This window comes from Streptomyces liliiviolaceus (genome assembly GCF_018070025.1).
GTDB classification, from domain to species: Bacteria; Actinomycetota; Actinomycetes; order Streptomycetales; family Streptomycetaceae; genus Streptomyces; species Streptomyces liliiviolaceus.
Map to the genome: position 1 here is coordinate 3,836,888 of NZ_JAGPYQ010000001.1, position 57,671 is coordinate 3,894,558.

General features: G+C 70.5%; 46 protein-coding genes and 1 pseudogene (2 of these 47 running past the window's edge). 28 read left to right on the plus strand and 19 right to left on the minus strand.

Annotated features, from left to right (window positions below; genetic code table 11):
• The 6 genes and pseudogenes from uvrB to J8N05_RS16785 all read left to right on the plus strand — a co-directional run.
• On the plus strand, positions 1–659 hold the final stretch of the coding sequence (uvrB, locus tag J8N05_RS16760; protein ID WP_210883661.1) for an excinuclease ABC subunit UvrB. It extends 1,474 nt beyond the left edge of the window; only the last 659 of its 2,133 coding nucleotides appear in the window; its start codon lies off the left edge, out of view; it ends in the stop codon at positions 657–659.
• A gap of 141 nt (positions 660–800) precedes the next feature.
• A complete protein-coding gene (locus J8N05_RS16765; protein ID WP_210883662.1) occupies positions 801–1,379 on the plus strand; it encodes a TerD family protein in 579 nt (192 codons plus the stop codon).
• A gap of 58 nt (positions 1,380–1,437) precedes the next feature.
• A pseudogene (locus J8N05_RS16770) lies at positions 1,438–3,475 on the plus strand (TerD family protein).
• Between the two features lie 319 nt (positions 3,476–3,794).
• The gene (locus J8N05_RS16775; RefSeq protein ID WP_210883663.1) at positions 3,795–4,808 is read left to right on the plus strand and encodes a TerC family protein; all 1,014 of its coding nucleotides are present in this window, start codon (positions 3,795–3,797) and stop codon (positions 4,806–4,808) included.
• 128 nt (positions 4,809–4,936) lie between these two features.
• Positions 4,937–5,239, plus strand: a complete 303-nt coding sequence (locus J8N05_RS16780) for a hypothetical protein (RefSeq protein ID WP_210883664.1) — start codon at positions 4,937–4,939, stop codon at positions 5,237–5,239.
• Positions 5,240–5,362: 123 nt separating this feature from the next.
• Positions 5,363–6,463, plus strand: a complete 1,101-nt coding sequence (locus J8N05_RS16785; RefSeq protein ID WP_210883666.1) for a calcium:proton antiporter — start codon at positions 5,363–5,365, stop codon at positions 6,461–6,463.
• 141 nt (positions 6,464–6,604) lie between these two features.
• On the opposite strand, the gene J8N05_RS16790 is transcribed toward J8N05_RS16785, so the two are convergent.
• Positions 6,605–7,909, minus strand: coding sequence for an MFS transporter (locus tag J8N05_RS16790; protein ID WP_210883668.1), 1,305 nt, complete (start codon positions 7,907–7,909; stop codon positions 6,605–6,607).
• Between the two features lie 185 nt (positions 7,910–8,094).
• Between J8N05_RS16790 and aroQ the strand changes: the two genes are divergently transcribed.
• The gene (gene aroQ / locus J8N05_RS16795) at positions 8,095–8,568 is read left to right on the plus strand and encodes a type II 3-dehydroquinate dehydratase (RefSeq protein WP_210883669.1); all 474 of its coding nucleotides are present in this window, start codon (positions 8,095–8,097) and stop codon (positions 8,566–8,568) included.
• Positions 8,569–8,628: 60 nt separating this feature from the next.
• On the opposite strand, the gene J8N05_RS16800 is transcribed toward aroQ, so the two are convergent.
• The 5 genes from J8N05_RS16800 to J8N05_RS16820 all read right to left on the minus strand — a co-directional run bounded on the left by J8N05_RS16800 (position 8,629) and on the right by J8N05_RS16820 (position 13,022).
• Positions 8,629–9,357 (minus strand): amino acid ABC transporter ATP-binding protein, encoded by a 729-nt coding sequence (locus J8N05_RS16800; protein ID WP_282108188.1) that lies wholly within the window; start codon positions 9,355–9,357, stop codon positions 8,629–8,631.
• Between the two features lie 74 nt (positions 9,358–9,431).
• Positions 9,432–10,346, minus strand: a complete 915-nt coding sequence (locus J8N05_RS16805; RefSeq protein WP_210883671.1) for an amino acid ABC transporter permease — start codon at positions 10,344–10,346, stop codon at positions 9,432–9,434.
• Positions 10,343–11,218: an ABC transporter substrate-binding protein gene (locus tag J8N05_RS16810; RefSeq protein ID WP_210883673.1), complete on the minus strand. Its 876-nt coding sequence runs from the start codon at positions 11,216–11,218 to the stop codon at positions 10,343–10,345. The genes J8N05_RS16805 and J8N05_RS16810 overlap by 4 nt, the downstream gene beginning before the upstream one ends.
• Before the next feature lie 438 nt (positions 11,219–11,656).
• Positions 11,657–12,313: an MBL fold metallo-hydrolase gene (locus tag J8N05_RS16815; protein WP_210883676.1), complete on the minus strand. Its 657-nt coding sequence runs from the start codon at positions 12,311–12,313 to the stop codon at positions 11,657–11,659.
• 10 nt (positions 12,314–12,323) lie between these two features.
• Positions 12,324–13,022 carry a maleylpyruvate isomerase family mycothiol-dependent enzyme gene (locus J8N05_RS16820; RefSeq protein WP_210883678.1) on the minus strand — a complete coding sequence of 233 codons (699 nt, stop codon included), beginning with the start codon at positions 13,020–13,022 and terminating at the stop codon, positions 12,324–12,326.
• 226 nt (positions 13,023–13,248) lie between these two features.
• Here J8N05_RS16820 and uvrA point away from each other — a divergent pair, with 226 nt between their 5' ends.
• Positions 13,249–16,287 carry an excinuclease ABC subunit UvrA gene (gene uvrA / locus J8N05_RS16825; protein ID WP_210883679.1) on the plus strand — a complete coding sequence of 1,013 codons (3,039 nt, stop codon included), beginning with the start codon at positions 13,249–13,251 and terminating at the stop codon, positions 16,285–16,287.
• Positions 16,288–16,469: 182 nt separating this feature from the next.
• On the opposite strand, the gene J8N05_RS16830 is transcribed toward uvrA, so the two are convergent.
• From J8N05_RS16830 to J8N05_RS16845, 4 genes are all read right to left on the minus strand, one after another.
• On the minus strand, positions 16,470–17,381 hold the full coding sequence (locus J8N05_RS16830; protein WP_210883681.1) for a carbohydrate kinase family protein: 912 nt from the start codon (positions 17,379–17,381) through the stop codon (positions 16,470–16,472).
• Positions 17,378–18,421: a LacI family DNA-binding transcriptional regulator gene (locus J8N05_RS16835; protein ID WP_210883682.1), complete on the minus strand. Its 1,044-nt coding sequence runs from the start codon at positions 18,419–18,421 to the stop codon at positions 17,378–17,380. Before J8N05_RS16835 ends, J8N05_RS16830 begins: the two co-directional genes overlap by 4 nt.
• 122 nt (positions 18,422–18,543) lie before the next feature.
• On the minus strand, positions 18,544–19,497 hold the full coding sequence (locus J8N05_RS16840; RefSeq protein WP_210883683.1) for a hypothetical protein: 954 nt from the start codon (positions 19,495–19,497) through the stop codon (positions 18,544–18,546).
• 462 nt (positions 19,498–19,959) lie between these two features.
• A complete protein-coding gene (locus tag J8N05_RS16845; protein ID WP_210883684.1) occupies positions 19,960–20,130 on the minus strand; it encodes a hypothetical protein in 171 nt (56 codons plus the stop codon).
• A 410-nt stretch (positions 20,131–20,540) separates the two neighbouring features.
• Here J8N05_RS16845 and uvrC point away from each other — a divergent pair, with 410 nt between their 5' ends.
• The 11 genes from uvrC to pgi all read left to right on the plus strand — a co-directional run bounded on the left by uvrC (position 20,541) and on the right by pgi (position 35,607).
• Positions 20,541–22,595 carry an excinuclease ABC subunit UvrC gene (uvrC, locus tag J8N05_RS16850; protein ID WP_210883685.1) on the plus strand — a complete coding sequence of 685 codons (2,055 nt, stop codon included), beginning with the start codon at positions 20,541–20,543 and terminating at the stop codon, positions 22,593–22,595.
• Entirely contained in the window at positions 22,592–23,680 is a 1,089-nt protein-coding gene (gene rapZ, locus J8N05_RS16855) for an RNase adapter RapZ (RefSeq protein WP_210883687.1), read from the plus strand. The genes uvrC and rapZ overlap by 4 nt, the downstream gene beginning before the upstream one ends.
• Positions 23,677–24,783: a gluconeogenesis factor YvcK family protein gene (locus J8N05_RS16860; protein WP_210883688.1), complete on the plus strand. Its 1,107-nt coding sequence runs from the start codon at positions 23,677–23,679 to the stop codon at positions 24,781–24,783. The genes rapZ and J8N05_RS16860 overlap by 4 nt, the downstream gene beginning before the upstream one ends.
• Positions 24,774–25,763, plus strand: a complete 990-nt coding sequence (whiA, locus tag J8N05_RS16865) for a DNA-binding protein WhiA (RefSeq protein ID WP_107017634.1) — start codon at positions 24,774–24,776, stop codon at positions 25,761–25,763. The genes J8N05_RS16860 and whiA overlap by 10 nt, the downstream gene beginning before the upstream one ends.
• 646 nt (positions 25,764–26,409) lie before the next feature.
• Entirely contained in the window at positions 26,410–29,361 is a 2,952-nt protein-coding gene (locus J8N05_RS16870; protein WP_210883690.1) for a M14 family metallopeptidase, read from the plus strand.
• A 191-nt stretch (positions 29,362–29,552) separates the two neighbouring features.
• On the plus strand, positions 29,553–30,563 hold the full coding sequence (gene gap, locus J8N05_RS16875) for a type I glyceraldehyde-3-phosphate dehydrogenase (protein WP_210883691.1): 1,011 nt from the start codon (positions 29,553–29,555) through the stop codon (positions 30,561–30,563).
• A 130-nt stretch (positions 30,564–30,693) separates the two neighbouring features.
• Positions 30,694–31,905, plus strand: a complete 1,212-nt coding sequence (locus tag J8N05_RS16880; protein WP_210883692.1) for a phosphoglycerate kinase — start codon at positions 30,694–30,696, stop codon at positions 31,903–31,905.
• Positions 31,906–31,911: 6 nt separating this feature from the next.
• The gene (gene tpiA, locus J8N05_RS16885; protein ID WP_210883693.1) at positions 31,912–32,688 is read left to right on the plus strand and encodes a triose-phosphate isomerase; all 777 of its coding nucleotides are present in this window, start codon (positions 31,912–31,914) and stop codon (positions 32,686–32,688) included.
• A gap of 161 nt (positions 32,689–32,849) precedes the next feature.
• Positions 32,850–33,080 (plus strand): preprotein translocase subunit SecG, encoded by a 231-nt coding sequence (gene secG, locus J8N05_RS16890; protein ID WP_030358806.1) that lies wholly within the window; start codon positions 32,850–32,852, stop codon positions 33,078–33,080.
• 236 nt (positions 33,081–33,316) lie between these two features.
• Positions 33,317–33,652 carry an RNA polymerase-binding protein RbpA gene (locus J8N05_RS16895; protein ID WP_003957010.1) on the plus strand — a complete coding sequence of 112 codons (336 nt, stop codon included), beginning with the start codon at positions 33,317–33,319 and terminating at the stop codon, positions 33,650–33,652.
• Between the two features lie 302 nt (positions 33,653–33,954).
• Positions 33,955–35,607: a glucose-6-phosphate isomerase gene (pgi, locus tag J8N05_RS16900; protein WP_210883694.1), complete on the plus strand. Its 1,653-nt coding sequence runs from the start codon at positions 33,955–33,957 to the stop codon at positions 35,605–35,607.
• A gap of 187 nt (positions 35,608–35,794) precedes the next feature.
• Here pgi and J8N05_RS16905 read toward each other — a convergent pair whose 3' ends face one another.
• Genes J8N05_RS16905 through J8N05_RS16915 form a run of 3 tightly spaced genes read right to left on the minus strand, consistent with a single transcriptional unit; the run spans position 35,795 to position 39,392 of the window.
• A complete protein-coding gene (locus J8N05_RS16905) occupies positions 35,795–38,086 on the minus strand; it encodes an ABC transporter permease (protein WP_210883695.1) in 2,292 nt (763 codons plus the stop codon).
• Positions 38,087–38,091: 5 nt separating this feature from the next.
• A complete protein-coding gene (locus J8N05_RS16910) occupies positions 38,092–38,889 on the minus strand; it encodes an ABC transporter ATP-binding protein (protein ID WP_210883696.1) in 798 nt (265 codons plus the stop codon).
• Positions 38,886–39,392, minus strand: a complete 507-nt coding sequence (locus tag J8N05_RS16915) for a PadR family transcriptional regulator (protein WP_210883698.1) — start codon at positions 39,390–39,392, stop codon at positions 38,886–38,888. Before J8N05_RS16915 ends, J8N05_RS16910 begins: the two co-directional genes overlap by 4 nt.
• A 167-nt stretch (positions 39,393–39,559) precedes the next feature.
• On the opposite strand from J8N05_RS16915, the gene J8N05_RS16920 reads away from it, so the two are divergent.
• From J8N05_RS16920 to J8N05_RS16940, 5 genes are all read left to right on the plus strand, one after another.
• Positions 39,560–40,834: an ABC transporter substrate-binding protein gene (locus J8N05_RS16920; RefSeq protein ID WP_210883700.1), complete on the plus strand. Its 1,275-nt coding sequence runs from the start codon at positions 39,560–39,562 to the stop codon at positions 40,832–40,834.
• 208 nt (positions 40,835–41,042) lie between these two features.
• Positions 41,043–42,668 carry a glycoside hydrolase family 13 protein gene (locus tag J8N05_RS16925; protein ID WP_210890223.1) on the plus strand — a complete coding sequence of 542 codons (1,626 nt, stop codon included), beginning with the start codon at positions 41,043–41,045 and terminating at the stop codon, positions 42,666–42,668.
• A 57-nt stretch (positions 42,669–42,725) separates the two neighbouring features.
• Positions 42,726–44,054: an ABC transporter substrate-binding protein gene (locus J8N05_RS16930; protein ID WP_210883702.1), complete on the plus strand. Its 1,329-nt coding sequence runs from the start codon at positions 42,726–42,728 to the stop codon at positions 44,052–44,054.
• Positions 44,055–44,059: 5 nt separating this feature from the next.
• Complete coding sequence (locus tag J8N05_RS16935; protein ID WP_210883704.1) at positions 44,060–45,457, plus strand: ABC transporter permease; 1,398 nt, start codon at positions 44,060–44,062, stop codon at positions 45,455–45,457.
• Positions 45,454–46,293 (plus strand): carbohydrate ABC transporter permease, encoded by an 840-nt coding sequence (locus J8N05_RS16940; protein ID WP_210883705.1) that lies wholly within the window; start codon positions 45,454–45,456, stop codon positions 46,291–46,293. The genes J8N05_RS16935 and J8N05_RS16940 overlap by 4 nt, the downstream gene beginning before the upstream one ends.
• 221 nt (positions 46,294–46,514) lie before the next feature.
• On the opposite strand, the gene pgl is transcribed toward J8N05_RS16940, so the two are convergent.
• The 5 genes from pgl to tkt are packed head-to-tail and all read right to left on the minus strand — an operon-like array spanning position 46,515 to position 53,220.
• Positions 46,515–47,297, minus strand: coding sequence for a 6-phosphogluconolactonase (gene pgl / locus J8N05_RS16945; RefSeq protein ID WP_210883706.1), 783 nt, complete (start codon positions 47,295–47,297; stop codon positions 46,515–46,517).
• On the minus strand, positions 47,294–48,442 hold the full coding sequence (gene opcA, locus J8N05_RS16950; protein WP_210883707.1) for a glucose-6-phosphate dehydrogenase assembly protein OpcA: 1,149 nt from the start codon (positions 48,440–48,442) through the stop codon (positions 47,294–47,296). Before opcA ends, pgl begins: the two co-directional genes overlap by 4 nt.
• On the minus strand, positions 48,439–49,965 hold the full coding sequence (gene zwf, locus J8N05_RS16955; RefSeq protein ID WP_308286979.1) for a glucose-6-phosphate dehydrogenase: 1,527 nt from the start codon (positions 49,963–49,965) through the stop codon (positions 48,439–48,441). The genes opcA and zwf overlap by 4 nt, the downstream gene beginning before the upstream one ends.
• Before the next feature lies 1 nt (position 49,966).
• Positions 49,967–51,085 carry a transaldolase gene (tal, locus tag J8N05_RS16960; RefSeq protein ID WP_210883709.1) on the minus strand — a complete coding sequence of 373 codons (1,119 nt, stop codon included), beginning with the start codon at positions 51,083–51,085 and terminating at the stop codon, positions 49,967–49,969.
• 47 nt (positions 51,086–51,132) lie between these two features.
• Positions 51,133–53,220 carry a transketolase gene (gene tkt / locus J8N05_RS16965; RefSeq protein ID WP_210883711.1) on the minus strand — a complete coding sequence of 696 codons (2,088 nt, stop codon included), beginning with the start codon at positions 53,218–53,220 and terminating at the stop codon, positions 51,133–51,135.
• A gap of 355 nt (positions 53,221–53,575) precedes the next feature.
• On the opposite strand from tkt, the gene J8N05_RS16970 reads away from it, so the two are divergent.
• The 4 genes from J8N05_RS16970 (at position 53,576) to J8N05_RS16985 (ending at position 57,087) form a co-directional block, all read left to right on the plus strand.
• The gene (locus J8N05_RS16970) at positions 53,576–54,532 is read left to right on the plus strand and encodes a heme o synthase (protein WP_210890224.1); all 957 of its coding nucleotides are present in this window, start codon (positions 53,576–53,578) and stop codon (positions 54,530–54,532) included.
• 171 nt (positions 54,533–54,703) lie between these two features.
• A complete protein-coding gene (locus J8N05_RS16975; protein WP_210883713.1) occupies positions 54,704–55,033 on the plus strand; it encodes a hypothetical protein in 330 nt (109 codons plus the stop codon).
• A 152-nt stretch (positions 55,034–55,185) separates the two neighbouring features.
• On the plus strand, positions 55,186–56,292 hold the full coding sequence (locus J8N05_RS16980) for an amidohydrolase family protein (RefSeq protein WP_210883714.1): 1,107 nt from the start codon (positions 55,186–55,188) through the stop codon (positions 56,290–56,292).
• An 18-nt stretch (positions 56,293–56,310) separates the two neighbouring features.
• Positions 56,311–57,087 carry a nucleotidyltransferase gene (locus tag J8N05_RS16985; protein ID WP_210883715.1) on the plus strand — a complete coding sequence of 259 codons (777 nt, stop codon included), beginning with the start codon at positions 56,311–56,313 and terminating at the stop codon, positions 57,085–57,087.
• A gap of 34 nt (positions 57,088–57,121) precedes the next feature.
• Here the strand turns inward: J8N05_RS16985 and J8N05_RS16990 are convergent, their stop codons facing one another.
• On the minus strand, positions 57,122–57,671 hold the 3' portion of the coding sequence (locus tag J8N05_RS16990) for a COX15/CtaA family protein (RefSeq protein WP_210890225.1). 440 nt of this gene lie beyond the right edge of the window; 550 of the gene's 990 nt are visible here — the last part of the coding sequence; its start codon lies beyond the right edge, outside the window — the gene reads right to left on this strand; it ends in the stop codon at positions 57,122–57,124.

Consider the following 57,671-nt stretch of genomic DNA (forward strand, 5'->3'; position numbering starts at 1 on the left):
GGGTCGAACTGCTGCGTGAGCTGCGCGCCGGTGAGTACGACGTCCTCGTCGGCATCAACCTCCTCAGGGAGGGCCTCGACCTGCCCGAGGTCTCCCTCGTGTCGATCCTCGACGCCGACAAGGAGGGCTTCCTGCGCTCCGGCACCTCGCTGATCCAGACCATCGGCCGCGCGGCGCGCAACGTGTCAGGCCAGGTCCACATGTACGCCGACAAGATCACCCCGGCGATGGAGAAGGCCATCGAGGAGACCAACCGCCGCCGGGAGAAGCAGGTCGCGTACAACACGGAGCGGGGCATCGACCCTCAGCCCCTCCGCAAGAGGATCAACGACATCGTGGCGCAGATCGCCCGCGAGGACGTCGACACGGAGCAGCTGCTCGGCTCGGGCTACCGCAAGGCGAAGGACGGCAAGAGCGCCAAGGCCCCCGTGCCCGCGCTGGGGTCCAAGGCGGCCAAGGGAGCCACGTCCGGCAAGGACAAGGCGACCGTGCCGACCGATCGCCCCGCGGCGGAACTCAGCGGGCAGATCGAGGAGATGACGGAGCGGATGCGCGCCGCCGCCGCGGACCTCCAGTTCGAGATCGCCGCGCGGCTGCGCGACGAGGTCTCGGAGATGAAGAAGGAGCTGCGGCAGATGAAGGAGGCCGGTATCGCCTGACGCCCGCCCACCGCACAGTGTTGCAAGACCGACACAAAGTGTGCACCGGGCTTCGAGGGTGTCAGTGGCTCTGCGTAGGGTTGCTGGTCAACCGCAGGATTCTGCGGCAACAGGGGAGACAGTCCGAGAAGGGAACAGCGCGTGACGGTCAACATGACCAAGGGTCAGGCCATCAGTCTGCAGAAGAACGACGGAGGCACGCTGACCGCGGTGCGCATGGGGCTCGGCTGGCAGGCCGCCCCGCGACGTGGCCTGTTCGGCTCGCGCACCCGCGAGATCGACCTCGACGCGTCCGCCGTGCTGTTCGCCGACAAGCAGCCGGTCGACGTGGTGTTCTTCCGCCACCTCGTCAGCGACGACGGCTCCGTGCGGCACACCGGTGACAACCTCGTGGGCGGTGCGGGTCAGGGCGGCGACGACGAGTCCATCCTCGTCGACCTCGCGCGCGTCCCGGTCCACATCGACCAGATCGTCTTCACCGTGAACTCGTTCACGGGCCAGACGTTCCAGGAGGTGCAGGACGCGTTCTGCCGTCTGGTCGACGAGACCAACGGCCAGGAGCTCGCCCGCTACACCCTGGCGGGTGGCGGTCAGTACACCGCGCAGATCATGGCGAAGGTCCACCGCGCGGGCGCGGGCTGGCAGATGACGGCCCTCGGCACGCCTGCCAACGGCCGTACCTTCCAGGACCTGATGCCGGCGATCCTGCCGCACCTGTAGTCAAGTCCGGCCAGCCGGCCCGGCGCCGGCACATGAGCACACAGGGGGAACGAAGGCGATGACGGCTGAGCTGGTCCGGGGGCAGAACCACCCGCTTTCCCAGGCCCGACTTGAGATCCGGGTGTCGGCCGGCAAGCCGGTCGTGGCCGGGGCCACGCTCAGCGACGAGCGCGGCAAGGTGCACGGAGTCGAGTGGGTGGCCCATCCGGGCTCACCCACTCTGCCGGGCATAGAGGTGTCCAAGCAGGCCGCCGCCGATCACCGGCTGGCCTGCGACCTGGACGCCCTGCCGGAGACCGTGCACCGGGTCAGCGTGCTCCTGGCCCTGCCGTCCGGAGTGGGCGGCCCGGTCCGGTTCGGGGCCGTCGCCGCTCCCTTCGTCGCGGTCACCGGACTCGACGGCTCCGAGGTCGCCAGCTACACGGTCACCGGTCTCGACGCCGAGTCGGCCGTCGTCGCACTGGAGCTCTACCGCAGGCAGGGCGCCTGGAAGGTGCGCGCCGTGGGCCAGGGGTACGCGGGCGGCCTCGCCGAGCTCCTCACCGACCAGGGCCTTCCCCAGGCCCGTCAACTCGCGGGCAGTATCAACGAGGCGGTCGTCCAGGGCCTCGCGCGCTCGGTGGCGGCGCCACCGCCGCGCGCGGCCGACGGCGACCGCTCCCGGCACGCCGCGGCACCCGCGCTGGGACAGGACCAGAGCGGCTCGACGTCCCCCGGCACGCCCGGCCAGGTGTCACCGCAGCACGGACACCCCGGCGGGCAGGGGGCCACCGCGCCCGGCGGCGGGTCCGGGGCACCGCAGCCCGCGTACCCGTCGGCCTCCGCACCGGCGGACCCGTCCGCCGTGACACAGCCCGCCGGTCCCGGAGCCGGCGGCCCCGTCAACTACAGCCACCCCGGCCGGCAGGCCGCCGCACCCTCCGCCCCCGCCCACCGCGCCCCCGGCCCAGCCGGGGCAGCCCGCACAGCCCGTGGCGGGCGACGCGACCGGCTGGTCCATGGAGGAGCGCCTGTACAACCAGGTGTGGGGCATGTTCGAGGACCTGGCCCGCACCACCGCCGCGTACCGCAGCGCGGTCGACTTCGCCGAGTCCCGCATGGAGCAGGAGCTCGACAAGGTCCTGTCCGACCCGCGCGCCCGGATCGGCGGACAGGGCGACGCCGCCCGCGAGGCGGCCCGCGCCAAGCAGGCCGAGCTGGTCGACCGGGCCAGGGAGGCGCTCGACCGAGACCTCGCCCAGCTCACCGCGGAGGCCGAGGTCGTCGAACCGGCACTGCCACCCGCGTTCGCCCGCTGGGACAACCCCTCCTGGCACGGCTACCGCGTCCCGATGGAGATCCCCATGGCCGTGCGCCTGGGAGACCTGCACCTGCCCGAGAGCGCAGGCCTCAGCATTCCGATGCTGGTGCGGCTGCCGCTGGAGCGCGGACTGTGGATCGACAGCGGCCGTACGGCGTCCTTCGAGGGTTCGATCGCGGACTCCGACGACCTGCGCCGCCTCGCCATGGACACGGCCGTGGCGCACGCGGCCCGGCTGCTCGCCGTCTATCCGGCGGGCGAATACACCGTGCACGTCATCGACGCGGCGGGCTCGGCGGCCTCGTCCCTCGCGCCGCTGGTGACCACCGGGGTGCTCGCCGCGCCGCCCGCCGTGGGCGCCGCGGGGGTGAACGAGGTGCTGGCCCGGCTGACCCAGCGGGTCGACCTGGTGCAGATGGCCATCCGGGGCGGGGCGGCCGACTCACTGCCGTCCGATCTCGACCCGGCCGAGCAACTGCTGATCGTCAACGACTTCCCGCACGGCTTCGACGACCGTGCCGTGACCCAGCTGCGCTATCTCGCGGACGAGGGACCCGCCGTCGGGGTGCACCTCATGCTGGTCGCCGACCGGGAGGACGCCGCCGCCTACGGGCCGCTGCTCGACCCGCTGTGGAGGTCTTTGCTCCGGCTCACGCCGGTGCCCGACGACCACCTCGCCGACCCCTGGGTCGGACACACCTGGACCTACGACCCCTCGCGTGTCCCGCCCGGCAGCCAGGTGCTCCAGCACGTCCTCACCCAGGTCGCGACCGCCCGTCGCTCCTGGAACCGCTGAGGTCCACCGGGGTTCACCCGCTGAGCCCCGTCAGGCCCTCCCAAGCTTTCCCATGGGTTCGTCAAGTCCTCTGACCAGCACACTTGTCCTTTTCTTTACCAATCTCTTTACCTTTCCTTGGTGATTGGGGTACTGTCATGAGTGCGGAGGGGAGTACTCCCTACCTACTGCGACGTACCCGTCAATACGGATCCGGCCGGATCCCGGGGCGTCGGCCCGGATAACCCCGGGCGCATCAAGCGCCCCGGACACATCGGGTGGAAGAGACCTCCAGCAGCGACGACGCTGACATTTGCCGTTACGAACTGCCGGAGGCGCAGTGGATGTTTCCGTGACCCTTTGGGTCCTGACGATCGTGGGCCTAGCAGCCCTCATCGCGGTCGATTTCTTTATCGGCCGCAAGCCGCACGACGTATCCATCAAGGAAGCCGGGATCTGGACGGTCGTCTGGATCGTCCTGGCCGCGCTGTTCGGACTCGGACTGCTGCTCTTCTCCGGCGGCCAGCCCGCCGGTGAGTTCTTCGCCGGCTTCATCACCGAGAAGTCGCTGAGCGTCGACAACCTCTTCGTCTTCGTCCTGATCATGGCGAAGTTCGCGGTGCCCACGCAGTACCAGCAGCGCGTACTGCTGATCGGTGTGCTCATTGCCCTCGTCCTGCGCGCGGTCTTCATCGCCGCGGGTGCCGCGATCCTGGCGAGCTTCGCGTGGGTCTTCTACATCTTCGGCGCGTTCCTCATCTACACCGCGTGGAAGCTGATCCAGGAAGCCCGCGCCGACGACGAGGACGAGGAGTTCGAGGAGAACCGGCTGCTCAAGGCTGCCGAGCGCCGCTTCGGTGTCGCCGACCGATACCACGGCACCAAGCTGTGGATCCAGGAGAACGGCAAGCGGGTCATGACCCCGATGCTGGTCGTGATGCTCGCGATCGGCACCACCGACGTGCTCTTCGCACTCGACTCGATCCCCGCGATCTTCGGCCTCACGCAGGACCCGTACATCGTGTTCACGGCCAACGCGTTCGCGCTCATGGGCCTGCGACAGCTGTACTTCCTCATCGGCGGACTGCTCAGGAAGCTGGTCCACCTCAGCTACGGCCTGTCGGTCATCCTCGGATTCATCGGCATCAAGCTGGTGCTGCACGCGCTGCACGAGTCCGGCGTCCATGTCCCGGAGATCTCCATCCCCGTCTCCCTCGGCGTGATCTGCGGTGTCCTCGTGATCACCACGATCACCAGCCTCATGGCCTCCAAGAAGCAGGCTGCCGCAGAGGCGCAGCAGACCGAAGGCCCTCAGAAGGGCGACGGGTCCCAGAAGGACAGCATCGACGTCTGACCGCGTCGGACGTAGAAACAACCAGCACCGGGAGCGACGCTCGGCGAATTGCCGACGACCGCTCCCGGTGCTTGCTTGTGTGCTGAGCGGTCCCCGGCCCGGGGGCGCCCGGCCGAGTGGAGGTACCCATGAAGTTCGCGCAGATCATCGACTTCGAGACCGAGCGCATCGACGAACTGCGGGAGCTGGTCCGCGAGGCCGAGAAGGGCTCGGCCGGACACAGCGGCGGCCCCACGCACCGTATGGTCCTGCAGGACCGGAACACACCGAACCGCTACTTCGTGGTCCTTGAGTTCGAGTCGTTCGACGAGGCGATGCGCAACAGCCAGGACCCCGGAACGACCAGGATGGCGGAGCGCATGGCGGAGCTGTGCAGCCGGCCGCCCCGGTTCACCGACTGCGACGTACGCGAGTCGTCCGAGCTGAAGTAGGCACTGAACCGGCAACCGGGGCAGCAGGGGTGCCCGCGGCGAGGGCACCGGGCACGGCTCCGAGTTCCGCGCTCCGCCAGCCGCCGGAGTGCGGGGCTCGCGTGTGGCTGCGACGATCGCTGCATGATCGTTCGGCTTCGGTCACTCGCGACGCAGTGGACGGCCGTCGTGCCCGTGATCGCGATCGTCCTGCTTGCCCTCACCTGGGGGCGTGGTCTGCCCGGCGTGATCGTGGCCCTGGTGACGCTGGTGCTGGCCGGCGCCGTGCTGGCCGCGGTCCACCACGCCGAGGTGGTCGCCCACCGGGTCGGGGAACCCTTCGGCTCACTGGTCCTCGCCGTCGCCGTCACGATCATCGAGGTGGCGCTGATCGTCACTCTCATGGCGGACGGCGGGGACAAGAGCGCCACACTGGCCCGTGACACCGTTTTCGCGGCCGTGATGATCACCTGCAACGGCATCGTCGGCCTGAGCCTGCTCGTCGCCTCCCTGCGGCACGGCCTGGCCGTCTTCAACGCGGAGGGCACCGGCGCCGCCCTCGCGACCGTGGCGACCCTGGCGACGCTCAGCCTGGTGCTGCCGACCTTCACCACCAGCAAGCCGGGGCCGGAGTTCTCCACGGCCCAGCTCACCTTCGCCGCGCTTTCGTCGCTCGTCCTGTACGGCATGTTCGTGGCCACACAGACCGTGCGGCACCGCGACTACTTCCTGCCGATCACCCGGCAGGGGGAGGTGATCGACGCGGACGACCACGCCGACACCCCGACCTCCAGGACCGCCCTGATCAGTCTGGGCTTTCTCGGCGTGGCGCTCGTCGGCGTGGTCGGACTCGCCAAGGGCGTCTCGCCCACCATCGAGTCCGGCGTGGAGGCGGCCGGGATGCCGCACGCCGTGGTCGGCGTGGTCATCGCTCTGCTCGTGCTGCTCCCCGAGACGATCGCCGCGCTGCGGTCCGCCCGACGAGACCGGGTGCAGACCAGTCTGAACCTCGCTCTCGGCTCGGCGATGGCGAGCATCGGCCTGACCATCCCGGCCGTGGCGGTCGCGTCCATCTGGCTCTCCGGCCCTCTCGTTCTCGGCCTGAGCTCGACCCATATGGTGCTGCTCACGCTGACCGTGGTGGTCAGCTCGCTCACGGTGGTCCCCGGCCGGGCGACCCCGCTGCAGGGCGGGGTGCATCTGGTGCTGTTCGCGGCGTATCTGGAGCTTGCGATCAATCCGTAGGAGCCGGGAGCCGGGAGCCAGGAGGCGGGGCTGGGAGCGGCGTACGTACACCGGCGGCAGGACTCGCGGAGTCAGTGCGCGTAAACGCTTGCGCAAGCGTTTACGCGTGAACAAGAACGCGAGCGCGACCGCCGACGCCGCTCAGCTCGTCGCCGGTTCCACCGCCGCCACCTTCACGAACCGTGTCTCCGGGAGCAGCGCGAAGCAGCCGAGGCTGAGCAGCGCGATGCCCGTCAGATAGGCGGCCACGCCCCACGGGACCCGCCCGCTCTGGTCGGCGATCGCGGTCGCCACAATTGGGGTGAGCGCGCCCCCGAGCACCCCGCCCAGGTTGTAGCCCACCGCCGCGCCCGTGCAGCGCACCCGCGGCTCGTACAACTCCGGCAGATACGCGGCGATCACGGCGAACATCGTCACGAACGAGATCAGGGCCACCAGGAAACCGAGGAACATCAGCAGCGGTTCGCCCGTCGACAGCAGCGCGATCATCGGGAACATCCACACGGCGGCGCCCGCGCAGCCGGCCAGGCACAGGGGCCGCCGCCCGTACCGGTCGCTCAGAACGGCCACCAGGGGAGTGAGCGCACCCTTCACCACGACGGCCGCCATGATGATGGCCAGCATGACGGTACGGCTCACCCCGAGCCGTTCGGTCGCGTAGGCGAGGGACCAGGTCGTCACCGCGTAGAACAGCGCGTATCCCACGGAGAGCGCCCCGGCGGTCAGCAGGACGAGACGCCAGTGGCCGCGGACCACCTCGACGAGCGGCACGCGCGCGTGCTCCCGCATTTCGAGGAACCTCGGGCTCTCGGCGAGCGAGGAGCGCAGCCACAGCCCGGCCGCCGCCAGGACGCCCGCCGCCCAGAACGGCACCCGCCAGCCCCAGGACGCGAACTGCGCGTCGGAGAGCATCGCCGACAGCGCCAGCATCACGCCGTTGGCGAGGACGAACCCCAGTGCCGGCCCGATCTGCGGGAAGCTCGACCACAGTCCGCGACGGTCCGGGGGCGCGTGCTCGGCGGTCAGCAGCACCGCCCCGCCCCACTCCCCGCCGAGCCCGAGTCCCTGCAGAAAACGCAGCACGAGGAGCAGCACGGGAGCGGCCGTACCGATGGAGGCGTACGTCGGTACGCAGCCGACCGCGACGGTCGAGGCGCCGGTCAGCAGCAGGGAGGCGACGAGCACGGGCCGCCGGCCGTGCCGGTCCCCGATGTGCCCGAACAGGACCGAGCCGAGGGGCCGTGCCACGAACCCGACACCGAAGGTTCCGAAGGCCGCCAGGGTCCCCGCCAGCGGCGAGAACGTCGGGAAGAACAGCGGGCCGAGGACGAGCGCCGCCGCCGTCCCGTAGATGAAGAAGTCGTAGAACTCGATGGCCGTCCCGGCGAGTGCCGCGGCCGCGAGTCGCAGCATGGAAGGGGGCTTTACTGTGCGTGCACGGTGCATGCCGCGTCAACTACCCACGGTCACCACGGGTTACGGGGGCGCGCGGGGGCCCGGGCGGCCTCGGTGCGCCCCCGTCACGCGCCGGGCACCCCAGGGGGCCCGTTCCGGTGTCCGCGCACCGTGATAGACCGGGTCCGAGCAGCGGTCCTGAACGGGCCGACCCATCCGATCGGACCGGAGGAACCGTGCCCCGCACCCTGGCCAGCGCCCCCATCATGATTCTCAACGGCCCCAACCTGAACCTCCTGGGCCAGCGGCAGCCGGAGATCTACGGTTCCGACACCCTCGCCGACGTAGAGGCGTTGTGCGCCAAGGCGGCGGCCGCGCACGGCGGGACGGTCGACTTCCGGCAGTCCAACCACGAGGGCGAACTGGTCGACTGGATCCACGAGGCACGCCTGAACCACTCCGGCATCGTGATCAACCCGGGCGCCTACTCGCACACCTCCGTGGCGATCCTGGACGCCCTCAACACCTGTGACGGCCTGCCCGTGTTGGAGGTCCACATCTCCAACATCCATCAGCGCGAGGCCTTCCGGCACCACTCGTACGTCTCCCTCCGCGCCGACGGTGTCATCGCGGGCTGCGGAGTGCAGGGGTACGTGTTCGGCGTCGAGCGGGTCGCGGCGCTGGCGGGGACGGGGCAGGCGGAGGCCTGACGGTGGACGGCGGACCGCGGTCGATGTCAGTGGCGGGTGCCACCATCGACACATGACCGTTCAGAGCCGTCCCGCCTCCACGATCCGGCGCAGGAAACGCCGCGTGCGCTCCTCCCGGGGCTCGCCGAAGACCTCCTCGGCCGTGCCGCGCTCCAGCACGACCCCGCCGTCGAGGAAGCAGACCTGGTCCGCGACATCCCGGGCGAAGCCCATCTCGTGCGTGGCCAGCACCATGGTCATGCCGTCCTCCTTCAAGTCCCGGACGACGTTCAGGACCTCACCCACCAGCTCCGGGTCGAGCGCGGCCGTGACCTCGTCGAGGAGCAGCAGCCGGGGGCGTACGGCCAGGGCCCGGACGATCGCGGCCCGCTGCTGCTGGCCGCCGCTCAGCCGGTCCGGGTACTCGCCGGCCTTGGCGCCCAGCCCCAGCCGGTCGAGCAGCTCACGGGCGCGCGCCTCGGCCTCGGCCCGCCCCGTGCCGTGCACGCGCCGCGGGGCGAGCGTGATGTTCTCCAGGACGGTCATGTGCGGGAACAGGTTGTACGCCTGGAAGACCACGCCGATACGGCGGCGCACGGCGTCCTGGTCGGCCCGCGGATCGGTGATCTCCTCGTCGTCCAGCCAGATGGCGCCGTCGTCGATCTCCTCCAGGAGGTTCGCACAGCGCAGCAGCGTGGACTTGCCGGAGCCGGAGGCCCCGATCAGCGCCGTCACCGTGTGCGGAGCGACCTCCAGGTCGACGTCACGCAGGACGACCGAGCCGCCGAAGGACTTGCGGACGGCCTCCATACGCAGCACGGGAGGCGGCACCGGTGCAGCAGGCTCCGTGGCCGTTCCGCCGGTCGCACCACCGGTCGTCCCGCTCATATGGTTCCTCCTTGTGCCCGCCGGCGGTCCATCCGTGCCGTGACCCAGTCCGTGAAACGGGTCATCGGAATGGTCAGCGCGACGAAGACCAGCCCCGCGACGATGTACGGCGTGTAGTTGAGACTGCGTCCCACGATGATGTCCGCGGCACGCACGGCGTCGACCGCGCCGCCGATCGAGACGAGCCCGGTGTCCTTCTGCAGGGACACCAGGTCGTTGAGGAGCGGCGGCACCTGGCGGCGTACGGCCTGGGGGAGGACGACGTACCGCAGTGCCTGACGGTTGCTCAGCCCGAGCGAGCGTGCCGCGGCCCGCTGCGAGGGGTGCACGGACTCGATGCCGGCGCGGAACACCTCGGCGACGTACGCGGAGTACGTCAGGGTGAGCGCCGTGCCGCCCAGCAGCACCGGATCCACCGTGATGCCCTGCAACCGCAGCGCGGGCACGCCCAGGACCACGATCATCAGGTTGATGATCAGCGGAAGGCCACGGAAGAAGTCGGTGTACGCGGCGGCCAGCGCCCGCAGCGGGAAGAACACCGGGCCGCGCAGGGTGCGGGCGACGGCGATCAGCATGCCGAGGACGAGGACCGCCACGCCGCACACCAACAGCAGCCGGACGTTCAGCCACAGGCCTTCGAGGACCTTGGGGAACGCCTCGCGCGCGTACTGCGCGTCGAAGAACGTCTCCTTGGTGCGCGGCCAGCCGGGCGCGTTGACGACGACGAGGTAGAGGACGACGGCGGTCACCAGGGTGGAGAGCGCGGCGATCGCCGTCGCGCGCCGGGCACGGGAGCGTCTGTGGCGTTCCCGCTCGATCCGCCGCCGCGAGGGGACGTACGGATCATGCGCGTCCTCCTCGGCAGGGTCCCCGCCGGTATCCCCGCCCGACTCCTCCTTGGCGAACGTCACTTGAGCACCGGCGCGTCCACGGCGTCGGACAGCCACTGCTTCTCGATGGCGGCGAGGGAACCGTCCTCGCGCAGGGCGTCCACGGCGTCGGTCACACACGACGTGAGCGCACTGCCCTTGTCCAGCACGAGCCCGAACTGCTCCGGCGTGCCGCCCTGGTTCTCGAACTGCCCGACGATCCTCGCGTCCGTGACCTCGGCCGCGGTGATGTAGAACGCGGTCGGCAGGTCGACCACGATGGCGTCCACCTGCCCGTTCTTCAGCGCGGACTTGGCCTGGTCGTTCTTCGCGTACGCGGCCGGATCCTCCGTCGGCTTCACCACGTCGTCGATGTAGTCGAGACTGGTCGTGCCGACCTGGGCGCCCAGCTTGACGTTCTTCAGGTCGGCGACGCTCTTCGCCCCGGCGGCCTTGGAGCCCTTCAGCGCGACGACCGCCTGGCGTACGTCGTAGTAGCCGGACGAGAAATCGACGGCCTTCTTGCGCTCGTCGCTGATCGACACCTGGTTGATGTCGAAGTCGAAGGTCTTCTCACCGGGCGCGAAGGCCTTGTTGAAGGGCACGCTCTGCCAGACGACGTCGCCCTTGTCGTAGCCGAGTTGCTTCGCGACGGCGTACGCGACGGCCGACTCGAAACCTTCACCGCCGGCCGGCTTGCCGTCCTTGAACCACGGCTCGTACGCGGGCTCGTCCGTCGCGATCGTCAGCTTCCCGGAGACCTCGGTGGCCAGGTCGCCCTCGGCGCACGACGCGGGGGAGGACGTGTCGGAGGCCTTGTCCTCGGACTGCGGCGCGCAGCCGACGGCGACGGCGAGCAGAGCGACGGCGGTGGTGGTGAGAGCCCCGCGCAGGGTGCTTCGAGCAGGATGCATGGCGGGAGAGTGGCAGGGCGCGGGCCCGGCTGTCGAGGTCACGGCGACAACCGTCCGCATAGTGGGAACGGGTGTTGCAATGCTGTGAACTGGGGTGACATCGGCGGTGTTTCGCGATTGCGGCGCCCGGGGCGGTGGCCGCCGGACGTCGGCCACCGCTGCCGGGTGGAGCCGCCGGCCGAGGGCGGGGAACGAAGGGCCGGCGACCCGTCCGGCGCAGGAGCCGTCATCCTGTGCGGGACTGCTACCAGTGGACAGCGTGCTCTCGCGTGCGGGGAGCGCGCACAGGGCACCGGTGTGAGCGCTCGGTTCACACGGGGCGCGTGAGCCTGTGCCGCGAGCCCCACCGTCGTGCTGGGGCCGAGTGGTGACCTGACCGTCGGCCGGGGCTGAGCGCGCAGTTCCCCGCGCCCCTTCGGGGCTCGTGGTGCGGGTCGCCTACCAGCCCCGTGCGCGCCACTCCGGCAGGTGGGGGCGCTCCGCGCCCAAGGACGTGTCGTTGCCGTGGCCCGGGTACACCCAGGTCTCGTCCGGCAGCGTGCCGAAGATCTTCGTCTCGACATCGTGGATCAGACTGGCGAAGGCCTTCGGATCCTTACGTGTGTTGCCCACACCACCCGGGAAGAGACAGTCCCCCGTGAACACATGAGGGTGGCCGTGCGGGTCGTCGTAGACCAGGGCGATCGAGCCGGGTGTGTGGCCCACCAGATGACGGGCGGTCAGTTCCACGCGACCGACCCGGATCGTGTCGCCGTCCCCGACCGGTACATCCGTCGGGACGGGGATGCCGTCGACGTCGTCCCGTCCCGCGTACGTACGCGCGCCCGTGGCCTCCACGACCTCGGCGAGGGCCTGCCAGTGGTCGCCGTGCTGATGCGTGGTCACGACGGAGGCGATTCCGTCGGCGCCGATCAGGGTGAGCAGAGTGCCGGCGTCGTTCGCCGCGTCGATCAGCAGCTGCTCGTCCGTGGCCCGACAGCGCAGTACGTAGGCGTTGTTGTCCATCGGGCCGACCGCGACTTTGGAGATCATCAGGTCCCGCAGCTCGTGCACATCTGCAGGGCCGCCGACCCTCACCGCTCCGCTGTACGTCATGCCGCTCAGCCTATAGCGGGGGCAGGGCGGGAAGCGGTCCGCCCTCCGCACTCGGAGCCGACCCCTCGCGGCGTCCCGCGAGCCAGCCGAGCAGGACGGGTGGGGGGCCGGTCACGGTGACCTCGGGGGCATCCCCGGCGTCTTCGGGGTCGCGTCCCGTGGTCCACGCGCGCGTGCCGTCCATGACGCGTGTGGAGGGGACCTCGGGATGCTCGGCGAAGCGGTCCGCGAGGAAGGCGATCTCGCGCACCGTGAACTCCTCCGGCAGGTCCTCCAGCTCGTAGCCGATGCCCAGGTCGACGTGGTGCAGTTCGACCTCGATCCAGCGCCGGAACGGCACGCGGGCCGCCGAGTCGGTGACCCCGTTGCGCAGTTCCACGGTCCGGGACCAGTCGGCGGGCGCGGCCCCGCTCTCCTGGAAGCGGGCCGCGCTGTCGCGGAGGTCGACGAGCTGCGCCTTCAGTGGGCGGGGGGCGTCCCGCTCGATCTCGGCGTCCCGGGCCTGTCCGGAGGAATACATCGGCCGGCCCTCAAGGACGTTCACCAGGGCGTCCGCGTTGCGGGCGAGATGGGCCAGGACGTGTCCGCGGCTCCAGCCGGGCAGCCGTGACGGTTCGGTCACATCGGCGTTGTCCAGGGCGGCGACTGCGGTGAGCAGCCGTTCGGTCGCGTCACGTACAGACGCCAGGTCGCGCACATGATCGTTCATGGGTCCGACGATAGCTCCGCCACACGTTCGGGTGAAGGTGGTGGACGACGTCCGCAAATCGAATGTGCGTGCTATAAGGTCGGGGGCGGCGCCGGGCATTCTTGGAAGTCCGGGATTGTTCTCATCGAGGCGAACCGAACCGGCGTTGTCAGTGGCTCCCCCTAGTCTGAGAAAAGACGTGGGGCCTCGGCCCTGTCGCTTCTCTCTAGAAAGGTGCGGACCCGGCGTGGCCGACCGTCTCATCGTCCGTGGAGCGCGCGAGCACAACCTGAAGAATGTCTCGCTCGACCTTCCGCGCGACTCGCTCATCGTCTTCACGGGCCTGTCCGGGTCGGGCAAGTCCTCGCTGGCCTTCGACACGATCTTCGCCGAGGGACAGCGGCGCTACGTGGAGTCCCTGTCCTCGTACGCCCGGCAATTCCTCGGTCAGATGGACAAGCCGGACGTGGACTTCATCGAGGGTCTCTCCCCGGCCGTCTCCATCGACCAGAAGTCGACCTCGCGCAACCCGCGCTCGACGGTCGGCACCATCACCGAGGTCTACGACTACCTGCGTCTGCTCTTCGCGCGCATCGGCAAGCCGCACTGCCCCGAGTGCGGCCGTCCCATCTCGCGCCAGTCGCCGCAGGCCATCGTCGACAAGGTCCTGGAGCTTCCGCAGGGCAGCCGGTTCCAGGTGCTCTCGCCGCTGGTGCGCGAGCGCAAGGGAGAGTTCGTCGACCTCTTCGCCGACCTCCAGACCAAGGGGTACAGCAGGGCCCGGGTCGACGGCGAGACGATCCAGCTCACCGAGCCGCCCACGCTGAAGAAGCAGGAGAAGCACACCATCGAGGTGGTCGTCGACCGCCTCACGGTCAAGGAGGGCGCCAAGCGCCGTCTGACCGACTCCGTGGAGACCGCGCTCGGCCTCTCCGGCGGCATGGTCGTGCTCGACTTCGTCGACCTCCCGGCCGACGACCCCGAGCGCGAGCGCATGTACTCGGAGCACCTGTACTGCGCGTACGACGACCTGTCCTTCGAGGAGATGGAGCCCCGCTCCTTCTCCTTCAACTCGCCCTTCGGCGCCTGCCCGGAGTGCTCCGGCATCGGCACGCGCATGGAGGTCGACGCCGAGCTGATCGTCCCCGACGAGGACAAGTCGCTCGACGAGGGCGCCATCCACCCCTGGTCGCACGGCCACACCAAGGACTACTTCGCCCGCCTGATCGGAGCCCTCGCGGACGCGCTGGGATTCCGGACCGACATCCCCTTCGCCGGTCTCCCGCAGCGCGCCAAGAAGGCCCTCCTGTACGGCCACAAGACGCAGATCGAGGTCCGCTACCGCAACCGGTACGGCAGGGAGCGCGTGTACACCACGCCCTTCGAAGGCGCCGTCCCCTTCGTGAAGCGCCGGCACGGCGAGGCCGAGAGCGACACGAGCCGCGAGCGCTTCGAGGGCTACATGCGCGAGGTGCCCTGCCCCACCTGTGAGGGCACGCGCCTCAAGCCGGTCGTCCTCGCGGTCACGGTCATGGAGAAGTCCATCGCCGAGGTCTCCGCCATGTCCATCAGCGACTGCGCGGACTTCCTGGGCAAGCTGCGCCTCGACGCGCGCGACAAGAAGATCGCCGAGCGCGTCCTGAAGGAGGTCAACGAAAGGCTGCGGTTCCTGGTCGACGTCGGCCTCGACTACCTGTCGCTGAACCGCGCGGCGGGCACCCTCTCCGGCGGCGAGGCCCAGCGCATCCGGCTGGCCACCCAGATCGGCTCCGGCCTCGTGGGCGTCCTGTACGTCCTCGACGAGCCCTCCATCGGACTGCACCAGCGGGACAACCACCGCCTCATCGAGACGCTGGTCCGGCTGCGCGACATGGGCAACACCCTCATCGTCGTCGAGCACGACGAGGACACCATCAAGGTCGCCGACTGGATCGTCGACATCGGCCCCGGCGCGGGCGAGCACGGCGGCCACGTCGTGCACAGCGGCTCCCTGAAGGAGCTCCTCGCCAACGAGGAGTCGCAGACCGGTCAGTACCTGTCCGGCAGGAAGGCCATCCCGCTGCCCGACGTCCGGCGCCCGCGCGACCCCTCCCGGCAGCTCACGGTGCACGGAGCCCGCGAGAACAACCTCCGGGACATCGACGTGTCGTTCCCGCTGGGGATCCTCACGGCCGTCACGGGTGTCTCCGGTTCCGGCAAGTCGACGCTGGTCAACGACATCCTGTACACGCACCTGGCCCGCGAGCTGAACGGCGCGAGGAGCGTTCCCGGCCGCCACACGCGCGTGGAGGGTGACGACCTCGTCGACAAGGTCGTGCACGTCGACCAGTCGCCCATCGGCCGCACCCCCCGGTCCAACCCGGCGACGTACACCGGCGTCTTCGACCACGTCCGCAAGCTGTTCGCCGAGACCACCGAGGCGAAGGTCCGCGGCTATCTGCCCGGCCGCTTCTCCTTCAACGTCAAGGGCGGTCGCTGCGAGAACTGCTCGGGCGACGGCACGATCAAGATCGAGATGAACTTCCTGCCGGACGTGTACGTCCCGTGCGAGGTCTGCCACGGGGCCCGCTACAACCGGGAGACCTTGGACGTCCACTACAAGGGCAAGTCCATCGCCGACGTCCTGAACATGCCGATCGAGGAAGCCATGAACTTCTTCGAGGCGGTGCCGGGGATCGCCCGTCACCTCAGGACCCTGAACGACGTCGGCCTCGGCTATGTCCGGCTCGGCCAGTCCGCCACGACCCTGTCCGGCGGTGAGGCCCAGCGCGTGAAGCTCGCCAGCGAGCTGCAGAAGAGGTCCACCGGTCGCACGGTGTACGTCCTCGACGAGCCGACCACCGGTCTGCACTTCGAGGACATCAGCAAGCTGCTCGTCGTGCTGTCCGGCCTGGTCGAGAAGGGCAACACGGTCATCGTCATCGAGCACAACCTCGACGTGATCAAGACCGCCGACTGGGTCGTCGACATGGGTCCCGAGGGTGGTGCGGGCGGCGGCATCGTCGTCGCCGAGGGCACGCCCGAGGAGGTGGCCGGGGTGTCGACCAGCCACACGGGCAAGTTCCTGCAGGAGGTGCTGGGCGCCGAGCGTGTCAGCGACGCCTCACGGGCGAAGCCCGTGCGCAGGACCGCCGCCAAGAAGGCCGTGGCGGCCACGGCGACGACGAGGAAGACGGCGACGGCGAAGTCCGCGGCGGCGAAGTCCGCGGCGGCCAAGGGTGCCAATGGCACGGTCGCCAAGAAGGCGGCTCCGGCGAAGAAGGCGGCCCGGGCCCGTAAGGCCTGAATCGGGTGCCGGTAACGTCACGCGCCGCGCCCCACGGGAGAGTCCGTGGGGCGCGGCGCGTGTTGCGCCCAGGGGGTGCCAGGTCCGGCCGGCTTGTGTCTGCGGGCCCGTCGTGGCTGGTCGCGCAGTTCCCCGCGCCCCTTACGGGCGCTCGCGCGGTTCCCTGCGACCCTTCGGGGCGCTCAGAAGGTGTTCAGTTCATGGGCGTACGGCGGTTCCGCGCCTGCTCGGGAGCAGGTGATTGCCGCGGCTCGTGCGGCGAACCGCAGCAGCTTGTTCCAGCCGTCGGCCCCCAGGCCCGCCGGTCCCGCGTCGGACAGCGCGTCGCGGGCGGCGAGGCCGTGCAGCAGTGCCGCGTTCACCGTGTCGCCCGCGCCGATCGTGTCCACCACGTCGACCGGTTCGCCCGGCACGGAGTACTCGCCGCCGTCGCGGGTGAAGGCGGTCAGCCCGTCGCCGCCCCGGGTGATCACGACGGCCGAAGGGCCGGAGGCCAGCCACTCGCGCGGGGTGCCGCCCAGCCAGCCGGCGTCCTCCTCGGACAGCTTGAGCAGTGACACCGAGGGCAGCCAGCTCTTGAACCGGGCCCGATAGGCGTCCGGGTCGGGGATGAGTCCCGCGCGGATGTTCGGATCCAGCGTGGTGAACACACCCTGGGCGGACGCGCTCCGCATCAGCTCCTCGTACGCGCTCGCACCCGGCTCCAGGACGAGCGAACAGGTACCGAAGGACACCGCCCGTGTCCCGTCGGGGAGTCGGTCGGGCGCCGAGAACAACCGGTCCGCGGTGCCCTCGACGTAGAAGGAGTACCCGGCCGAGCCGTCCGCGGCGATGGACGCGACGGCGAGGGTCGTGGGCTCGGCGCCCCGCTGCACGGACGACACATCGACGCCGGCCTCACGCAGCCCGCCGACCAGGGCCTCACCGAAGGCGTCGGTCGAGACCCGGGAGCAGAAGGCAGTGCGGGAACCGAGCCGGCCCAGCGCGACCGCCGTGTTGTACGGGCCGCCGCCGCGGCGCGGGGCGAGTGGGGCGAGCGCGCCCGACTCGCTGGGCACCAGGTCGATCAGGGCCTCACCGGCGACGACGATCACGAGACGGTTCCTTTCTCGGGGCAGCTCTCGGGGCAACCGCACGAGGTGCGGTGTACGAAGGCGGAGGGCAGCCGGACCGTACGGGCGGGCCGGCCGGGGGAGCCCAGCCGTTCCAGCAGCAGTCGTACGGCCTGGGCCCCGATCTCCTTGCTGGGCTGGGAGATCGCGGTGAGCCGGGGCGAGAAGAGGTCCGCCCAGGAGAAGTCGTCGAAGCAGCACAGGGCCAGATCGCCGGGCACGGACACCTTCCGTGCGCGGACGGCCCGCAGCGCGCCGATGGTCATCGCGTTGTTGGCGGTGATCAGCGCTGTCGGCGGTGCCGGGAGGGACAGCAGTGCCTGGGTCGCGCGCTCGGCGCCCGCCGCCTCCGAGTTGCCGGGGATCACGAGCCGTTCTTCGTAGGCGAGTCCCGCGCCGGCCAGGCCGAGCCGGTAGCCGGTGATCCGCTCGCTCGTCGTACTGAGGCCCGCGAGGCCCGCGACCAGGCCGATCCTGCGGTGACCCAGTTCGGCGAGGTGGGTGACCAGGCGCGTGACCGGCTCGGTGTTCTCCGCGGAGACCTGGTCGAACGTGAAACCGGGCGCCGGGACGTCGTCGACCAGCCGGTCCAGGAACACCGTGGGTACGCCGTGGCGCCCGAGATAGCCGATCAGATCCCGCGGATCGGCGGAGGGCGCGACGATCATGCCGTCCACGCGCCGCTCGTGCAGCAGCTGGACCACCTTGCGCTCGTGGACCGGATCGTCGTGCGGATCCGCGATCAACAGGCTGTAGCCGTGCTCCAGGGCGCTCGCCTCCACACCCTGGAGGATCTCCGTGAAGTAGGGGTTGCTGATCGCCGACACCGCGAGTCCGATGGACCGGGTGCGTGCGGTGACCAGGGATCTGGCCAGGCCGTTCGGGGTGTAGCCGAGTGTCTCGATGGCGTCGAGAACGGCTTGGCGCGTGTGCGGGAGCACCGGGCGCGTGTCGTTGAGCACGTGCGAGACCGTCGCGACGGACACGCCCGCGTGCCGGGCCACGTCGGCCATCGTCGCCATGCTGTCTCCTCGGTGCCTTCTCCGGAGGCCCGGAACGGGCGGCCCGCCCGCGAAAGTACCCCATTCGACGGTGCACGTAAACGCTTACGCAAGCGTTTACGCGTCGAGAGGGAGGAGGGTGCTCACTCCCAGTCCCACCCGATCCCCACGAGCCCCGACCGCACCCGTTGCTCCACCATGTGGACCGACCGGTGGTGGCCGCTCAGGGGAAGTTCCTGGCGGCCGCTGCGGGGCGCCGCCGCCGAGTGCTGGGCGAAGCGGTGGCAGCGCACGGGCAGCGTCCCCTCGGCGAAGCGCACCTCAAGGGCGTACTGCCCGCCGGAGAAGCCGAAACCGCGGACGTACTCGCCGGACGCGCCGGCCGTGCCGTCCTCGACGCCGTAGCGGAACAGGAAGGTGTCGCCCGCCCGCAACAGCGTGTCGAAGAGGAGCTCGGCCACGAGCACGCCGGTCTCGTGGTGCCAGAGCACGCGCCCCGTGCGGCAGTTCTCCAGGGCGTGCACGGTCATGCGTTCCGGGGCGCAGCCGGGATCGCCGTGGTGGACGGCCACATAGCGGTCGACGCCGTCCTTGTGGGCGCGCACGATGTGCTGGGAGTCGCGCCCCAGCAGCTCGCGGCGGGCGCCGATCCGTACGCGTTCGTGCTGGCCGAGGGCGAGCAGTCCGCCGTCGAGCGGTGAGTCGAGCTCGGCCAGCAGCTTCTCCAGGGCTCCGGAGGCCTCGACCAGTGAGCGGTACGAGCGGGCCGAGGGGCGTTCCGCGGCGGTGTGCTCGTCGGCCGTCGTGAGCAGGCGGATCAGCGACTCGTCCGGCAGCTGGAGTATCTCCTCCAGGGCGCGCACGGCCCGCAGGGACTCGGCCCGCTGGGGGCGCCGGGCGCCCTGCTGCCAGTAGCTCAGGCTCGTCACGCCGACCTTGACCCCGTACCGCGTCAGATGGTGCTGTACGCGCTGCAGCGGCAGTCCGCGAGCGGTGATCGCGGCGCGCAGCGCGACATGGAAGGGGCCGGTCCGCAGAGTCGTGTCCAGTTCCGCCGCGACGACGTCCACGTCCGCGTGCTGTGTGCCGTGCCGCATGCAGGGGCCCTTCTTTTGAAGCTCACAACGGCTGGTCGGGCCGTTCGCACTGCTCAACGGGGCCGCCCCGGTCGGCGTACGGGGGATGGTCACATGCGTACGCCGTGGTTCCCGGCCCAAGTAATCCCGCATTGAAGCCTGTTGACCAGGCCCGGACAACACCTGATGCGCAACTTCGCTGTCACCGGCGCTTTCGGGCGCGGACGTGCGGGCGCGGGCACGCGGCGAAGGCGCGGAGGCCGAGCGGTGGCTCAAGGCCGAAGAGGACGACGAGGCCGACGAGGATCACGGGCGGCGAAGGCGTTAGGCGCCCTCAGGACGCGGGCCGCGGATCCTCGCCCGGACATGCGGCGGCCCGGAGTGCGGGCGGTGAGGGTCCGACGCGAGTGCGTCCTGGACCCGGTGACACGCCTGCGCTCCGGGCCGCCTTCGTGCTGCGGAACGGCGGAGTGGCCGTCCGGCTCAGGGGCGGGCGTCTCTGTCGGGCTGCGTCGACCGCAGGCGCTTGGCACGCACGATGTCGGGGTCGCGGGGGTCGAGGCCGGACAGCAGGCTGTCGCCGAACTGCTCCTCGTCCTGGTACGGGCGGACCCGGACCGACCGCCGTGTCTTCTCGATCCGTGTCTGTCGCATCTTCCGCAGCCCTTCGGTCATCGACCCGACGCCCTTGTCCGGGGCGGTGGATCCACCTGCATCTGCATTGCTAAGAGCATTGCCCCGAATTGTCTTCGTGTCGTCACGGCCAGCCCCCGAAACAGGTTCCGGTTCACCTCAATTGCCCACCTCCCGCCAGCCGTAACCGTCCACGTCCGAAGGGGTGTTGGGTGAGCGGTCCGGCGGCGTGCCCTCAGGGGGTGCGGCATCGGCCGGTCGAGGGGGCGGGAAGGGGTTCCGGCGGGCCGATCTCGACACCCTGATCAGGGCATGCCAGGCGACCTCCGGGGTCGGACCCGGCCGGATCGAAGCCCGGAGCGGTCCGGACCGGGCCCGGCCCGCGGCGGCGGGCCGTCGCGCTGTCACACCCCGCCAGTAGGGTGTGAGACATGGCCGACCCCTCCAGCTACCGCCCCAAGCCGGGACAGATCCCCGACTCGCCAGGGGTCTACAGATTCCGCGACGAGCACCGCCGGGTGATCTACGTCGGGAAGGCGAAGAGCCTGCGCCAGCGCCTGGCCAGCTACTTCCAGGACCTCTCCAATCTCCACCCGCGTACGCGCACGATGGTCACCACGGCCGCGTCGGTGGAGTGGACCGTGGTGTCCACGGAGGTCGAGGCGCTCCAGCTGGAGTACTCCTGGATCAAGGAGTACGACCCCCGGTTCAACGTGAAGTACCGCGACGACAAGAGCTACCCCTACCTCGCGGTCACCATGAACGAGCGCTTCCCGCGTGTGCAGGTGATGCGCGGCCAGAAGAAGAAGGGCGTGCGCTACTTCGGTCCCTACGGACACGCGTGGGCGATCCGCGACACCGTGGACCTGCTGCTGCGCGTCTTCCCCGTCCGGACGTGCTCCGCGGGCGTGTTCAAGAATGCCGAGCGGACGGGCCGCCCCTGCCTGCTGGGCTACATCGGCAAGTGCTCCGCCCCGTGCGTCGGACGGGTCTCGCCCGAGGAGCACCGCGAACTCGCCGAGGAGTTCAGCGACTTCATGACCGGCCGCACGGGCACGTACATCCGCCGCCTGGAGCGGCAGATGACGGACGCCGCCGAGGACATGGAGTACGAGCGGGCCGGTCGGCTGCGCGACGACATCGGGGCCCTCAAGAAGGCCATGGAGAAGAGCGCCGTCGTGCTCGCCGACGCGACGGACGCCGACCTGATCGCACTGGCCGAGGACGAGCTGGAAGCCGCCGTGCAGATCTTCCACGTACGCGGCGGCCGGGTGCGCGGCCAGCGCGGCTGGGTCACCGACAAGGTCGAGGCGGTCACCACGGGCGACCTCGTCGAGCACGCGCTCCAGCAGCTGTACGGGGAGGAGACCGGCGACTCCGTACCGAAGGAGGTACTCGTCCCGGCCCTGCCCGACCCCCTGGAGCCCGTCCAGGAGTGGCTCACCGAGCGACGCGGGTCGAACGTGTCGCTGCGCATCCCGCAGCGCGGCGACAAGAAGGCCCTCATGGAGACGGTCGAGCGCAACGCCCTGCATTCGCTCGCCCTCCACAAGACCAAGCGCGCCTCCGACCTGACGACCCGCTCCCGCGCGCTGGAGGAGATCGCCGAGGCCCTCGGCCTGGACAGCGCGCCCCTGCGGGTCGAGTGCTACGACATCTCGCACCTTCAGGGCGACGACGTCGTGGCGTCGATGGTCGTCTTCGAGGACGGGCTGAGCCGCAAGAGCGAGTACCGCCGCTTCCAGATCAAGGGCTTCGAGGGCCAGGACGACGTCCGCTCCATGCACGAGGTGATCACCCGCCGCTTCAGGCGGTACCTCGGAGAGAAGGAGAAGACCGGCGAGTGGGCCGACGGCGAGGCGGGTCTCACCGAGGAGGACGGGCGGCCCAAGCGTTTCGCGTACCCGCCGCAGCTGGTCGTCGTCGACGGCGGCAAACCGCAGGTCGCGGCCGCCCAGCGGGCCCTGGACGAGCTGGGCATCGACGACATCGCCGTCTGCGGCCTCGCCAAGCGCCTCGAAGAGGTCTGGCTGCCCGGCGACGACGACCCGGTGGTACTGCCACGTACCAGTGAAGGGCTCTATCTTCTTCAGCGTGTGCGCGACGAGGCGCACCGCTTCGCGATCACCTACCAGCGCACCAAGCGGGCCCGGCGCTTCAGGGCGAGCCCGCTCGACGACGTGCCGGGGCTCGGTGAGACTCGTAAGCAGGCATTGATCAAGCATTTCGGTTCGGTGAAAAAGCTGCGATCCGCGACAATCGACCAGATCTGCGAGGTTCCCGGCATAGGCCGTAAGACGGCCGAGTCGATCGCCGTGGCCTTCGCCCAGGCGGCCCCGGTGGCTCCCGCCGTGAACACCGCCACTGGAGAGATCATGGAAGACGAGGATCACGTGGAGGACGCGGCACCCGAAACGACGGCGGGTGTCGCGGAGGAGCCCGTGTCCGCGGGCGCCTCGGACGAGCGACGGGGGCAGGAAAGATGACCGAGAACGAGCAGGAAGAACCGGCGGCGCCGCGCACGACGGACGCCGGAAGCGACGTGTCGCACACAGCTGAAACCGAGGCACCGCACAAGGAAGCACGCGAAAATCGACCGCAGCGGACGGCGGCGGCCGACCCGGCCGGCGGAGCCGACGACGCGGAACAGAAAGACGGAGCGGAAGTGAACACGGGCACGACCATCGACAAGGCAGGCGTCCCCGAGGCGGCCATTCCGGAGCTGGTGATCATCTCCGGGATGTCGGGCGCGGGCCGGTCCACCGCCGCCAAGTGTCTGGAGGACCTGGGCTGGTTCGTCGTCGACAACCTGCCGCCCGCGCTGATCCCCACCATGGTGGAGCTCGGCGCGCGCTCGCAGGGGAACGTGGCGAGGATCGCGGTCGTCGTCGACGTCCGCGGCCGCCGCTTCTTCGACAACCTGCGCGAGTCCCTCGCCGACCTGGAGACCAAGCACGTCACCCGGCGGATCGTCTTCCTGGAGTCCTCGGACGACGCCCTGGTGCGCCGCTTCGAGGGAGTGCGCCGGCCGCACCCGCTCCAGGGCGACGGCCGCATCGTCGACGGCATCGCCGCCGAACGCGAACTGCTGCGCGAGCTGCGCGGCGACGCCGACCTGGTGATCGACACCTCCAGCCTGAACGTGCACGAGCTGCGCGCCAAGATGGACGCCCAGTTCGCCGGGGAGGAGGAGCCCGAGCTGCGGGCCACCGTCATGTCCTTCGGCTTCAAGTACGGCCTGCCGGTCGACGCCGACCTGGTCGTGGACATGCGGTTCCTGCCCAACCCGCACTGGGTCCCGGAGCTGCGCCAGTACACCGGCCTCAACGAGGAGGTGGCCGGGTACGTCTTCAACCAGCCCGGCGCCAAGGAGTTCCTGGACCGGTACGCCGAGCTGCTGCAGCTCATCCGCACGGGCTACCGCCGTGAGGGCAAGCGGTACGTGACCATCGCGGTCGGCTGCACCGGCGGCAAGCACCGCTCCGTCGCCATGTCGGAGAAGCTCGCGGCCCGCCTGGTGTCCGAGGGAGTGGAGACGGTCGTCGTCCACCGGGACATGGGCCGCGAATGACACGACGTTCTCTGCGGCTGGACCGGCTGCGGCGGGGCGGTATCGACGGGCGCGGTATCGACGGGCCCGGCGGCAGGCCCGTCGACGCCCGCGGTGCCAAGCCCACCGAGGCCCGCGGCGCGAAGCCGCGGCGCCGCGGCGCCCAGCCCAAGGTCGTCGCGCTGGGCGGGGGCATGGGCCTGTCCGCCTCGCTCGCCGCCCTGCGCCGCATCACCGGCGACCTCACGGCCGTCGTCACGGTCGCGGACGACGGCGGCTCCAGCGGCCGGCTGCGCGACGAGCTGGGCGTACTGCCGCCCGGTGACCTGCGCAAGGCGCTGGCCGCGCTGTGCGGCGACGACGAATGGGGCCAGACCTGGGCCCGGGTCATCCAGCACCGCTTCCAGTCCCAGGGCGAACTGCACGAGCACGCGGTCGGCAATCTGCTGATCGTCGCCCTGTGGGAGCAGCTCGGCGACCACGTCCAGGCGCTCGACCTGGTCGGCAGGCTGCTGGGCGCGCACGGGCGGGTGCTGCCCATGTCCGCCGTACCCCTGGAGCTCCAGGCGCTGGTCAAGGGGCACGACCCGGACCGGCCCGAGGAGGTCGACACCGTACGGGGCCAGGCGACCGTGGCGCTCACCCCCGGCGAGGTGCAGTCCGTGCACCTCGTGCCGCACGACCCGCCGGCGGTCCCCGAGGCCGTCGCCGCGGTCCTCGACGCGGACTGGGTGGTCCTCGGTCCCGGCTCCTGGTTCTCCTCCGTGATCCCGCATCTGCTCGTGCCCGAGCTGCTCGACGCCCTCACCGAGACGAAGGCGCGCCGGGTCCTCCCGCTGAACCTCGCTCCGCAGCCCGGAGAAACAGAAGGCTTCTCCCCGCAGCGTCATTTGGAGGTTTTGGGACGACACGCCCCTAAACTCGCCCTGGACGTGGTGTTGGCCGACGAGGCCGCCGTGCCCGACCGCGAGATACTCGCCGATGCCGCCAAGCGGTTCGGCGCGGCGGTCGAGCTGGCGCCGGTGGCCAGGACCGACGGGACTCCGAGGCACGATCCGGAGCTGTTGGCCGCCGCGTACGACCGTATTTTTCGGATGCATGGAAGGATCGGCCCATGGCGATGACGGCAGCGGTGAAGGATGAGATCTCCCGGCTTCCCGTCACCCGGACCTGCTGCAGAAAGGCGGAGGTCTCCGCCATCCTGCGGTTCGCGGGCGGCCTTCACCTGGTGAGCGGCCGGATCGTGATCGAGGCGGAGCTGGACACCGCGATGGCGGCGCGACGGCTGAAGCGGGACATTCTTGAGATTTTCGGCCACAGTTCCGAGCTGATCGTGATGGCGCCGGGCGGGTTGCGGCGCGGTTCGCGTTACGTCGTCCGGGTGGTCGCGGGCGGTGACCAGCTGGCCCGCCAGACGGGGCTCGTGGACGGCCGTGGGCGCCCGATCCGGGGTCTGCCGCCGCAGGTGGTCTCGGGGGCCACCTGCGACGCCGAGGCGGCCTGGCGCGGGGCCTTCCTGGCGCACGGCTCGCTCACCGAGCCCGGGCGTTCGTCCTCGCTGGAGGTGACCTGCCCGGGGCCGGAGGCGGCGCTCGCGCTGGTGGGGGCGGCGCGGCGGCTGTCGATCGCGGCCAAGGCCCGCGAGGTGCGGGGCGTGGACCGGGTCGTCGTGCGCGACGGGGACGCCATCGGGGCGCTGCTGACGCGGCTCGGGGCGCACGAGTCCGTGCTGGCGTGGGAGGAGCGGCGGATGCGGCGGGAGGTTCGCGCCACGGCGAATCGTCTCGCCAACTTCGACGACGCGAATCTTCGGCGGTCGGCTCGGGCGGCTGTCGCCGCGGGGGCGCGGGTGCAGCGGGCTCTGGAGATCCTCGCGGACGAGGTTCCCGAGCATCTCGCGGCTGCCGGGCGGTTGCGGATGGAGCACAAGCAGGCGTCGCTTGAGGAGCTGGGGGCTCTCGCGGAGCCGCCGCTCACGAAGGACGCGGTGGCGGGGCGGATTCGGCGGCTTCTCGCGATGGCCGACAAGCGGGCGCAGGATCTTGGGATTCCGGGGACGGAGTCCACGCTGAGCGAGGAGATGGCGGACAACTTGGTGGGCTGACGGCCCCGGGTGTTCGGCTCGGCCGGCGGGGTGGTGTTGCGCCGTTCCCTGCGCCCCTGGGGGTGGGGGATCGAGTGGGTGGTCGGCTTTCGGCTGTACCGGGCTGAGCGCGCCGTTCCCCGCGCCCCTGGGGTGAGTGGGGGTTCGGGTTTTCGGTTGGCTGTCGGGCGTCGTGGGTTGCTCGCGCAGTTCCTCGCGCCCCTGGGTGGGTCGGGGCCCGGGGCGATCGGCATGGCTTGCCCCGCAGCCAGGTGAGACCTGCACCCAACACCTCACCCGTACCCCCACCCACCGATGGGCGCGGGCGACCGAGTGCGGCCCGCACCCGACATTCCACGCGAGCCCCCGTCAACCTCAGGGGCGCGGGGAACTGCGCGGGCAACCCCATGTGACCCGCACCCGACACTCCACGCGAGCCCCACCCCCCCCAGGGGCGCGGGGTACTGCGCGAACCGCCCCCGCCGGACCCGCAGTCGACAGCCCGTCCGCGCGCCCCGCACGGCAACCCCCAACTGGCCCCAACCCAGACCCAGTTGGGGTGAACGCATCCCCTCGCGTCGAGCGTGACGTGCTATTGACTTGACCATGAACTGTCATAAGCCTGGCATCTGTTCGCCGCAGTGGCGGACTACCGCAAGGGGGGCTCATGAGACGAAGAGCGAGATCGATCCTCGCTGCCGGCGCACTCCTGCTCGGCGGAGTGGCCGTCGCACCCATGGCGCAGGCGGAACCGGGCGCCGCGGCCGACCCGGGCGCGGACGAGGTCAAGGTGTTCCGCGCCGACGTCACGAAGGAGCAGGTACCCCTGCTCCTCGCGGCCGGCCAGGACGGCCACGAGCTGAGCGAACGCGTCCCGCAGAAGGGCACGGCCGACGTCGAGGTCTACCTCACCGACAAGCAGGCTGAGGAGCTGGAGGACAAGGGCGTCGACCTCTCCGAGCACAAGCTCTCGGCCAAGGCACGCGCCCGCGTGGCCGCCGCGGGGGACGGCGTCTTCCGGCCGTACAGCGGCGCGGGCAACCTCAAGGAGGAGATCGTCAGGACGGGACAGCAGAACCCGAACCTGACGAAGGTCGTCTCCATCGGCAAGACCCTCCAGGGGCAGGACATCCTGGCCCTCAAGCTCTCCAAGGGCGCCAAGAAGACCAAGGACGGCGCCAAGCCCTCCGTGCTGTACATGTCCAACCAGCACGCCCGTGAGTGGATCACGCCCGAGATGACCCGGCGCCTGCTCCACCACTACCTGGACAACTACGGCAAGGACCGGCGCATCACCAAGCTCGTGGACTCCACCGAGCTGTGGTTCGTGCTGTCCGCCAACCCGGACGGCTACGACTGGACCTTCAAGCCCGAGGGCGACCGTCAGTGGCGTAAGAACCTGCGGGACGTCAACGGCGACGGGGCCCTGACCGTCGGGGACGGCGTCGACCTCAACCGCAACTTCGCCTACAAGTGGGGCTACGACGACGAGGGGTCCTCGCCGTATCCGACCAGCCAGACCTACCGCGGCGCGAGCGCCGGCTCCGAGCCCGAGACCAAGGCGATCGACTCCTTCGAGAAGCGCATCGGCTTCGACTACGGCATCAACTACCACTCCGCCGCCGAACTGCTCCTCTACGGAGTCGGCTGGCAGGTGGCGACGCCGAGCCCCGACGACGTGCTCTACAAGTCCCTCGCCGGCACCCCCGAGAACTCGGCGATCCCCGGCTACCGCCCGCAGGTCTCCTCCGAGCTGTACACGACCAACGGCGAGGCCGACGGACACGCGTCCAACGTCAACGGCACGGCGATGTTCACCCCTGAGATGTCGACCTGCCAGACCGTGTCGAACCTTTACCCGGACGACCCCTGGAACGCCGCGGACTGCGCGTCGGTCTTCACCTTCCCGGACGACGAGAAGCTGATCCAGGAGGAGTTCGTCAAGAACATCCCGTTCGCGCTCTCCGTCGCCGAGTCGGCGGCCGAGCCCGACCAGCCGAAGTCCTCGGTCGGCATCGACGCCCCCGACTTCACCCCCGCCCCCTTCGCCACGTCGTACTCCCGCGGCGCCGACCAGGAAGTCTCCGTGGTCGCCCGCAGGTCCGTACGCGACAAGGAACTGAAGTACCGCGTCGGCAACGGGCGTACGAAGACGCAGTCGCTCAAGGCCTGGAAGGGCGGCGAGACCTACGGCGGCGACGACAACCTCTACTTCGACGAGTACCGCGCAAAGGTCCGCGACGGGGCTCCGGGCGACAAGGTCGAGGTCTGGTTCACCGGCCGGACCCGCGCCGGAAAGCCCACCTCCAGCACGCACTTCACGTACACCGTCGCCGAACGGCCGCGCGCCGACACGCTGGTGATCGCGGAGGAGGGGGCGGCGGCGACCAAGGCGCAGACCTATGTGGACGCGCTGCAGGGCAACGGCCGCAAGGCCGTCGTCTGGGACGTCACCACCCAGGGCGCGCCCGACGCGCTCGGGATTCTGAGCCACTTCAGGAGCGTCGTCCACTACACCGGCGCCGACCGGCCCGGGTACACCACCCAGCTGCAGCTGCGCGCCTACCTCAACGAGGGCGGCAAGCTCGTCGAGGCGGGCGAGCAGGCGGGCGGCCAGGTCGCGCTGCCGGGCGCCCTGACGAACGACTTCAGCCAGTACTACCTGGGCGCCTACTCCCGTACGACGACTCCGGGCGCCACCGCCTTCACCGGCTCGGGGAAGCTCGCGGGCACCGGGGGACCGCTCGGCGACACGCCCGGCAATCCGCTGGACGCGGCGGGCGCCTACAGCGTCACCTCGGACACCCTGCCGGTCGACCGCTACCCGCAGTTCGCCAGCGAGGGCGGCGGCGGATACCCGGGCACCGTCAACCCGTACGGCCCCTACGAAGGCGCGTCCATGGCGGCCGTCACGCACACCGACTACGCCTGGAACCGGCTCACCCGCACGATCGACCTCACCGGTGTGAGCGCGGCCCAGGCGCCCGCCCTGCGCACCCAGCTCCTGTGGGACACCGAGGAGGGCTACGACCACGCGGTGCTGGAGGCGCACACGGCCGGGGCCGACGACTGGACCACGCTGCCCGACAAGGGCGGCGCCACCAGTACGGCCGTCCCCACCGAGTGCGAGGCCGGGTTCTTCATGCAGGGGCACCCCGCTCTCGCGCGCTATCTGACCCGCACCGCGACCGCGTGCACCCCGACCGGCACCAGCGGCTCCTGGAACAGCTTCACCGGGGCCTCCGCGGGCTGGCAGCAGGTCGAGTTCGACCTGTCCGCGTACGCCGGGAAGACCGTGGAGGTGTCGATCAGCTACATCACCGACCCGGGCTCCGGCGGACACGGGGTCCTCGCCGACAACGCCTCCGTCGTGATCGGCGGCACGGCCACCGAGACCGAGGGCTTCGAGACGTCCCTCGGCGCCTGGAAGGTCCCCGGACCGCCCGCGGGCAGCCCCGCGGTCGTCCAGGACTGGGGCCTGTCCGGCGAGCTGTTCAAGACGTACGGCGCGGTCACGACCGGTGACACCGTGCTGTTCGGATTCGGCCTGGAGCACGTCACCGCGGCGGCCGACCGCACTGCCCTGCTGGGCAAGGCACTGGCCGCGATCGGCGGCTGACACGGCCCCGCGGGGCATCGGCCCCGAGGGCGGTCCGTACCCCTACTGGCGGGTACGGACCGCCCTGCCGTGTATGGGGCATCTCGATGTCACCTCGGGAGCCTCAGGGAGGTAGGGTCGTAGGCGGTCGGGGACATCCCATACAACTCGCCGGCGTCCACAGCCGGCGTACCTAACGAGGAGATCGGTTCGTGACGATCCGCGTAGGCATCAACGGCTTTGGCCGCATCGGTCGTAACTACTTCCGCGCGCTGCTGGAGCAGGGTGCAGACATCGAGATCGTGGCTGTCAACGACCTGGGTGACACCGCGACCACCGCTCATCTGCTCAAGTACGACACCATTCTGGGCCGCCTCAAGGCCGAGGTGTCGCACACCGCCGACACGATCACCGTCGACGGTCACACCATCAAGGTGCTGTCGGAGCGCAACCCCTCGGACATCCCGTGGGGCGACCTCGGCGTCGACATCGTCATCGAGTCGACCGGCATCTTCACCAAGAAGGCCGACGCCGAGAAGCACATCGCGGGCGGCGCCAAGAAGGTCCTCATCTCGGCTCCGGCCAAGGACGAGGACATCACCATCGTGATGGGCGTCAACCAGGACAAGTACGACGCGGCCAACCACCACGTCATCTCGAACGCCTCCTGCACCACCAACTGTGTGGCGCCGATGGCCAAGGTCCTCGACGAGAACTTCGGCATCGTCAAGGGTCTGATGACGACGGTCCACGCGTACACGAACGACCAGCGCATCCTGGACTTCCCGCACTCGGACCTGCGCCGCGCCCGCGCCGCCGCCGAGAACATCATCCCGACCACCACGGGTGCCGCCAAGGCCACCGCGCTGGTCCTCCCGCAGCTCAAGGGCAAGCTCGACGGCATCGCGATGCGCGTCCCGGTCCCGACCGGCTCCGCGACCGACCTGGTCGTCACCCTGCAGCGCGAGGTCACCAAGGACGAGGTCAACGCCGCGTTCAAGAAGGCCTCCGACGACGGCGACCTCAAGGGCTTCCTGACGTACACCGAGGACCCGATCGTCTCCTCCGACATCGTCGGCGACCCGGCCTCCTGCACCTTCGACTCCTCCCTGACCATGGTCCAGGAGGGCAACACGGTGAAGATCCTCGGCTGGTACGACAACGAGTGGGGCTACTCCAACCGCCTCGTCGACCTCACGGTCTTCGTCGGCGAACAGCTCTAGGTCCAAGAAGCAAGGCACCTCGTGTGAGCACAGGGCCCGGGCAGCGCACCGCCGCGCACCCCGGGCCCTGTGGCACGTGCTGAGCGATCAGCCCTCTCTCGGACAAAAGAGCTTCCCTAGGAGTCCACTCATGAAGACGATCGACGAACTTCTCTCCGAAGGGGTCGACGGCAAGCGGGTCTTCGTACGCGCCGACCTGAACGTGCCGCTGGCCGACGGCCTCATCACCGACGACGGCCGTATCCGTGCCGTCCTGCCGACCGTCAAGGCGCTCGCCGGGGCCGGCGCCAAGGTGATCGTCGCCTCGCACCTGGGCCGCCCCAAGGGCACCCCGGACCCCTCCTTCTCGCTGCTGCCCGCCGCCGAGCGGCTCGGTGAGCTCCTCGGCGCGCCCGTCGCGTTCGCGCAGGACACCGTCGGACCGGCCGCCCACGACGCCGTGAACGGACTGCAGCCCGGCCAGGTGGCGGTCGTCGAGAACCTCCGCTTCAACGCCGGCGAGACGTCCAAGGACGACACCGAGCGCGGCGAGTTCGCCGACCGGCTGGCGGCCCTGGCCGATGTCTACGTAGGCGACGGTTTCGGTGCCGTGCACCGCAAGCACGCCTCGGTCTTCGACCTCCCGGCCCGGCTGCCGCACTACGCCGGCTACCTCATCGCCACCGAGGTCGGCGTCCTGAAGAAGCTCACCGAGGACGTCGAGCGCCCCTACGTGGTCGCCCTCGGCGGCTCCAAGGTCTCCGACAAGCTCGCCGTCATCGACGAACTGCTCGGCAAGGCCGACCGGCTTCTCATCGGCGGCGGCATGGCCTTCACCTTCCTCAAGGCCAAGGGGTACGAGATCGGTGCCTCCCTGGTCCAGGACGACCAGCTGCCCGCCGTCAAGGAGTACGTCGAGCGCGCCGAGAAGAACGGCGTCGAGCTGGTCGTCCCCGTCGACGTCGTGGTCGCGGCCGGTTTCCCCGACCTGAAGACGAAGGCGCCGTCCGACCCCACCACCGTCGCCGCGGACGCCATCCCGGCCGGTCAGATGGGTCTGGACATCGGTCCCGAGACCGGCGCCCTGTACGCCTCGAAGCTCGCCGACGCGGCCACCGTGTTCTGGAACGGTCCGATGGGCGTCTTCGAGCACCCCGACTACGCCGAGGGCACCAAGGCGGTCGCCCAGGCCCTGCTCGACTCCCAGGCCTTCACGGTCGTCGGCGGCGGCGACTCCGCCGCGGCCGTCCGCATCCTGGGCTTCGACGAGAACGCGTTCGGCCACATCTCCACCGGTGGCGGCGCCTCCCTCGAATACCTTGAGGGCAAGACGCTCCCCGGTCTCGCCGCACTGGAGGACTGACCCCGTATGACCACTCGCACGCCGCTGATGGCGGGCAACTGGAAGATGAACCTCAACCACCTTGAGGCCATCGCCCATGTCCAGAAGCTCGCCTTCGCCTTGGCCGACAAGGACTACGACGCCTGTGAGGTCGCGGTCCTGCCGCCCTTCACGGACCTGCGCTCGGTACAGACCCTGGTCGACGGCGACAAGCTCAAGATCAAGTACGGCGCCCAGGACATCTCGGCGCACGACTCCGGCGCCTACACCGGCGAGATCTCCGGCTCGATGCTGGCCAAGCTCAAGTGCACGTACGTGGCGATCGGCCACTCCGAGCGCCGCCAGTACCACGCCGAGACCGACGAGATCGTCAACGCCAAGGTGAAGGCCGCCTACAAGCACGGCCTCACCCCGATCCTGTGCGTCGGCGAGGAACTGGACGTCCGCGAGGCGGGCAACCACGTCACGCACACGCTCAGCCAGGTCGAGGGCGGTCTCAAGGACCTCCCCGCCGAGCAGGCCGAGTCGATCGTCATCGCGTACGAGCCCGTCTGGGCCATCGGCACCGGCAAGGTCTGCGGCGCCGACGACGCCCAGGAGGTCTGCGCGGCGATCCGCGGCAAGCTCGCCGAGCTGTACTCGCAGGAAGTGGCCGACGCCGTCCGGATCCAGTACGGCGGCTCGGTGAAGTCCGGCAACGTCGCGGAGATCATGGCGAAGCCCGACATCGACGGCGCGCTGGTCGGTGGCGCGGCGCTGGACGCCGACGACTTCGTCAAGATCGTCCGGTTCCGCGACCAGTAGAACGCGCTCCGGATGTGAAGCGCCGAGCTGCGAGTATGCGGTAGCGGTGTTACGTCGTACCCTTGCGGGGGCCGGGCGGCTTCGTACCCGAAGCACCGGCCCCCGTCGTCCGTCCAAAGAGTCGTCCGTCCAAGTCCGAGGAAGTTGGTCCAGCCGTGGTTATGGGGTTCTCGATCGCCCTGATCGTCTTCAGCCTGTTGCTGATGCTGCTGGTGCTGATGCACAAGGGGAAGGGCGGCGGCCTGTCCGACATGTTCGGCGGCGGCATGCAGTCGTCCGTCGGCGGCTCCTCGGTCGCCGAGCGCAACCTCGACCGCATCACCGTCGTGGTCGGACTGCTGTGGTTCGCCTCCATCGTGGTGCTGGGCATCCTGATGAAGGTCAACAACTGACCGCCGACCCTCATCGGTACGGCAGCACGAACGCACATTACGCAAGCACATTCCGCACGTAAGGCCCCATGTCCGGTACGCGCCCGCAGGCGCGGCCTATCATGGGGCTTGCGTCTGTGCGCGGGGGTGTAACTCCTATCACTGGACGCGCGTTGGGCCTTACGTAGACTGAGGCGCCCGCAGCGAAGCGTCACGCCGACTCGCTTCGCGGCACCATCACGCAGGGAGTTACGACCGTGGCAAGTGGCAACGCGATCCGAGGAAGCCGGGTCGGGGCGGGGCCGATGGGCGAGGCCGAGCGTGGCGAGTCCGCGCCCCGGCTGCGCATCTCCTTCTGGTGCTCCAACGGGCACGAGACGCAGCCCAGCTTCGCCAGCGACGCGCAGGTCCCCGACACCTGGGACTGCCCCCGCTGCGGCTTTCCCGCCGGACAGGACCGGGACAACCCGCCGGACCCGCCGCGCACCGAGCCGTACAAGACGCACCTCGCGTACGTACGGGAGCGGCGCAGCGACGCGGACGGCGAGGCGATCCTCGCCGAGGCGCTCGCCAAACTGCGGGGCGAGATCTAGGAGCGACGCGCGGCATCCCATGAGCGGCGCGATATTCAGGAGTTGCGAGCCGGCCGGGCACCGAGAGGTGTCCGGCCGGTCGTGTGTCGTGCCGGACGCTCTTTTTCCACGGCGTATTTTTCATACGTCCGGGGTCGCGCGGCTTCTCCGTCGCCGTGCTGACACCTGCGGGTGAAACGCACGTATCTGTTGTTGAGCCGCACGACGGCGGGACGACAACTCGCGTCACCCTGCTCCATTAGGTTGGGACCGGTAGCGGGGCAAGGTACGCAGCACTGGCAGGAAAGAGGCGGAAGTCCGAGATGAACGCAGAAAGCCGTACGAGGCTCAACCAGACGCCCGAGTGGACCGCTCTGGCGGAGCACCGGGAGGAACTCGCCGGGGCGCACCTGCGCGAGCTGTTCGAGCGGAACCCGGGACGCGGCGCCGCGTACACGCTCCAGGTGGGCGATCTGCACGTCGACTACTCCAAGCACCTGGTCACCGACGAGACGCTGCGGCTGCTGCGTGAGCTGGCCGCGGCGACGGACGTCTTCGGCCTGCGGGACGCCATGTTCGGCGGCGAGAAGATCAACACGACCGAGGACCGGGCGGTCCTGCACACCGCGCTGCGCGCCCCGCGGGACACGGTCGTGGAGGTCGACGGCGAGAACGTCGTACCGGCCGTGCACACGGTCCTCGACAAGATGTCCGGCTTCGCCGAGCGCATCCGCTCGGGCGAGTGGACCGGGCACACCGGCAGGCGCATCAAGAACGTGGTCAACATCGGCATCGGCGGCTCCGACCTGGGCCCGGCGATGGCGTACGAGGTGCTGCGGTCCTTCACCGACCGGGGGCTGACGGTCCGGTTCGTGTCGAACGTCGACGGGGCCGACCTGCACGAGGCCGTGCGGGACCTGGACCCGGCCGAGACGCTGTTCATCATCGCGTCGAAGACCTTCACCACCATCGAGACGATCACCAACGCGACCTCGGCGCGCGACTGGCTGCTGACCGAGCTGAAGGCCGGTCAGGAAGCCGTCGCCAAGCACTTCGTGGCGCTGTCGACGAACGCGGAGAAGGTCGCCGACTTCGGTATCGACACGGCGAACATGTTCGAGTTCTGGGACTGGGTCGGCGGACGGTACTCGTTCGACTCCGCCATCGGCCTGTCCCTGATGATCGCGATCGGGCCGGACCGCTTCCGGGAACTGCTCGACGGCTTCCACCTCGTCGACGAGCACTTCCGCACGGCCCCCGCCGAGTCCAACGTGCCGCTGCTGCTCGGCCTGTTGGGTGTCTGGTACGGCAACTTCTTCGACGCGCAGTCGCATGCGGTGCTGCCGTACTCGCACTATCTGTCCAAGTTCACGGCCTACTTGCAGCAGCTGGACATGGAGTCCAACGGCAAGTCCGTGGACCGTGACGGGAATCCGGTGGAGTGGCAGACGGGGCCGGTGGTGTGGGGTACGCCGGGGACGAACGGGCAGCACGCGTACTACCAGTTGATCCACCAGGGTACGAAGGTCATCCCCGCGGACTTCATCGGCTTCGCCGAGCCGGTCGCCGAGCTGAGCGACGGGCTCAAGGCGCAGCACGATCTGCTGATGGCCAACTTCTTCGCGCAGACCCAGGCGTTGGCCTTCGGCAAGACGCCGGAGGAGGTGCGGGCGGAGGGGGTTGCCGAGGAGTTGGTGGCGCACAAGACGTTCGCGGGGAATCATCCGACGACTACGGTCCTCGCGCGTTCTTTGACGCCGTCGGTCCTCGGGCAGCTGATCGCGCTGTACGAGCACAAGGTGTTCGTGCAGGGGGCTGTCTGGAACATCGACTCCTTCGATCAGTGGGGGGTCGAGCTGGGGAAGGTGCTCGCGAAGCGGGTTGAGCCGGCGCTCACGGAGGGGGCGGATGTGGCTGGTCTGGACGGGTCCACGAAGGCGCTGGTGAGCCTGTACCGGTCGCTGCGCGGGCGTTAGCGGGTCGGTTCCTCACCTGCGCCCCGGCCTGCGTCTTCGGCTGCGGGCCGGTGGGGGCCGTTCGCGCAGTTCCCCGCGCCCCTGAAGGGGCAAAAACTGGGGCGCAGCCCCGTTTTTGAGGGGCGCGGGGAACTGCGCGACAAGCCCCCACCGGGCCCGCACCGTACGGCCGGACCCCAGTGCGGGTTCAGGCCGCCGCGCTGAGCGTGTCCGCGAGGCGGTGGTGGGCCGCTCGGGAGGCGGGGAGTGCGGCGAGGGACGCGGCGCCCAGGACCGCGGCCGTGGCCAAGAGCGCGAGGAGCGCCGGCGACGGCCCCTGCGCGATCCCCGCACCGATCCCGCTCGACCGCCCCTGCGCGTCGATCAGCCAGCGCGCCAGCGGCACCCCCAGCGCCGTACCGACGACGACCGCGGCCAGCGCCGTGCACCCCGTGGCCGTCACCGTGATCGCGGTGATCTGCCGCGGGGTCAGCCCGATCGCCTTCAGCGCCAGCAGATCCCGCTCGCCCTCGCGGACCGTCCCGCCGATCGCGGTGAGCAGTTCGATGAGACCGATCAGGGCCAGCACGGCGATGATTCCCACGACGACCCCGCGCAGCGGCGAGAGCCCGTCGGCCGGGTTGGGCACGGCGTGCGCGCTGAGGTCGCCGTGCGCGGCCTCGGTCAGCTCGGCGCCCACCCGGTGCGGGTCGGCGCCGGGTCGCAACTGGAGCTGGTAGAGCGCCGCTTCGAGCCCCGGGTCGTTCTCCCGGAGGGTGTCGAGCGAGGTGGAGATGACCCGGCCGCCGTTCTCCGGTTCGATGCTGCGCCCCACGATGTGCAGGATCTGCGGCTGCGCGCCGACCGTCATCCGCACCCAGTCCCCGACCCGTACGTCCAGCAGGTCGAGCAGCCCCTGACCGGCCACCGCCTCGTCGGGGCCGTGCGCGGCACGCCCCTCGGCCAGCGCGAACGGATAGGGGTCCGCGCGGGTGCCGAGCCCGCGCAACGCGATCGTGCCCGTCTGGCCCGGGACCAGCGCGGCCACCTCGACGCCCGGATGGACCGCGGCGACCTGCGGATTGCCGGCCAGCAGGGCCCGTACGTCCGCGTCGGTCAGGGAGGCGTCGGCCCGTACCGTGAGCGCCGCCGCGAGGCCGATGCGGTCCGGGCTGTGCTGGAAGCGGTCGATGGTGGTCCAGGCGCTCATCGCCACGACGATCAGCAGCAGCGGCAGCGCGAGGCGGGCCACCGCGGCCAGCGAGCGCGGCCGGCGCGTGAACGCCTTGTGCCAGCCCAGGACCAGCGCCGACGGCAGCCGCAGCCCGAGCGCCCGGCGCGACAGAGCGGAAAGACCGCCGCCGTGCGGTGCCGCGGCCCGCAGCCCCGGCACCGGAGGCACCTGCCCGGCGCGCCAGGCCGCGAGTCCGGTCGTCGCGGCGATGAACAGCACCACGGCCAGGGGTACGCCGAGGAGCGCGGCCGTGTGCCCCGGCAGGCCCTGCCACACCCCGACCGCGTCCCCGAGGCGCCCCGGTGTCCGGCTGCCCAGGGCCTGGATGAGGGCCGCGGCGAGCACGGCCCCGAGGAGCGCGAACGCCACATGCTGGAGCAGGAAGATCCGGACCACCTGGCCCGGGGTGAAACCGATCGCCTTCAGGACCGGGATGTCCCGCAGATGACCGCGGATGCGGGTGCCGATCGCGCCGTGCACGGCCAGCGCGGCGGCCAGCAGGGCGGCGAGGCCGAACAGACCGAGGACCTGGCCGAGCAGCCGGTTGCCGCCCTGCGCCTCGGCCCGGGCCTGCTGCCAGTTGGAGACGTCGGTGACGGCCTTGGCGCCGAGGAGGGTGACGGCACGCTGGACGGCGTAGTCCGTGTCGTCGGGGTCGGTCAGCCGCAGCCCGGTCACCTGGCCGCCGCGGCCGTCGGTGCGCTGGACGGCGGCGGGCGGCGCCCAGACGAGGCCCGGCCGCTCACCGGGGCTGTAGCGGGGTTCGGCGCTGTCCGCGATGCCCAGCACGGTCAGCGTCCGGTCCGTGCCCGGCACGGTGAGCGTGTCCCCGGGCTCGGCCCACAGCGCCCGCGCGAGGCCGCTCTCCAGCACCACACCGTCCGGGACGCCGGAGTCGAGCCAGCGGCCCGAGGTGAGCAGCGGACGGCCGGTCGCGGGCCGGTCGACGGTGCCGCGCAGCTCGACGGAGGCGCGGGTGCCGCGCGAGGCGAGGGTCGCGGCGGCGGTGGGGTACGGGCCCGCGACGGACGCGACCCCGTCCAGTTCGGCGAGTCCGGCCGCGTCGGCGGAGGGGCCGGTGTGGATCCAGACGTGCGCGCCCTGCGACTGGGTGAAGACCCGCTGCCAGGGGTTGGTCGCGTACCCGAACAGTGCCGTGGCCAGCAGCAGCGAGGCGACGATCCCGGCGGTGGCGAGCACGATGAACAGCGCCTCGCCGCGGTGCGAGCGCAGATCGGCGTGCGCCCAGCGCAGAGTGGCCCGCACGCCGCTCAGTCCCTCAGTTCCAGCACGCCGGATATCCCGGTGCCGCGGGCGGGCGCGGTGTCGAGGGCCGCGTCGTCGGCGATCCGGCCGTCGAAGAAGCTGATCACCCGGTCCGCGGCGCTCGCGAGCCGCGCGTCGTGCGTGACCAGCACGATCGTCTGGCCGCGCCGGTGGAACCGGGTCAGCAGCCGGGTCACCTCGCGGGTGCCCTTGCTGTCGAGGCTGCCCGCGGGCTCGTCGGCCAGCAGCAACTGCGGATGATTGACCAGGGCGCGGGCCAGTGCGACGCGCTGCTGCTCGCCGCCGGACAGCTCGCCGGGCATGCTGCGCTCCTTGCCCGCGAGGCCCAGCTCGTCGAGGAGCAGCTCGCGCTCGGCGCGCGCCTGCTTGGGGGAGAGGCCGGCGAGCAGGGCGGGCAGCTCGACGTTGTCGGCGACCGACAGGTTCGAGACCAGGTTGAAGAACTGGAAGACGATGCCGATCCGGCGCCTGCGCTCGACCGCCCAGCGGGCCTCGCTGTAGGCGTCGGTGCACTCGCCGTCCAGCCAGAGGCTGCCGGAGCCGGGCCGCTGGAGCCCGCCGAGCAGATGCAGCAGTGTCGACTTCCCGGCGCCCGAGGGGCCCGTGACGGCCACGAACTCGCCCTGCCGCACGGAGAGGTCCACGCCCCGTACGGCGTGCGCGGGGGCGCCCTCGCCGTAGTGGGTCTTGACCAGGCCCTCGGCCCGCAGGAGCGGGGTGTCCTCGGCGCGCGGCGACGGAACGGGGTGACGGGACGCGGCGCGGGGAGTGGCGCGGCTCATTCCAGCTCCTCCTGGCAGCGTTCCAGCCAGTCGAGGTCGGCCTGCAGATGCAGCATGGCGCCCTCGATGAGCAGCTGGGAGATGCGGTTGTCCCGGCTCTCGGCCGCGGCGAGCTTCGACAGACTGCGCATGGTGTTCAGGTACTCGCGCCGTTGTTTGTTGATCAGGACGATCTGGTCGGCCAGTCCGGTCCGCGGTGCCAGGGCGAGCTTCATGAAGAACTCGTCCCGTACGCGCGGCTCGTCCGCCGTCTCCTCGTACCAGACGTGCAGTGCTTCACGTCCGGCGTCGGTGAGGTGGTAGATCTTCTTGTTGGGCCGGCTCGACTGCTCGACTTCCTCGCCCTCGATCAGTCCCGACTTCTCAAGGCGGCCGAGGGTCACATAGATCTGGCCGACGTTCGGCTGAGGGTACGCGGCACCCAGCAGTTGCTCAAGGTCCTGCTTGAGCTCGTACCCGTGGGCCGGACCGCGCGCCAGCAGGGCCAGGAGGGGCAGCCGCACTCGTGCTCTCCCCTTCCTCCGCCGTAGATCTTCAAAAAGGCGCCGCGGGCCCGCTGGTCCGGGGCCAATGTGCCGCGGGCCCTAGTATCGCCCATACCTAACGGGTATACATGGCCTCTGACTCCGGGCGAAGGTGCCCGGCAGCCGGGTGTACCAGGGAGGAACCTATGCGGTGGATCCACGCCGCCGGTAGGGGGCTCCTGGTCGCGGTGGTGGTTCTGACCGGTTACGTCGCCTCGGGCGTCCAGGCCGACGGGGCGCGCGGCGGTGGCCGGGGCCCGCTCACGCTGGCCACCGCCGGCGATCTCACCGGCTATCTGGGACCGCTGCTGGACGGCTGGAACCGTGCGCATCCCGGCGAGCGGGTCACCCTCGTCGAACTCCCGGACTCCGCCGACGAGACCCACGCCCAGATGGCCACCGATCTGCGCGGCGACGGCCGCGGCCGCTTCGACGTCCTGAACATCGACGTCGCCTGGACCTCGGAGTTCGCCGCCGCGGGCTGGATCTCCCCGCTGCCCGCGGGCCGTTTCCCGCTCGACGGCTTCCTGCCGCCGGTCGTGGACACCGCGACCTACGACGGACGGCTGTACGCGGTCCCCTATGTCACCAACGCGGGGCTGCTCCTCTACCGCAAGGACCTCCTCGACAAGGAGGGCGTCGCTCCGCCGCGCACCTGGGCCGAGCTGGAGGAACAGGCGAGATCGATCGCTCCGAAGTACGGACTCGACGGGTACGCCGGCCAGTTCCTGCCCTACGAAGGGCTCACCGTGAACGCGGCCGAGGCGGTCTACTCGGCGGGCGGCACCATCCTCGGGGACGAGGGCGAACGCGTCACCGTCAACTCGGCGGCGGCACGCGAGGGCATCGGTTTCCTGGCCCGCGGCGTACGCGACGGCTGGATCCCGCGGAAGGCGCTGACGTACAAGGAGGAGGAGTCCAAGCAGGCCTTCCAGGACGGCCGTCTCCTCTTCCTGCGCAACTGGCCGTACGCCTATGTGGGTGCCTCCGCCAAGGGTTCGCCGGTCGCCGGGAAGGTCGGCGCGGTGCCGCTGCCCGGGCCCGACGGGCCGGGCGCGAGCGTGCTCGGCGGCTCCAACCTCGCGGTCAGCGCCCACGCCCGGCATCCCGACTCCGCCGCCCGGCTCATCGCCTACCTCACGAGCGAGGCGACCCAGCGTCAGGTGCTCACCAAGGGTGCGCTGCCGCCCGTGCGGGCCGCGCTGTACGGGGATCCGGAGCTGATCCGGCGGTTCCCCTATCTGCCGACGCTCCGCGCGAGCGTCCTGGCGGCGGCGCCGCGCCCGAAGAGTCCGCGCTACGACCAGGTCAGCCTGGCCGTGCAGGCCGTGGTGCACGACGCGATGACCGGACATCAGACGCCCGAGGCCGCGGTGCGGCGGCTGGCGCGCGAACTGGCGGACATCTCGCGACGCGGCTGAGCCCGCTGATTCCTACGATCGTCGGATCGTAGTTACATGTTAGGTAACGCGCCCGTCTCATCTGCCGTTTTCGGGGCGGAAATGTGTGGACATACGTCCCCAACCTTCAGCACGGCCCTGTCTACTCGTTGACACTCACACGACATGCCTACTTAACATGCATGCATAACCGGAGCACGCACAGACGGGTCAACGGGTGACGATCGACATGCACCGCTGGTGGCGCGACGCAGTGATCTACCAGGTCTACGTCCGCAGCTTCCTCGACAGCACCGGGGACGGCATCGGCGACCTCGCCGGGGTACGCGCCGGACTGCCGTACCTGAAGAAGCTCGGGGTCGACGGGATCTGGCTGAGCCCCTTCTACCCCTCGCCGCAGCAGGACCACGGCTACGACGTGTCCGACTACTGCGACGTCGACCCGCTCTTCGGCGACCTCGGCGAGTTCGACCTGCTGATGACGGACGCCCGGCGGCTCGGCATCAAGGTGCTCCTCGACATAGTCCCCAACCACTGCTCCAGCGAGCACCCCTGGTTCCGCCAGGCGCTCGCCGGGGCGCCCGGCGGCGAGGCCCGCGCCCGCTTCCACTTCGCCGACGGCCGCGGCCCCGACGGGGCGGAGCCGCCCAACAACTGGTACGCCATGTTCGGCGGCCCCGCCTGGAGCCGGGTCACCGAGCCGGACGGCACGCCCGGCCAGTGGTACCTGCACATGTTCACGCCCGAGCAGCCCGACCTGAACTGGCGCAACCCCGAGGTCGGCGACCACTTCGACCACGTCCTGCGCTTCTGGCTCGACCGGGGCGTGGACGGCTTCCGCGTCGACGTCGCCGCCGGCCTCTACAAGCACCCCGACCTGCCCGACTCGCCCGACCCCATGGCCGACGCCCGCACCCGGGACTCGGTCAACCCGCTCGCCTGGAACCAGCCCGAGGTGCACGGCGTCTGGCGGCACTGGCGGTCGGTGTGCGAGGAGTACACCGTCCGCGACGGCCGGGAGCGGCTGCTCGTCGGCGAGGTCTCCGTGCCCTCCGCCCGCGAACACGCCCACTACGTACGCCACGACGAACTGCACCAGGCCTTCTTCTTCGACCTGCTCAGCGCGTCCTGGAACGCCGACGCCTTCCGCAAGGTCATCTCGGAGGCCATGCAGGACATCGCGGGCACCGGCTCCACGGTCACCTGGGTCCTCAACAACCACGACCAGGTCCGCACGGTCACCCGCTACGGCGAACTCGGCTCCGACGGCAGCGGTCTGGGCGCCGCCCGCGCCCGCGCCGCCGCGCTGCTGATGCTGGCGCTGCCCGGCGCCGCGTACATCTACCAGGGGGAGGAGCTGGGGCTGCCCGAGGTCGTCGATCTGCCGGACGACGTACTCACCGACCCGATCTACCGCCGTACCGGCAGCCGGGCCCGGGTCCGCGACGGCTGCCGGGTGCCGCTGCCGTGGTCGGGGCACGCCTCGCCGTTCGGCTTCACCACCGGCACCGAGAGCGCCAAACCGTGGCTGCCGCAGCCCGCCTACTTCGCGGAGTACGCCACCGACCGCGCCCTCGCCGACACCCGCTCCTTCTGGCACCTCTACCGCGACGGACTCCAGCTGCGCGCCGGAATGCCCCAGTTGGGCGAAGGTCCGCTGCGCTGGCTTGACACCCCGCCCGGCGTCCTCGGCTTCGTCCGCGGCGACGGCCTGATCTGCGCCGTCAACTTCGGTACGTCACCGACGCCCGCGCCGGTCGCCGGCACCCCCCTGCTGTCCAGCGGTCCCTGCGCGCCCGGCGTCCTGCCCGGCTCGACGGCCGCCTGGTGGATCAGCGACTGCACCAACCCCTGAACCGGCCGCACCGGCCGCCATCCCCTCGATCACCGCTCTCACGAAGGAACATCGACGATGATGCGACGACGTACGACCCTGCTCGCGAGCTGCACCGCCCTCGCCCTGTCCCTCGGTGCCACCGCGTGCGGAGGCGGCGGGCCCGTCTCGGCGGGCGGCGGCGACAAGCCGCTCAGCGGCCAGACGATCAACGTGGCCGGAGTCTGGTCAGGCAGCGAGCAGAAGAACTTCCAGAAGGTCCTGGACGCCTTCACCGAGAAGACCGGCGCCAAGACGCAGTTCACCTCCACCGGCGACAACGTCTCCACGGTCGTCGGCAGCAAGATCGAGGGCGGCAACGCGCCCGACGTGGTGATGGTCCCGCAGGTCGGCGTCCTCCAGCAGTTCGCGAAGGAGGGCTGGCTCAAGCCGCTGTCCGGGACCGTGCGGAAGTCCGTCGACGCCAACTACGCGGACGTGTGGAAGAACTACGGCAGCGTCGACGGCAGCCTGTACGGCCTGTACTTCAAGGCCGCCCACAAGTCGACGGTCTGGTACAGCCCCGACGCCCTCGACGAGGCGGGTGTCGAGGCGCCGACGAGCTACGACGCGATGCTGGAGGCGGGGCGGACCGTCTCCGAGTCGGGCCTCGCGGCCTTCTCCGTCGCCGGACAGGACGGCTGGACCCTCACCGACTGGTTCGAGAACGTCTACCTCTCGCAGGCGGGCCCCGAGAAGTACGACGCCCTCGCCGCCCACGAGATCAAGTGGACCGACCCGAGCGTGGTCGCCGCCCTCACCACCCTCGGCAAGCTCTTCAAGGACAAGGAGCTGATAGCCGGCGGCCAGAAGGGCGCCCTGAACACCGACTTCCCCGGCTCCGTCGAGAAGGTCTTCGGACCCGAGCCCGCCGCGGGCATGGTCTACGAGGGCGACTTCGTGGCCGGTGTCGCCAAGGACCAGTTCGGCAAGAAGATCGGCGAGGACGCGGACTTCTTCCCCTTCCCCGCGGTCGGCGACGGCAAGGCGCCCGTCGTCAGCGGCGGCGACGCGGCGGTCGTCCTGAAGGACGGCAAGAGCCCGAAGGCCGCCATGGCGTTCCTGGAGTACCTCGCGACCCCCGAGGCGTCCGCGGTCTGGGCCGAGGTCGGCGGCTTCCTCTCCCCGAACAAGAAGCTCGACCTCGCCTCCTACGGCGACGACATCACCCGCGAGACCGCCAAGTCCCTGGTGGACGCCGGCGATTCGGTCCGCTTCGACATGTCGGACCAGGCGCCGGCCGCGTTCGGCGGCACCAAGGGCGCGGGCGAGTGGAAGCTCCTCCAGGACTTCCTGCGCGACCCGTCCGACCCGAAGGCGACCGCCGCGGCGCTGGAGAAGGCCGCCGCCAAGGCGTACCAGGACTGATCGCCATGACCGCCACAGACCTGAGAGACCTGAAGGACCCGCAAGGGCCGGGCCCGGAAGAGACGGGTCCGCCGTCCCCCTCGCAGACCGACCGCGACCGCAGACGGCGGGCGCGCCGCCGGGCCCGGGTCGTCGCCCTAGTCTTCGTCCTCCCCGCGCTGCTCCTGCTCGGCGCACTGGTCGTCTATCCCGTGCTGTTCTCCGTGGGCCGCAGCTTCTTCGACGCCTCCGGAGACCGGTTCGTGGGCGGCGACAACTACACCGAGATGTTCCACGACCCCGCCACCATCAAGGCCGTCCGGAACACCGCCGTCTGGGTCGTCATCGCGCCCACCCTGCTCACCGGCCTCGGCCTCGTCCTCGCCGTACTGGTCGAGAAGGTGCGCTGGGCGACGGCGTTCAAGCTCCTGCTGTTCATGCCGATGGCCGTCTCCTTCCTCGCCGCGGGCATCATCTTCCAGCTCGCCTACGACGAGGACCCCGACAAGGGCGTCCTGAACGCGGCCGTCGTCTCCGTCCACGACGTCTTCAAGGGCGAGTCTTCCTACCCGACCGCCCGCGCCCGCGACGGCCAGGGCCTCACGAAGGGCGCCGACGGTTCGTACGGTACGACCGCCGGGGTGTCCCCGGGGGAGACCGTCGGGCTCGGTCTGGTCGGTGTGCGCGCCGACGACCTGCCCGCGGACGCGCGGCCCGCGTACCCGGCGGCGGCACGGAAGGCGGCGGCCGGCGAAGTGCGCGGTGTCGTCTACCTGGACTTCACCCGCGGCGGGGGAGGGAAGCAGGGCGAGGTCGACAAGGCCGAGAGCGGGCTGCCGGGCATGGCCGTCGAGGCGGTGCGCGACGGGAGGACCGTCGGGAGCGCCACCACCGCGGCCGACGGCTCCTTCCGCTTCGAGGGCCTCGACCCGGGCTCGTACACCGTGCGGCTGCCCGGCTCGAACTTCGCCCCGCCGTACGAGGGAATCTCCTGGCTCGGTCCCGCGCTCGTCACGCCCGCCATCATCGGCGCCTACCTGTGGATCTGGACCGGCTTCGCCATGGTGCTGATCGGCGCCGGGCTCGCCGCGCTGCCGCGTGACGCGCTGGAGGCGGCCCGGATGGACGGCGCCAACGAGTGGCAGATCTTCCGGCGGATCACCGTGCCGCTGCTCGCGCCCGTCCTCACCGTGGTCTTCGTGACCCTCGTCATCAACGTCATGAAGGTCTTCGACCTCGTCTACATCATCGCGCCGGGACCCGTGCAGGAGGACGCCACCGTGCTCGCCACCCAGATGTGGCTGGTGTCCTTCGGCGGCGGCAACAACCAGGGCCTCGGCAGTGCGCTGGGCGTCCTGCTCCTGCTGCTCGTGATCCCCGCCATGGTCTTCAACGTCCGCCGCTTCCGAGGGAGTCAACGATGAACGCGCTCAGGCGGGGGCTCGGCAACAGCCTGGTCCAGGCGTTCCTGGTGGTGATCGGCCTGGTCTGGCTCACCCCGCTCGCGGGCCTCTTCCTGTCGTCGCTGCGGTCCGCGCAGGACACCGCGACGGGCGGCTGGTGGACCGTGCTGACCAGTCCCCGGCAGCTGTCCTTCGACAACTACTCGGCGCTGCTGGGCAATGCGGGGATGACGCGGGCGTTCTGGAACACCGTGCTGATCTCGGTGCCGACCACGTTCCTCGTCGTCGTCATCGCCGCGCTCGCCGGGTACGCGTTCGCGTGGCTCGACTTCCCCGGGCGGGACACCGTCTTCCTCGTCGTGGTCGCGCTGTTGGTGGTGCCCGTGCAGATCGGGCTGCTGCCGGTCGCCAAACTCTTCGGCGAACTGGGGCTGTTCGGCACGATTCCCGGGGTCATCCTCTTCCACGTCTCGTACGGGCTGCCGTTCGCGATCTTCCTGCTGCGGAACTACTTCGCGGAGATGCCGAAGGAGATGCTGGAGGCGGCGCGTATGGACGGGGGTGGGGAGTGGCGGATCTTCACTCGGCTCGTGTTGCCTGTGGGGCGGCCGGCGCTTGCCAGTCTCGCCATTTTCCAGTTCCTGTGGGTCTGGAACGACATGCTGGTCGCGCTGTTGTTCGCGGACAGTTCCGCGCAGCCTTTGACTGTTGAACTGCAGTCGCAGATAAGGCAGTTCGGAAGCAATATCGATGTGCTCGCGCCGGGGGCGTTCTTGTCGCTGGTGGTGCCGGTGGTTGTCTTCTTCGCATTCCAACGGCACTTTGTGCAGGGGGTTATGGCGGGCTCGGTGAAATAGCCGGGCATTCTTTCGCCCCCGCCGCCCTTACCCGTTCCCGTCACTGACGCAGGGGCTCCGCCCCCGCACCCCCGTTGCGCAGTTCCCCGCGCCCCCAGGGGGTTTCAGGGGCGCGGGGAACTGCGCAAACGGGGGCGAGGGGGCGGAGCCCCCATGCGTGGACGGGAACGGGTAGGGGCGGCGGGGGCGAAAAACGCCCCTGCCGCCCCGTTTCGTGTCCCTCAGGGTGAAGCCGGCGGATACAGTGCGCGCGGCAGCTGCGACGCCGCCGCCGCGTCCAGCAGCCACAGCGTGCGGGCCCGCCCCAGCGCCCCCGCAGCCGGCGCCTGGATCTCACCCGCGCCGGACAGCGCGATCGCCGCGGCCTCCGCCTTGTCCTCGCCCGCCGCGAGCAGCCACACCTCCCGCGCGGCCCGGATCGCGGGCAGCGTGAGCGTGACCCGCACGGGCGGCGGCTTCGGTGCGCCGCGCACACCCACCACCGTCCGCTCGGTCTCACGGACGGCGGGCAGTTCCGGGAACAGCGACGCCACGTGCGTGTCCGGCCCGACGCCCAGCATCAGCACGTCGAAGGACGGGACGGACGCGTGGTTCTCCGGCCCGGCGGCCGACGCGAGCTCGGCCGCGTAGGCCTCCGCCGCCGCCTCCACGTCCGCGCCCCACGGACCGTCCGACGCGGGCATGGCGTGCACGCGCTTCGGGTCCAGCGGCACCGCGTCGAGGAGCGCCTCGCGGGCCTGGGTGACGTTCCGCTCGGGGTCGCCCTCGGGCAGGAACCGCTCGTCGCCCCACCACAGGTCGAGCCGGCTCCAGTCGACGGCGTCCCGGGCGGGCGCCGCCGCGAGCGCGGCCAGCAGGCCGTTGCCGTTGCGGCCACCGGTCAGCACGACCGAGGCATGACCGCGCGAGGCCTGCGCGTCCACGACCTTCGTGATGAGCCGGGCCGCGGCGGCCTGGGCCATCAGGTCCTTGTCGCGGTGGACGACCAGCTGGGGAGTGCTCACTGCGGGTCCGCCTTCTTGACCGGGGGCATCTGGGCGGGGGTGGGGCGCGCCGAATCCCCCTCGCCCGCCGAGGAGGAGGACGAGGACGGGGCCGAGGGTGAGGCCGAAGCCGTTGCCCCCGTCGGCTTCGCGGCCGGCTCCGAGGTGTCGTGCACCGGGCGCACCGGGAGTTCCCCCGGCGTCCAGGTGGCCGCCTCGGGCCGCTGCGAGGCCGACTGGATGCCGCCCAGCCGGTCCACCCCGAACCGCAGCGCGGACGCGTACGTGTCGTCCGGGTCGAGCCGGCGCAGCTCCTCCGCGAGCAGCTCGGACGTCTCGCGGCGTTTGAGCGCCACCGCGCGGTCCGGCTGGCCGGGCAGGGCCAGGGTGGCCATCGCGCCGTCCGAGCGGTGCAGGGTGATGGGGCCGCCGGTCGTCTCCAGGCGGACCTGGGTCAGCCCGGGACCGGCGGACACGGCACGGCGTACGTGCACGTGGAGGCGGTCGGCGAGCCACATGGCGAGCAGCTCGACGCTCGGGTTGGCCTCCTCGCCCGCCACCTCGACGGAGACGACCTCGCAGTCGACCTGGTCGAGGGCGGCGGCCAGCATGGAACGCCACGGGGTGATCCGCGCCCATGCCAGGTCGGTGTCGCCCGGCTCGTAGCTCTCGGCGCGGGCCTTCAGCTCCTCGACGGGCTTCTCCGCCGCGTAGCTGTCGGTGACCCGGCGCTGGCCCAGGGCGCCCAGCGGGTCGCCCGCCGGATCGCGGGGCGCGTCGACCGACCACCAGACGACGACCGGCGCGTCGGGGAGCAGCAGGGGCAGGACGACGGACTGGGCGTGGTCCGAGACCTCGCCGTACAGGCGCAGGATCACCGTCTCGCCGGTGCCCGCGTCCGCGCCGACCCGTACCTCGGCGTCCAGGCGCGACTTCGTGCGGTCGCGGGGCGAGCGCGAGACGCGCTTGATGACGACGAGGGTGCGCGAGGGGTGTTCGAGCGAGGCGTCGTCGGCGGCCTTCAGGGCGTCGTAGGCGTTCTCCTCGTCGGTGACGATGACGAGGGTGAGCACCATGCCGACAGCCGGTGTGCCGATGGCCCGGCGGCCCTTCACGAGCGCCTTGTTGATCTTGCTGGCCGTGGTGTCCGTGAGATCTATCTTCATGGCCGACGCCAGCTCCGTCCGTCTCGCTTGAGCATTTCGTCGGCCTCGACGGGCCCCCACGTGCCCGACTGGTACTGCGCGGGCCTGCCGTGCTTGTCCCAGTACTCCTCGATCGGGTCGAGGATCTTCCAGGACAGCTCGACCTCCTCGGTGCGCGGGAAGAGGTTCGAGTCGCCGAGGAGGACGTCGAGGATCAGCCTCTCGTACGCCTCGGGGCTGGACTCGGTGAACGACTCGCCGTACGCGAAGTCCATCGACACGTCCCGGATCTCCATGGAGGTGCCGGGCACCTTGGAGCCGAAGCGGACCGTGATGCCCTCGTCGGGCTGGACGCGGATGACGATCGCGTTCTGGCCCAGCTCCTCCGTCGCCGTGTGGTCGAAGGGGGAGTGCGGGGCGCGCTGGAAGACGACGGCGATCTCGGTGACCCGCCGGCCCAGCCGCTTGCCGGTGCGCAGGTAGAAGGGGACGCCCGCCCAGCGGCGGTTGTCGACCTCCACCTTGATCGCCGCGTACGTGTCGGTCTTCGACTTGGGGTCGATACCGTCTTCCTGGAGATAGCCGACGGCCTTCTCGCCGCCCTGCCAGCCCTCGGCGTACTGGCCGCGGACCGTGTTCTCGCCGAGGTCGCCGGGCAGCTTCACCGCGCCGAGCACCTTGGTCTTCTCGGCGGCGAGCGCGTCCGCGTCGAAGGAGGAGGGCTCCTCCATGGCCGTGAGGGCCATCAGCTGGAGCAGGTGGTTCTGGATGACGTCACGGGCGGCGCCGATGCCGTCGTAGTAGCCGGCCCGGCCGCCGATGCCGATGTCCTCGGCCATCGTGATCTGTACGTGGTCGACGTACGACCGGTTCCAGATCGGCTCGAACATCTGGTTGGCGAAGCGCAGCGCCAGGATGTTCTGGACCGTCTCCTTGCCCAGGTAGTGGTCGATGCGGAAGACCTGGTCCGGGGCGAAGACCTCTTCGACGGTGGAGTTGAGGTCCTCGGCCGACTTGAGGTCGTGGCCGAAGGGCTTCTCGATGACCGCGCGCCGCCAGGAGCCGCTCGTCTGGTCGGCGAGGCCGTGCTTCTTCAGCTGCTGGATGACCACCGGGAACGCGCCCGGCGGCACGGACAGGTAGAAGGCGAAGTTGCCGCCCGTGCCCTGCGCCTTGTCCAGCTCGCCGATCGTCTCGCGCAGCCGCTCGAACGCGTCGTCGTCGTCGAAGGTGCCCTGGACGAAGCGCATCCCCTGGATGAGCTGCTGCCAGACCTCCTCGCGGAACGGCGTACGGGCGTGTTCCTTGACGGCGTCGTGGACCTCCTGGGCGAAGTCCTCGTTCGCCCACTCGCGGCGCGCGAAGCCGACGAGGGAGAAGCCCGGCGGCAGCAGGCCGCGGTTGGCAAGGTCATAAACAGCAGGCATGAGCTTTTTACGGGACAAATCGCCCGTGACCCCGAAGATGACGAGGCCCGACGGCCCCGCGATACGCGGGAGCCGTCGGTCCGCCGGGTCACGCAGCGGATTGCTGCTTGACAAGATTTCAGCCCTCCGAGGGGGCGAGGCGCTGGAGCTCCGCCTCGGTCGACTTGAGCAGGTCGTTCCAGGCGCCCTCGAACTTCTCGACGCCCTCGTCCTCCAGAAGCTGGACCACGTCGTCGTACGAGATCCCGAGCTTCTCGACCGCGTCGAGTTCGGCACGGGCCTGCTCGTACGTACCGGCGACGGTGTTGCCGGTGATCTTGCCGTGGTCCTCGGCGGCGAACAGGGTCGCCTCCGGCATGGTGTTCACCGTGTTCGGCGCGACCAGGTCGTCGACGTACAGGGTGTCCTTGTAGGCCGGGTCCTTGACGCCGGTCGAGGCCCACAGCGGACGCTGCTTGTTGGCCTGCGCCTTGTCCAGGGCGTTCCAGCGGTCCGAGGTGAAGACCTCCTCGTACGCCTGGTACGCCAGCCGCGCGTTGGCGAGACCCGCCTTGCCGCGGGCGGCCTTGGCCTCGTCGGTGCCCAGCGCGTCCAGCCGCTTGTCGATCTCGGTGTCCACCCGGGACACGAAGAAGGACGCCACGGAGTGGATCTTGGAGAGGTCGAGGCCGGCGGCCTGGGCCTTCTCCAGGCCGGAGACGAACGCCTCCATGACCTCGCGGTAGCGCTCAAGGGAGAAGATCAGCGTGACGTTGACGCTGATGCCCCGCGCGATCGTCTCGGTGATCGCGGGCAGGCCCGCCTTGGTCGCCGGGATCTTGATGAGCGTGTTCGGCCGGTCGACGAGCCAGGCGAGCTGCTTGGCCTCGGCGACGGTCGCCTTGGTGTTGTGCGCCAGTCGCGGGTCGACCTCGATCGAGACCCGGCCGTCCTGGCCCTGCGTCGCGTCGAAGACCGGACGCAGGATGTCGGCGGCGTCACGGACGTCCGCCGTCGTGATCATGCGGATGGCCTCTTCGACCGTGACCTTGCGGGCGGCGAGGTCGGACAGCTGCTGGTCGTAGCCGTCGCCCTGCGAGATCGCCTTCTGGAAGATCGACGGGTTGGTGGTGACGCCCACGACGTGCTGCTGGTCGATCAGTTCGGCGAGGTTGCCGGACGTGATCCGCTTGCGCGACAGGTCGTCCAGCCAGATCGCGACGCCTTCCTCGGAGAGGCGCTTGAGTGCGTCTGTCATGGAAAATGCATCTCCTACGTGTCGTATGTCAGCGTGAGCTGCCGGCGTCAGCGCTTGGCTGCGGCGAGCGATTCCTTGGCGACGTTCGCGACGTTCTCGGCAGTGAAGCCGAACTCCTGGAAGAGGACCTTGCCGTCGGCCGAAGCACCGAAGTGCTCCAGGGAAACGATGCGGCCCGCGTCCCCGACGAAGCGGTGCCAGGTCAGACCGATACCGGCCTCGACCGCTACACGCGCCTTGACGGACGGAGGAAGCACCGAGTCCCGGTACCCCTGGTCCTGCTCGTCGAACCACTCCACGCACGGCACGGACACGACCCGCGTCGGGGTGCCGGCCGCCTGGAGCTGCTCACGCGCCTCGACGGCCACGTGCACCTCGGAACCGGTGGCGATCAGGATGACCTCGGGCTCGCCGCCCTCGGCCTCGAAGAGCACGTAGGCGCCCTTCGCCGCGTTCTCGTCGGCGTCGTACGTCGGTACGCCCTGACGGGTCAGCGCGAGACCGTGCGGGGCGCCCTTGCCGAAGACCTTGGTGTAGCGGCGCAGGATCTCGCGCCACGCGATCGCGGTCTCGTTGGCGTCGGCCGGGCGCACGACGTTCAGGCCCGGGATGGCGCGCAGCGAGGCCAGGTGCTCGACCGGCTGGTGGGTGGGGCCGTCCTCGCCGAGACCGATGGAGTCGTGCGTCCACACGTACGTCACCGGCAGGTGCATCAGCGCGGACAGCCGCACGGCGTTGCGCATGTAGTCGGAGAACACCAGGAAGGTGCCCCCGTAGATACGGGTGTTGCCGTGCAGCGCGATGCCGTTCATCTCCGCGGCCATCGAGTGCTCGCGGATACCGAAGTGGATCGTGCGGCCGTACGGGTCCGCCTCCGGCAGCGGGTTGCCCGCCGGAAGGAACGAGCTCGTCTTGTCGATCGTCGTGTTGTTCGAGCCCGCGAGGTCGGCCGAGCCGCCCCACAGCTCGGGGACGACCGCGCCGAGCGCCTGGAGGACCTTGCCGGACGCGGCACGCGTGGCGACGCCCTTGCCCGTCTCGAAGACCGGGAGCTTCTCCTCCCAGCCGGCCGGCAGCTCGCCCGCGGCGATGCGGTCGAACTCGGCGGCGCGCTCCGGGTTGGCGGTCCGCCACGCGGCGAAGCCCTTCTCCCACTCGGCCTTGGCCTCACGGCCGCGGTCGAGCGCCTTGCGGGAGTGCGCCAGCACCTCGTCGGCGACCTCGAAGGACTTCTCCGGGTCGAAGCCGAGGACCCGCTTGGTGGCCGCGACCTCGTCGTCGCCGAGCGCCGAGCCGTGCGCGGCCTCGGTGTTCTGCGCGTTCGGGGCGGGCCAGGCGATGATCGAGCGCATCGCGATGAACGACGGCTTGTCCGTGACCGCCTTCGCGGCCTCGATCGCCGCGTACAGGGCGGCCGGGTCGAGGTCGCCGTTCTCCTGCGGCTCCACGCGCTGGACGTGCCAGCCGTAGGCCTCGTACCGCTTGGGGGTGTCCTCGGAGACGGCCGTCTCGGTGTCGCCCTCGATCGAGATGTGGTTGTCGTCCCACAGCAGGACCAGGTTGCCGAGCTTCTGGTGGCCCGCCATCGAGGACGCCTCGCCGGAGATGCCCTCCTGGAGGCAGCCGTCACCGGCGATCGCGAAGACGAAGTGGTCGAACGGGGAGGTGCCGGGGGCCGCCTCCGGGTCGAACAGACCACGCTCGTAGCGGGCGGCCATCGCCATGCCCACCGCGTTGGCGACACCCTGGCCGAGCGGCCCGGTCGTCGTCTCCACACCGGTGGTGTGCCCGTACTCGGGGTGTCCCGGGGTCTTCGAACCCCACGTCCTGAACGACTTCAGGTCGTCCAGCTCCAGGCCGAAGCCGGCCAGGTACAGCTGCGTGTAGAGAGTCAGGGACGAATGGCCGGCGGACAGCACGAATCGGTCGCGACCGGTCCAGTCGGCGTCCGCCGGGTCGTGCCGCATCACCTTCTGGAAGAGGGTGTACGCGGCTGGCGCCAGACTCATCGCCGTACCCGGATGGCCGTTGCCGACCTTCTGTACGGCGTCGGCGGCCAGGATGCGGGCCGTGTCGACCGCCCGCTGGTCCAATTCGGTCCACTCGATGTCTGTTGTGGTCGGCTTGGTGCTCACCCTGGGTCAGGGCTCCTCTCCACATGTTGCACATGTCGAATGCCGGTGCACGTGGCGCCCACCGGCTCGCTGTCGAGCCTACCCCCGTGGCAACGCGCATTTTTTCGAGTCATTCCAGACTGCCGGGACTTGCCCTCTTCCGCCTCCCGACCGGCGGGTTCCGTATTCGGCAAGTGAATACGGAGCCGGTGATCCGACTGCTCAATCAGAAGCCGATCAGTCCGTCGCGGGACCCTTTCAACACGAGCGGACCCCCGCCGAGGCCGGGGTCTGGGCAACGTCTACAGTGGCGTGGTACGCGCGAGCCTTTACCGGGAGTTCACACCCGGGGCTCGCTGGGATGTCTCTGTCAGGGGTGTGCGTGACGGCCGTTGAATCCCGTCCAGCGGGAGTAGTCGGTGGGACGAGTCAGGGCACGAACCACCGGCCGTTCGGGGCCCGGGTCATGGCGTTCGTCGCTCTCACCAAGCCGCGGATCATCGAACTGCTGCTGATCACCACCGTGCCGGTGATGTTCCTGGCGCAGCAGGGGGTGCCCGACCTGAAGCTGGTGCTCCTCACCTGCCTCGGCGGGTACCTCTCCGCCGGAGGCGCCAACGCGCTGAACATGTACATCGACCGTGACATCGACGCGCTCATGGAACGTACGTCGCAGCGCCCGCTCGTCACCGGCATGGTGAGCCCCCGCGAGTGCCTCGCCTTCGGCATCACGCTGGCCGTGGTGTCCACGCTCCTGTTCGGCCTCACGGTCAACTGGCTGTCCGCCTGGCTGTCGCTGGGGGCCCTCCTCTTCTACGTCGTCGTCTACACGATGATCCTCAAACGGCGTACGTCGCAGAACATCGTGTGGGGCGGGATCGCCGGCTGTCTGCCCGTCCTCATCGGCTGGTCGTCCGTCACGAACTCCATGTCGTGGGCGCCGGTCATCCTCTTCCTCGTCATGTTCTTCTGGACGCCGCCGCACTACTGGCCGCTGTCCATGAAGGTGAAGGACGACTACGCGCGCGTGGGCGTGCCGATGCTGCCCGTCGTCGCCTCCAACAAGGTCGTCGCGCGGCAGATCGTCCTCTACAGCTGGGCCATGGTCGGGGTCTCCCTGCTGCTCACCCCGCTCGGCTACACCGGGTGGTTCTACACGGTGGTCGCCGTCGTGACGGGTGGGTTCTGGCTCTGGGAGGCGCACGGGTTGCAGGCGCGGGCCAAGGGTGGGGCCGTGGGGGCGAAGCTGAAGGAGATGCGGCTGTTCCACTGGTCGATCACATATGTGTCGTTGCTGTTCGTGGCGGTTGCGGTGGACCCCTTCTTGCGGTGACGCTCCGCGTGGGGGTGGGGTGGCCGAGGCTCGTTGTCGGGTGGCCGCCCGGTGGGGGCTTGTCGCGCAGTTCCCCGCGCCCCTAAAAGCAAAAGACTGCGCCGTTCCCCGCGCCCCTGGTTGTGGGGGTGGGCGTCGCCATATGGGCTACTCGTCGGTAGCATCCTGGGTATGGCAGAGACTCAGCAGGTTGACGGTGGCGGGCGGCGTGTGGGGAAGCTCGTCAAGCAGATTTCCTCCTTCGCCGAGGCTCATGGCGGGGCCGAGGGGCAGGTCGCGTATCTGGGGCAGAAGGGGGCCCGGATCGTGCTCGTGGGGGAGGACGGTGAGTGGGGCGACCTCGTGGCCCCCACCTATGCCCTCGCCGAGGAAGCCGTGAAGCAGTCCGGCATCACCGTCCACGAGGACTTCGACGGCGACTTCGCCAACAAGGTCAGGACGGGCCCGTACGAGTGGACCCGCATGGCGGGCATCCAGGTGGGCGGCCCCAGCAACGGTTGACAGCGCCCCGAAGGGCGCCCTCAGGGGCGCGGGGCTGTGACATGTGCGGCTCCGCCGCGTGGGCGCGACCAGCCCAAGCGGACCCGCACCCGACAACGCACCTACCCCGTTAGGCCCTGCACAAGGCGGAGCCGAACGTGGGGGAGGTCCGGATGATCGAAACGCCGTCGCTGGTGGACCAGTACTGCCACGGCGTACTGCGGACGGAGCTGGGCCTCGGCACCTTCGAGGCCCACCTGGCCCGCGGCGAGGGCCCACCCGCCGCCGGCACCACGTTCTTCGACACCCAGACCGGTTTCGCCGTACGCCGCTGGTGCCCCCCTCTCCTGGGTCTCGAACCGCACTGCCCGCCCGCCCGCTATCTGGCACGCCGCCGCGAACTCGGCGTCATGGAGGCGGGCCGCAAACTGCTGCGGGGGAGCGGCATCACGACGTATCTGGTCGACACCGGGCTGCCCGGCGATCTGACAGGACCCGGCGAGATGGCCTCCACGGGCGCCGCCGACGCCCACGAGATCGTCCGGCTCGAACTGCTCGCCGAGCAGGTCGCCGACACCTCCGGCACCGTCGAGTCGTTCCTCGCCAACCTCGCCGAGTCGGTGCACGGGGCCGCCGTGACCGCCGTGGCCTTCACCTCGGTGGCGGGCGTTCGGCACGGCCTCGCGCTCGCGCCCGAACCGCCGGGACCCGGCGAGGTGCGGGGCGCCGCGGGCCGCTGGCTGGCGGGCCGCCGGGTGGGCGGCGCGCTGAGCGACCCGGTGCTGCTCAGACACCTGCTGTGGATCGCCGTCGCCTCCGGCCGCCCGCTCCAGCTGCACGCGGGGCTCGGCGAGCCCGGACTGCGCATCGACCGCACCGACCCCGTGCTGCTCACCGACTTCGCCCGCGCCACGGCGGGGCTCGGCACCGAGCTGGTGCTGCTGCACGGCTACCCGTACCACCGCCACGCGGCGCATCTCGCCGGGGTGTTCCCGCACGTGTACGCCGATCTGGGCGCCGCGCTCGTCCGCACCGGCGCGCGGGCGGCGGCCGTCCTCTCGGAGATCCTGGAACTCGCCCCCTTCGGCAAGCTCCTGTTCTCCAGCGGGGCCCACGGCCTGCCCGAACTCCATGTGGTCGGCGCCCGTCTCTTCCGCGAGGCGCTCGCCCGGGTCCTCGGCGCCTGGGTGGCCGAAGGCGCCTGGTCGCTGGCCGACGCGCAGCGGGTCGCGGGACTGATCGCGGCGGGCAACGCGAAGCGGGTGTACGGAGTGCGGTGAGATGCACAGACTGGGCGCATGACTCGCAGCGACGCCACCGACCGGCTCCTCGACCGCTTCCGCACCGAACTGCGCGGCCTCGACCCCCTGGCCGTGTGGGCACACGGCTCGCTCGGCTCCGTGGGCGGCGACGACTACCAGGAGGGTCGCAGCGACCTGGACCTGATCGCGGTCCTGGCCGGCCCGATCACCGCGCGCACGGTCTGGCGGGTGGCCCGGCTGCACGCCCGTCTGCGCGGCGAACCGCTCGTCGCCAAGCTGCACTGCAGCTATCTGACGCCCGGCACCGCCGCCGATCCGGAGCGGCGGCACCTCACCTGGGCGCACCAGCAGCTCTTCAAGCGGCCGGTCACCCCGGTGACCCGGCGCGAGCTGCACACCTTCGGACTGGTCCTGTCCGGCGAGCGGCCCGACACCCTGCTGCCGCCGGTGACGGACGAAGAACTCGCCGCGTTCGTGGTCCGGGACCAGCGGGACTTCTGGCGCCGCGAGGTGGACCGTACGGGCAACTGGACCCAGGACGCGTGGGTCGACGTCGGCATGACCACCCACGCGCGCGCCGCGATCACCCTGAAGGACGGCCGGCTGATCACCAAGCGCGAGGCCCTGGACCTGCTGCCCGGCCTCGGCGCGCCCGTCGAGGTGGTCGCGGACATCCGCGGGCGGCGGTACCCGGAGCCGGGGACGCCGCTCAGGGAGGTCCGGGAGATCCAGGGGTGGACGGCCCGCAGAGGGCAGTTGACCATGGATTTCCTCGGCCCGGCGATCGACCGACTCGTGGCCGCGTACACCTGAGACGTGACGGGTCAGGTACTCCGTGCTTGCTGGGTCAGGTGCGGCTGAGTGCCGACTCCGTCGACTGGCCCGGCAGGTCCGCCACCGTCTCCGGCCGTTCCCGCAGCGACAGCAGGACGCGGAGCGTGGCGATCCACACCAGGCAGGAGCCGAACATGTGGAGGCCGACCAGGACCTCCGGCAGATCGGTGAAGTACTGGACATAGCCGATGGCGCCCTGCGCGAGGAGCACCAGGAAGAGATCGCGGGTGCGGTGCAGGGGGCCCCGGGGCGCGTCGACGGCCTTCAGGACGAACCACAGCGCGAAGGCCAGCGTCACCACGATCCACGCCAGGACGGCATGCAGCTTGGTGACGTTCTCCCAGTTCAGCGGGATGCGGTGCACCTCGCTCGAATCGCCCGCGTGCGGGCCCGCGCCGGTGACGACCGTGCCCACCGCGATCAGCAGGACGGTGGCGGCGACCAGGATCCACGCCATCTGCAGCACCGGCTTGCCGACCAGCGGACGGGGTGAGTCGTCACCCTCCCGGGTGCGCTGCCACATCACCGTGGCGACGGCGATGAGAGCGGTGGACAGGAGGAAG

What these genes read in the sequence shown, in the direction of transcription:
- J8N05_RS16840 (WP_210883683.1), bottom strand. Translation starts at nt 19,497, where the DNA reads ATGCGGCACGGCACACAGCACGCGGACGTGGACGTCGTCGCGGCGGAA.
- pgi (WP_210883694.1), top strand. Translation starts at nt 33,955, where the DNA reads ATGAACGCAGAAAGCCGTACGAGGCTCAACCAGACGCCCGAGTGGACC.
- J8N05_RS16820 (WP_210883678.1), bottom strand. Translation starts at nt 13,022, where the DNA reads ATGAACGATCATGTGCGCGACCTGGCGTCTGTACGTGACGCGACCGAA.
- J8N05_RS16930 (WP_210883702.1), top strand. Translation starts at nt 42,726, where the DNA reads ATGATGCGACGACGTACGACCCTGCTCGCGAGCTGCACCGCCCTCGCC.
- secG (WP_030358806.1), top strand. Translation starts at nt 32,850, where the DNA reads ATGGGGTTCTCGATCGCCCTGATCGTCTTCAGCCTGTTGCTGATGCTG.
- J8N05_RS16935 (WP_210883704.1), top strand. Translation starts at nt 44,060, where the DNA reads ATGACCGCCACAGACCTGAGAGACCTGAAGGACCCGCAAGGGCCGGGC.
- J8N05_RS16980 (WP_210883714.1), top strand. Translation starts at nt 55,186, where the DNA reads ATGATCGAAACGCCGTCGCTGGTGGACCAGTACTGCCACGGCGTACTG.
- J8N05_RS16810 (WP_210883673.1), bottom strand. Translation starts at nt 11,218, where the DNA reads ATGCATCCTGCTCGAAGCACCCTGCGCGGGGCTCTCACCACCACCGCC.
- tal (WP_210883709.1), bottom strand. Translation starts at nt 51,085, where the DNA reads ATGACAGACGCACTCAAGCGCCTCTCCGAGGAAGGCGTCGCGATCTGG.
- J8N05_RS16845 (WP_210883684.1), bottom strand. Translation starts at nt 20,130, where the DNA reads ATGCGACAGACACGGATCGAGAAGACACGGCGGTCGGTCCGGGTCCGC.
- opcA (WP_210883707.1), bottom strand. Translation starts at nt 48,442, where the DNA reads ATGAAGATAGATCTCACGGACACCACGGCCAGCAAGATCAACAAGGCG.
- J8N05_RS16985 (WP_210883715.1), top strand. Translation starts at nt 56,311, where the DNA reads ATGACTCGCAGCGACGCCACCGACCGGCTCCTCGACCGCTTCCGCACC.
- J8N05_RS16925 (WP_210890223.1), top strand. Translation starts at nt 41,043, where the DNA reads ATGCACCGCTGGTGGCGCGACGCAGTGATCTACCAGGTCTACGTCCGC.
- J8N05_RS16790 (WP_210883668.1), bottom strand. Translation starts at nt 7,909, where the DNA reads ATGCACCGTGCACGCACAGTAAAGCCCCCTTCCATGCTGCGACTCGCG.
- J8N05_RS16835 (WP_210883682.1), bottom strand. Translation starts at nt 18,421, where the DNA reads ATGGCGACGATGGCCGACGTGGCCCGGCACGCGGGCGTGTCCGTCGCG.
- J8N05_RS16780 (WP_210883664.1), top strand. Translation starts at nt 4,937, where the DNA reads ATGAAGTTCGCGCAGATCATCGACTTCGAGACCGAGCGCATCGACGAA.
- J8N05_RS16815 (WP_210883676.1), bottom strand. Translation starts at nt 12,313, where the DNA reads ATGACGTACAGCGGAGCGGTGAGGGTCGGCGGCCCTGCAGATGTGCAC.
- J8N05_RS16920 (WP_210883700.1), top strand. Translation starts at nt 39,560, where the DNA reads ATGCGGTGGATCCACGCCGCCGGTAGGGGGCTCCTGGTCGCGGTGGTG.
- uvrC (WP_210883685.1), top strand. Translation starts at nt 20,541, where the DNA reads ATGGCCGACCCCTCCAGCTACCGCCCCAAGCCGGGACAGATCCCCGAC.
- tpiA (WP_210883693.1), top strand. Translation starts at nt 31,912, where the DNA reads ATGACCACTCGCACGCCGCTGATGGCGGGCAACTGGAAGATGAACCTC.
- J8N05_RS16800 (WP_282108188.1), bottom strand. Translation starts at nt 9,357, where the DNA reads ATGGAGGCCGTCCGCAAGTCCTTCGGCGGCTCGGTCGTCCTGCGTGAC.
- J8N05_RS16880 (WP_210883692.1), top strand. Translation starts at nt 30,694, where the DNA reads ATGAAGACGATCGACGAACTTCTCTCCGAAGGGGTCGACGGCAAGCGG.
- J8N05_RS16870 (WP_210883690.1), top strand. Translation starts at nt 26,410, where the DNA reads ATGAGACGAAGAGCGAGATCGATCCTCGCTGCCGGCGCACTCCTGCTC.
- J8N05_RS16860 (WP_210883688.1), top strand. Translation starts at nt 23,677, where the DNA reads ATGACACGACGTTCTCTGCGGCTGGACCGGCTGCGGCGGGGCGGTATC.
- J8N05_RS16910 (WP_210883696.1), bottom strand. Translation starts at nt 38,889, where the DNA reads ATGAGCCGCGCCACTCCCCGCGCCGCGTCCCGTCACCCCGTTCCGTCG.
- J8N05_RS16940 (WP_210883705.1), top strand. Translation starts at nt 45,454, where the DNA reads ATGAACGCGCTCAGGCGGGGGCTCGGCAACAGCCTGGTCCAGGCGTTC.
- J8N05_RS16785 (WP_210883666.1), top strand. Translation starts at nt 5,363, where the DNA reads ATGATCGTTCGGCTTCGGTCACTCGCGACGCAGTGGACGGCCGTCGTG.
- J8N05_RS16975 (WP_210883713.1), top strand. Translation starts at nt 54,704, where the DNA reads ATGGCAGAGACTCAGCAGGTTGACGGTGGCGGGCGGCGTGTGGGGAAG.
- rapZ (WP_210883687.1), top strand. Translation starts at nt 22,592, where the DNA reads ATGACCGAGAACGAGCAGGAAGAACCGGCGGCGCCGCGCACGACGGAC.
- whiA (WP_107017634.1), top strand. Translation starts at nt 24,774, where the DNA reads ATGGCGATGACGGCAGCGGTGAAGGATGAGATCTCCCGGCTTCCCGTC.